The 56340-nt window shown below is 50.8% G+C and carries 59 protein-coding genes and 1 tRNA gene (2 of these 60 running past the window's edge); 25 read left to right on the top strand and 35 right to left on the bottom strand.

What is annotated here, in order from left to right; genetic code table 11:
- The 3 genes from V5T82_RS09805 to gabD all read right to left on the bottom strand — a co-directional run.
- A protein-coding gene (locus V5T82_RS09805) for a class II 3-deoxy-7-phosphoheptulonate synthase (protein ID WP_332895448.1) crosses the window boundary here: on the bottom strand, positions 1-557 show its start. 799 nt of this gene lie to the left of the window's left edge; the window shows 557 of its 1356 coding nt (coding positions 1-557); it begins with the start codon at positions 555-557; its stop codon lies beyond the left edge, outside the window.
- A 144-nt stretch (positions 558-701) separates the two neighbouring features.
- Positions 702-2069 (bottom strand): glutathione-disulfide reductase, encoded by a 1368-nt coding sequence (gene gor / locus V5T82_RS09800; protein ID WP_332895447.1) that lies wholly within the window; start codon positions 2067-2069, stop codon positions 702-704.
- 52 nt (positions 2070-2121) lie between these two features.
- The gene (gabD, locus tag V5T82_RS09795) at positions 2122-3573 is read right to left on the bottom strand and encodes an NADP-dependent succinate-semialdehyde dehydrogenase (RefSeq protein ID WP_332895446.1); all 1452 of its coding nucleotides are present in this window, start codon (positions 3571-3573) and stop codon (positions 2122-2124) included.
- Positions 3574-3730: 157 nt separating this feature from the next.
- Between gabD and V5T82_RS09790 the strand changes: the two genes are divergently transcribed.
- Genes V5T82_RS09790 through V5T82_RS09780 form a run of 3 tightly spaced genes read left to right on the top strand, consistent with a single transcriptional unit; the run spans position 3731 to position 6146 of the window.
- Complete coding sequence (locus V5T82_RS09790; RefSeq protein WP_332895445.1) at positions 3731-5161, top strand: multicopper oxidase domain-containing protein; 1431 nt, start codon at positions 3731-3733, stop codon at positions 5159-5161.
- A 21-nt stretch (positions 5162-5182) separates the two neighbouring features.
- Positions 5183-5731: a hypothetical protein gene (locus V5T82_RS09785; protein ID WP_332895444.1), complete on the top strand. Its 549-nt coding sequence runs from the start codon at positions 5183-5185 to the stop codon at positions 5729-5731.
- Positions 5721-6146 (top strand): c-type cytochrome, encoded by a 426-nt coding sequence (locus tag V5T82_RS09780; RefSeq protein ID WP_332895443.1) that lies wholly within the window; start codon positions 5721-5723, stop codon positions 6144-6146. Before V5T82_RS09785 ends, V5T82_RS09780 begins: the two co-directional genes overlap by 11 nt.
- A 1-nt stretch (position 6147) precedes the next feature.
- Here V5T82_RS09780 and V5T82_RS09775 read toward each other — a convergent pair whose 3' ends face one another.
- Genes V5T82_RS09775 through glmU form a run of 3 tightly spaced genes read right to left on the bottom strand, consistent with a single transcriptional unit; the run spans position 6148 to position 9622 of the window.
- On the bottom strand, positions 6148-6396 hold the full coding sequence (locus V5T82_RS09775) for a GIY-YIG nuclease family protein (RefSeq protein ID WP_332895442.1): 249 nt from the start codon (positions 6394-6396) through the stop codon (positions 6148-6150).
- Between the two features lie 23 nt (positions 6397-6419).
- On the bottom strand, positions 6420-8243 hold the full coding sequence (gene glmS, locus V5T82_RS09770; protein WP_332895441.1) for a glutamine--fructose-6-phosphate transaminase (isomerizing): 1824 nt from the start codon (positions 8241-8243) through the stop codon (positions 6420-6422).
- A gap of 8 nt (positions 8244-8251) precedes the next feature.
- Positions 8252-9622, bottom strand: coding sequence for a bifunctional UDP-N-acetylglucosamine diphosphorylase/glucosamine-1-phosphate N-acetyltransferase GlmU (gene glmU / locus V5T82_RS09765; RefSeq protein WP_332895440.1), 1371 nt, complete (start codon positions 9620-9622; stop codon positions 8252-8254).
- 115 nt (positions 9623-9737) lie between these two features.
- Here glmU and gph point away from each other — a divergent pair, with 115 nt between their 5' ends.
- From gph to V5T82_RS09750, 3 genes are all read left to right on the top strand, one after another.
- On the top strand, positions 9738-10421 hold the full coding sequence (gph, locus tag V5T82_RS09760) for a phosphoglycolate phosphatase (RefSeq protein ID WP_332895439.1): 684 nt from the start codon (positions 9738-9740) through the stop codon (positions 10419-10421).
- 63 nt (positions 10422-10484) lie between these two features.
- A tRNA-Val gene (locus V5T82_RS09755) sits at positions 10485-10559 on the top strand.
- 223 nt (positions 10560-10782) lie between these two features.
- A complete protein-coding gene (locus V5T82_RS09750; RefSeq protein ID WP_332895438.1) occupies positions 10783-11361 on the top strand; it encodes a hypothetical protein in 579 nt (192 codons plus the stop codon).
- 241 nt (positions 11362-11602) lie between these two features.
- Here the strand turns inward: V5T82_RS09750 and V5T82_RS09745 are convergent, their stop codons facing one another.
- The 4 genes from V5T82_RS09745 to V5T82_RS09730 form a co-directional block, all read right to left on the bottom strand.
- Entirely contained in the window at positions 11603-11884 is a 282-nt protein-coding gene (locus tag V5T82_RS09745; RefSeq protein WP_332895437.1) for a hypothetical protein, read from the bottom strand.
- A gap of 84 nt (positions 11885-11968) precedes the next feature.
- Positions 11969-12667, bottom strand: coding sequence for a metallophosphoesterase family protein (locus V5T82_RS09740; protein ID WP_332895436.1), 699 nt, complete (start codon positions 12665-12667; stop codon positions 11969-11971).
- The gene (locus tag V5T82_RS09735) at positions 12664-13047 is read right to left on the bottom strand and encodes a hypothetical protein (protein WP_332895435.1); all 384 of its coding nucleotides are present in this window, start codon (positions 13045-13047) and stop codon (positions 12664-12666) included. Before V5T82_RS09735 ends, V5T82_RS09740 begins: the two co-directional genes overlap by 4 nt.
- Positions 13048-13058: 11 nt before the next feature.
- Complete coding sequence (locus tag V5T82_RS09730) at positions 13059-14804, bottom strand: AAA family ATPase (protein ID WP_332895434.1); 1746 nt, start codon at positions 14802-14804, stop codon at positions 13059-13061.
- Positions 14805-15016: 212 nt separating this feature from the next.
- On the opposite strand from V5T82_RS09730, the gene V5T82_RS09725 reads away from it, so the two are divergent.
- The 5 genes from V5T82_RS09725 to V5T82_RS09705 all read left to right on the top strand — a co-directional run bounded on the left by V5T82_RS09725 (position 15017) and on the right by V5T82_RS09705 (position 22240).
- Positions 15017-15250, top strand: coding sequence for a helix-turn-helix domain-containing protein (locus V5T82_RS09725; protein ID WP_332895433.1), 234 nt, complete (start codon positions 15017-15019; stop codon positions 15248-15250).
- 461 nt (positions 15251-15711) lie between these two features.
- Positions 15712-16968, top strand: a complete 1257-nt coding sequence (locus tag V5T82_RS09720; protein ID WP_332895432.1) for a TolC family protein — start codon at positions 15712-15714, stop codon at positions 16966-16968.
- Entirely contained in the window at positions 16965-18695 is a 1731-nt protein-coding gene (locus V5T82_RS09715) for an efflux RND transporter periplasmic adaptor subunit (protein WP_332895431.1), read from the top strand. The genes V5T82_RS09720 and V5T82_RS09715 overlap by 4 nt, the downstream gene beginning before the upstream one ends.
- A complete protein-coding gene (locus V5T82_RS09710; RefSeq protein WP_332895430.1) occupies positions 18692-21853 on the top strand; it encodes an efflux RND transporter permease subunit in 3162 nt (1053 codons plus the stop codon). Before V5T82_RS09715 ends, V5T82_RS09710 begins: the two co-directional genes overlap by 4 nt.
- Positions 21854-21895: 42 nt before the next feature.
- Positions 21896-22240: a copper-binding protein gene (locus V5T82_RS09705; RefSeq protein ID WP_332895429.1), complete on the top strand. Its 345-nt coding sequence runs from the start codon at positions 21896-21898 to the stop codon at positions 22238-22240.
- 249 nt (positions 22241-22489) lie between these two features.
- On the opposite strand, the gene V5T82_RS09700 is transcribed toward V5T82_RS09705, so the two are convergent.
- The 7 genes from V5T82_RS09700 to V5T82_RS09670 all read right to left on the bottom strand — a co-directional run bounded on the left by V5T82_RS09700 (position 22490) and on the right by V5T82_RS09670 (position 29571).
- Complete coding sequence (locus V5T82_RS09700; protein ID WP_332895428.1) at positions 22490-24784, bottom strand: FAD-dependent oxidoreductase; 2295 nt, start codon at positions 24782-24784, stop codon at positions 22490-22492.
- Between the two features lie 86 nt (positions 24785-24870).
- On the bottom strand, positions 24871-25224 hold the full coding sequence (locus V5T82_RS09695) for a DsrE/DsrF/TusD sulfur relay family protein (protein WP_332895427.1): 354 nt from the start codon (positions 25222-25224) through the stop codon (positions 24871-24873).
- Positions 25225-25262: 38 nt separating this feature from the next.
- Positions 25263-25499, bottom strand: coding sequence for an SHOCT domain-containing protein (locus tag V5T82_RS09690; protein WP_332895426.1), 237 nt, complete (start codon positions 25497-25499; stop codon positions 25263-25265).
- A gap of 82 nt (positions 25500-25581) precedes the next feature.
- Positions 25582-26436, bottom strand: coding sequence for a sulfite exporter TauE/SafE family protein (locus V5T82_RS09685; protein ID WP_332895425.1), 855 nt, complete (start codon positions 26434-26436; stop codon positions 25582-25584).
- Positions 26437-26460: 24 nt separating this feature from the next.
- Positions 26461-27429, bottom strand: coding sequence for a VTT domain-containing protein (locus tag V5T82_RS09680; RefSeq protein ID WP_332895424.1), 969 nt, complete (start codon positions 27427-27429; stop codon positions 26461-26463).
- Between the two features lie 143 nt (positions 27430-27572).
- The gene (locus V5T82_RS09675) at positions 27573-28424 is read right to left on the bottom strand and encodes a sterol desaturase family protein (protein ID WP_332895423.1); all 852 of its coding nucleotides are present in this window, start codon (positions 28422-28424) and stop codon (positions 27573-27575) included.
- 157 nt (positions 28425-28581) lie between these two features.
- Positions 28582-29571, bottom strand: a complete 990-nt coding sequence (locus V5T82_RS09670; protein WP_332895422.1) for an alpha/beta hydrolase — start codon at positions 29569-29571, stop codon at positions 28582-28584.
- Between V5T82_RS09670 and V5T82_RS09665 the strand changes: the two genes are divergently transcribed.
- From V5T82_RS09665 to V5T82_RS09645, 5 genes are all read left to right on the top strand, one after another.
- Entirely contained in the window at positions 29572-30240 is a 669-nt protein-coding gene (locus V5T82_RS09665; RefSeq protein ID WP_332895421.1) for an ArsR/SmtB family transcription factor, read from the top strand.
- A gap of 748 nt (positions 30241-30988) precedes the next feature.
- Positions 30989-31336 carry a hypothetical protein gene (locus V5T82_RS09660; protein WP_332895420.1) on the top strand — a complete coding sequence of 116 codons (348 nt, stop codon included), beginning with the start codon at positions 30989-30991 and terminating at the stop codon, positions 31334-31336.
- 226 nt (positions 31337-31562) lie between these two features.
- Positions 31563-32672, top strand: a complete 1110-nt coding sequence (locus V5T82_RS09655; protein ID WP_332895419.1) for a HupE/UreJ family protein — start codon at positions 31563-31565, stop codon at positions 32670-32672.
- Positions 32673-32718: 46 nt separating this feature from the next.
- The gene (locus V5T82_RS09650; protein ID WP_332895418.1) at positions 32719-33054 is read left to right on the top strand and encodes a DUF6488 family protein; all 336 of its coding nucleotides are present in this window, start codon (positions 32719-32721) and stop codon (positions 33052-33054) included.
- 105 nt (positions 33055-33159) lie between these two features.
- Positions 33160-34200 carry a DMT family transporter gene (locus V5T82_RS09645; RefSeq protein ID WP_332895417.1) on the top strand — a complete coding sequence of 347 codons (1041 nt, stop codon included), beginning with the start codon at positions 33160-33162 and terminating at the stop codon, positions 34198-34200.
- Positions 34201-34238: 38 nt separating this feature from the next.
- Here V5T82_RS09645 and V5T82_RS09640 read toward each other — a convergent pair whose 3' ends face one another.
- Both V5T82_RS09640 and V5T82_RS09635 read right to left on the bottom strand, forming a co-directional pair.
- A complete protein-coding gene (locus tag V5T82_RS09640; protein WP_332895416.1) occupies positions 34239-35138 on the bottom strand; it encodes a c-type cytochrome in 900 nt (299 codons plus the stop codon).
- Between the two features lie 6 nt (positions 35139-35144).
- Positions 35145-35630 (bottom strand): c-type cytochrome, encoded by a 486-nt coding sequence (locus tag V5T82_RS09635; protein ID WP_332895415.1) that lies wholly within the window; start codon positions 35628-35630, stop codon positions 35145-35147.
- A 230-nt stretch (positions 35631-35860) separates the two neighbouring features.
- On the opposite strand from V5T82_RS09635, the gene V5T82_RS09630 reads away from it, so the two are divergent.
- Positions 35861-36298 (top strand): c-type cytochrome, encoded by a 438-nt coding sequence (locus tag V5T82_RS09630; RefSeq protein ID WP_332895414.1) that lies wholly within the window; start codon positions 35861-35863, stop codon positions 36296-36298.
- A gap of 5 nt (positions 36299-36303) precedes the next feature.
- Here the strand turns inward: V5T82_RS09630 and V5T82_RS09625 are convergent, their stop codons facing one another.
- The 5 genes from V5T82_RS09625 to V5T82_RS09605 form a co-directional block, all read right to left on the bottom strand.
- Positions 36304-36990 carry a DsbA family protein gene (locus V5T82_RS09625; RefSeq protein WP_332895413.1) on the bottom strand — a complete coding sequence of 229 codons (687 nt, stop codon included), beginning with the start codon at positions 36988-36990 and terminating at the stop codon, positions 36304-36306.
- A gap of 22 nt (positions 36991-37012) precedes the next feature.
- The gene (locus V5T82_RS09620; RefSeq protein ID WP_332895412.1) at positions 37013-37321 is read right to left on the bottom strand and encodes a hypothetical protein; all 309 of its coding nucleotides are present in this window, start codon (positions 37319-37321) and stop codon (positions 37013-37015) included.
- A 112-nt stretch (positions 37322-37433) separates the two neighbouring features.
- The gene (locus V5T82_RS09615; protein ID WP_332895411.1) at positions 37434-37889 is read right to left on the bottom strand and encodes a multicopper oxidase domain-containing protein; all 456 of its coding nucleotides are present in this window, start codon (positions 37887-37889) and stop codon (positions 37434-37436) included.
- Positions 37871-38869, bottom strand: coding sequence for a multicopper oxidase family protein (locus V5T82_RS09610; protein ID WP_332895410.1), 999 nt, complete (start codon positions 38867-38869; stop codon positions 37871-37873). Before V5T82_RS09610 ends, V5T82_RS09615 begins: the two co-directional genes overlap by 19 nt.
- Before the next feature lie 43 nt (positions 38870-38912).
- Positions 38913-40139: an HD-GYP domain-containing protein gene (locus V5T82_RS09605; RefSeq protein ID WP_332895409.1), complete on the bottom strand. Its 1227-nt coding sequence runs from the start codon at positions 40137-40139 to the stop codon at positions 38913-38915.
- A gap of 325 nt (positions 40140-40464) precedes the next feature.
- Between V5T82_RS09605 and V5T82_RS09600 the strand changes: the two genes are divergently transcribed.
- Complete coding sequence (locus V5T82_RS09600) at positions 40465-40671, top strand: heavy-metal-associated domain-containing protein (RefSeq protein WP_332895408.1); 207 nt, start codon at positions 40465-40467, stop codon at positions 40669-40671.
- A gap of 125 nt (positions 40672-40796) precedes the next feature.
- Here the strand turns inward: V5T82_RS09600 and V5T82_RS09595 are convergent, their stop codons facing one another.
- On the bottom strand, positions 40797-41189 hold the full coding sequence (locus V5T82_RS09595; RefSeq protein ID WP_332895407.1) for a MerR family transcriptional regulator: 393 nt from the start codon (positions 41187-41189) through the stop codon (positions 40797-40799).
- 100 nt (positions 41190-41289) lie between these two features.
- Between V5T82_RS09595 and V5T82_RS09590 the strand changes: the two genes are divergently transcribed.
- The 3 genes from V5T82_RS09590 to V5T82_RS09580 are packed head-to-tail and all read left to right on the top strand — an operon-like array spanning position 41290 to position 42475.
- Complete coding sequence (locus tag V5T82_RS09590) at positions 41290-41715, top strand: mercuric transporter MerT family protein (RefSeq protein ID WP_332895406.1); 426 nt, start codon at positions 41290-41292, stop codon at positions 41713-41715.
- 12 nt (positions 41716-41727) lie between these two features.
- Positions 41728-42012 (top strand): mercury resistance system periplasmic binding protein MerP, encoded by a 285-nt coding sequence (merP, locus tag V5T82_RS09585; RefSeq protein ID WP_332895405.1) that lies wholly within the window; start codon positions 41728-41730, stop codon positions 42010-42012.
- Positions 41981-42475, top strand: a complete 495-nt coding sequence (locus tag V5T82_RS09580) for a putative iron-sulfur cluster-binding metallochaperone (RefSeq protein WP_332895404.1) — start codon at positions 41981-41983, stop codon at positions 42473-42475. Before merP ends, V5T82_RS09580 begins: the two co-directional genes overlap by 32 nt.
- Before the next feature lie 239 nt (positions 42476-42714).
- On the opposite strand, the gene lgt is transcribed toward V5T82_RS09580, so the two are convergent.
- The 7 genes from lgt to V5T82_RS09545 form a co-directional block, all read right to left on the bottom strand.
- Positions 42715-43524 (bottom strand): prolipoprotein diacylglyceryl transferase, encoded by an 810-nt coding sequence (gene lgt / locus V5T82_RS09575; RefSeq protein ID WP_332895403.1) that lies wholly within the window; start codon positions 43522-43524, stop codon positions 42715-42717.
- A 106-nt stretch (positions 43525-43630) separates the two neighbouring features.
- Complete coding sequence (locus V5T82_RS09570) at positions 43631-44110, bottom strand: c-type cytochrome (protein WP_332895402.1); 480 nt, start codon at positions 44108-44110, stop codon at positions 43631-43633.
- Between the two features lie 16 nt (positions 44111-44126).
- Positions 44127-44522, bottom strand: a complete 396-nt coding sequence (locus tag V5T82_RS09565; protein WP_332895401.1) for a DUF302 domain-containing protein — start codon at positions 44520-44522, stop codon at positions 44127-44129.
- A 24-nt stretch (positions 44523-44546) separates the two neighbouring features.
- On the bottom strand, positions 44547-44927 hold the full coding sequence (locus V5T82_RS09560; protein WP_332895400.1) for a cupredoxin domain-containing protein: 381 nt from the start codon (positions 44925-44927) through the stop codon (positions 44547-44549).
- Entirely contained in the window at positions 44924-47239 is a 2316-nt protein-coding gene (locus V5T82_RS09555; protein WP_332895399.1) for a heavy metal translocating P-type ATPase, read from the bottom strand. The genes V5T82_RS09560 and V5T82_RS09555 overlap by 4 nt, the downstream gene beginning before the upstream one ends.
- A 23-nt stretch (positions 47240-47262) precedes the next feature.
- Complete coding sequence (locus tag V5T82_RS09550) at positions 47263-47523, bottom strand: SHOCT domain-containing protein (protein WP_332895398.1); 261 nt, start codon at positions 47521-47523, stop codon at positions 47263-47265.
- Positions 47524-47726: 203 nt separating this feature from the next.
- Positions 47727-48356, bottom strand: coding sequence for a cupredoxin domain-containing protein (locus V5T82_RS09545; protein WP_332895397.1), 630 nt, complete (start codon positions 48354-48356; stop codon positions 47727-47729).
- Positions 48357-48910: 554 nt separating this feature from the next.
- On the opposite strand from V5T82_RS09545, the gene petA reads away from it, so the two are divergent.
- Positions 48911-49441: a ubiquinol-cytochrome c reductase iron-sulfur subunit gene (gene petA / locus V5T82_RS09540; RefSeq protein ID WP_332895396.1), complete on the top strand. Its 531-nt coding sequence runs from the start codon at positions 48911-48913 to the stop codon at positions 49439-49441.
- 211 nt (positions 49442-49652) lie between these two features.
- On the opposite strand, the gene V5T82_RS09535 is transcribed toward petA, so the two are convergent.
- Both V5T82_RS09535 and V5T82_RS09530 read right to left on the bottom strand, forming a co-directional pair.
- Positions 49653-51002, bottom strand: a complete 1350-nt coding sequence (locus V5T82_RS09535; protein WP_332895395.1) for a sensor histidine kinase — start codon at positions 51000-51002, stop codon at positions 49653-49655.
- A 110-nt stretch (positions 51003-51112) separates the two neighbouring features.
- Positions 51113-52162, bottom strand: a complete 1050-nt coding sequence (locus V5T82_RS09530) for a YncE family protein (protein WP_332895394.1) — start codon at positions 52160-52162, stop codon at positions 51113-51115.
- A 212-nt stretch (positions 52163-52374) separates the two neighbouring features.
- Here V5T82_RS09530 and V5T82_RS09525 point away from each other — a divergent pair, with 212 nt between their 5' ends.
- From V5T82_RS09525 to V5T82_RS09515, 3 genes are all read left to right on the top strand, one after another.
- Positions 52375-53082: a response regulator gene (locus V5T82_RS09525; protein ID WP_332895393.1), complete on the top strand. Its 708-nt coding sequence runs from the start codon at positions 52375-52377 to the stop codon at positions 53080-53082.
- Entirely contained in the window at positions 53079-54464 is a 1386-nt protein-coding gene (locus V5T82_RS09520; protein ID WP_332895392.1) for an ATP-binding protein, read from the top strand. Before V5T82_RS09525 ends, V5T82_RS09520 begins: the two co-directional genes overlap by 4 nt.
- Positions 54465-54605: 141 nt before the next feature.
- Entirely contained in the window at positions 54606-55814 is a 1209-nt protein-coding gene (locus tag V5T82_RS09515; RefSeq protein WP_332895391.1) for a site-specific integrase, read from the top strand.
- Here V5T82_RS09515 and V5T82_RS09510 read toward each other — a convergent pair.
- Positions 55741-56340 carry the end of a tyrosine-type recombinase/integrase gene (locus V5T82_RS09510; protein WP_332895390.1) on the bottom strand. Its footprint extends 690 nt past the window's final position, so only the last 600 of its 1290 coding nucleotides appear in the window; the start codon falls outside the window, past its right edge; it ends in the stop codon at positions 55741-55743. The genes V5T82_RS09515 and V5T82_RS09510 overlap by 74 nt on opposite strands.

Genomic DNA, 56340 nt, shown 5'->3' with positions numbered 1-56340 from the left:
TTCCAGCGCTGCACCTTGTGCAAATCGGCATAACCGCCCGAGGCCAAAGCGCGCAGGAAGTTCAGAGTTGAAGCCGACTGGTTGTAAACTTGAACCAGACGTTCCGGATCGGGGATGCGGGATTCGGGGGTGAACTCCATGCCGTTGACCATGTCGCCGCGGTAAGACGGCAATTCGACACCATCGATGGTTTCCGTATCGCTTGAGCGCGGCTTGGCAAACTGACCGGCCATACGACCGAGCTTGACGATGGGCATGCCAGAGCCATAGGTCAGAACGATGGCCATTTGCAGCAACACACGGAAGGTATCGCGGATCACGTCGGGATGAAACTCTGCAAAGCTTTCCGCGCAGTCGCCGCCTTGCAGCAAAAACGCATCGCCATTGGCGACGTCGGCCAGCTTGGCTTTCAGTTTGCGGGCTTCGCCGGCGGAAACCAGCGGCGGGAATGCACTGATGCGATCTTCAACCGCATTTACAGCCGCCGCATCGGGGTACGTCGGCATCTGCAATCCGTTTTTATTTCTCCAATTTGCGGGTGTCCAGGTGTCGGACATGGCGCTGATCCTTACTTCGTTCGTTTGCCTAAAATGGTGCCTTAGGTCAAACCGGGGGAGGTCCTAAAGGCTTGAAGCGAGGTGATACCGTGCTTTGCCCCAATTTTCCAGGGCAAAGGTGGCAAAATTCACGAAAAAGTGGCGTTAAGCGTCTTCGTCATGTTCCGGTAATTTTTCGCGCATCGTCACAAATTCTTCCGCAGCCGTCGGGTGAATGCCGACCGTGGCGTCGAACTGCGCCTTGGTCGCGCCGCATTTGAGCGCCACGGCAAAGCCTTGCACAATTTCCGGCGCGTCGTCGCCAACCATATGACAGCCCACCACACGTTGGCTTTCACGGTCCACGATCAGCTTCATCATAGCGTGGCTGTCGCGGCCAGATAGGGTGTGCTTCATGGGGCGAAAACGCGACATGTAGATGTCCACATCGCCGTTCTGACGGGCCTCTTGCTCCATCAAGCCGACCGTGCCCACCGGGGGCTGGCTGAACACGGCTGCAGGCACGTTGTCGTAATCCATGGGGCGCGGCGTGTTTTTGAATTGGGTGTCCACAAACGCCATGCCTTCGTTAATGGCGACGGGGGTCAGCTGAATGCGATCGATCACGTCGCCCAGTGCAAAGATGGACGGTACAGAAGTTTGGAAATGCTCATCCACCTTCACTCCGCCATGCTCGCTCAAGGCAACCCCGACCTCTTCCAGGCCCAAGCCGTTGGTGTTGGGGCGGCGGCCCGTGGCATAGAACACTTGGTCGCAATCGATGGTTTCGGTGCCGTGCAGGCGGATGGAATAACCGCCGTCTTCTTGTTCGATGGAGCGCACCACGCATTCGCGCAAAATGGAGATCCCGGCCTTTTCCAGTTCCTGGGCCAAGGTGTCGCGAATGTCGTCGTCAAAGCCGCGCAAAATGTTGCCCGCCCGGATAATAATGGTCACGTCCACACCCAGCGCGTTAAACAAACCCGCAAATTCCACCGCGATATAACCACCGCCCACGATCACAAGGCGTTTGGGCAGCTTTTCCAGTTCCAACGCTTCGTTGGAGGTTATGGCGTGCTCTGCCCCCGGCACGTCCGGCAAATGCGGCCAGCCACCCGTGGCGATGAGGATTTTTTCCGCCGTAAATTCTTTCCCGTCCACATCGACACTATTCGGTCCCGTAACCGTGCCGTGACCGTTCAACAAGTCGACACCGTTTTCACGCAAGATGCGGCCATAAATGCCTTCGAGGCGATCCAGCTCGGCATTTTTGGTTTTGATCAGCTGGGGCCAATCAAAGTCCGGACGTGGGACGTCCCAGCCAAAGCCCTTGGAATCTTCAATCGACGTGGCGAACTGGGAGGCATACACCAACAATTTTTTCGGCACACAGCCGCGCATCACACAGGTGCCGCCCGGACGGCTGGCTTCCACCACAGCCACTCGCGCGCCCGTCTGCGCCGCCATGCGCGAAGCCCGAACCCCGCCGGAGCCCGCACCAATGGTGATCAGATCGTAATCGAAGTCAGACATGAACCGTCCTTAACCGCTTGAAGATTAAACATGAGTTGGCGTTAATATAAGCCTAGATCCCGCCCAGGCACAGGTATTTCGTCTCCACAAATTCCTCAATGCCCTGTTTGCCGCCTTCACGGCCCAGGCCGGATTCTTTGACACCGCCAAAGGGGGCGAGTTCAGTGGAGATGATGCCTTCGTTGATGCCGACGATGCCGTATTCCAGCGCTTCGGCGACGCGGTAGACCCGGCCGATGTCGCGGGCGTAGAAGTACGCCGCCAAGCCATAGGGTGTGTCGTTGGCTTTGGCGATGACGTCGGCTTCGTCGGTGAAGCGGTACAGCGGGGCCACGGGGCCGAAAATCTCTTCGCTGGCGCAGGCCATTTCGTTGGTGACGTCGGTCAAGATGGTCGGTGTATAGAACGTGCCGCCCAGTTCGTGGCGCGCCCCACCGACGGCGACCTTAGCCCCCTTATCCACCGCGTCCGCCACCAAGCGTTCAACCTTTTCAATAGCCGCTTGGTTGATCAGCGGGCCTTGGGCGACGCCGTCTTCGAAACCTTCGCCAACTTTCAGTTCACCCACAGCCGCAGCCATTTTTTGTGTGAAAGCATCATAGACAGCGTCTTGCACATAGATGCGGTTGGCACAGACACAGGTTTGTCCGGTGTTGCGATACTTCGACGCCATCACCCCGGCGACGGCGGCGTCCAGGTCGGCGTCGTCGAACACCACGAACGGTGCGTTGCCGCCCAGCTCCAGCGACATCTTTTTCACCGTGTCCGCGCATTGTTTCATCAGCAATTTGCCCACAGCGGTGGAGCCCGTGAACGACACCTTGCGCACCGCTGGATTGGCCGTAATCTCCGCCCCGATGTCCTGGGGCACACCTGTGACGACGTTGAACACACCTGCTGGGATGCCTGCCCGCTCGGCCAATTCGGCCAAGGCCAGCGCAGAAAACGGTGTGTCTTCGGCGGGCTTGGCGATCACGGTGCAGCCCGCCGCCAGTGCAGGGGCACACTTGCGCGTGATCATGGCGTTGGGGAAGTTCCACGGCGTAATCGACGCCACCACACCGATGGGCTGCTTGATCACTTGGATGCGTTTGTCCGGGGCGTGGGTCGGCACCGTTTCACCGTAGAGCCGCTTGCCTTCTTCGGCGAACCATTCGATGAAGGACGCGCCGTAGACAATCTCGCCCATGGCTTCCGCCAGCGGCTTGCCTTGCTCCAAGGTCATCATTTTCGCCAAGTCTTCTTGGGCGTCCATCACCAAGTTAAACCAGTTGCGCAAGATGCCTGCGCGTTCCTTGGCCGTTTTGGCGCGCCACGCCGGTAGAACCGCTTCGGCAGCGGCAATAGCCTTAGCCGTTTCCGTCCGCCCCATTTTAGGGACCACGCCCAAGACATCCCCGCCTGCGGGATTGGTGACGTCAAAGGTCTCACCGTTGTCTGCGTCCACCCAAGCTCCGTCGATATAGGCTTGCTGGCGAAAAAGGCTTGTGTCTTTAAGGTCCATAGGGGGAAGTCTCCGGGCAAAAGAAATGAATTGGAGGGGAGTATATCTCGGCTTATCTAAACTGTTAACCAAACCGCACAGGTTTTGGTCGTGAAATTGCCGTATTTGTCACACAATGTAGCACACATGGTTCTCTGGGAAGGATATGGATTTAAGCATGAAGAACAGGTTTTCAAGTGCGCACCTGTCGCGCCGTGACCTCTTGAAGGGTGGCACCGCTTTGGCGGCTACGTCCCTTTTGCCCGCTTCTGAAGCTTGGGCCGCGACGCCCCACGTCCTCAAGCCTGCACAGCACAGTGTGCAGCTGCTTCCCAGCAAATATTCCCCAACCCCCATCTGGGCTTTTGGACAAAATAACCCATGGCCCGAGCTGCGCGTAAAACAAGGCGAACGCCTGCAGGTCAAACTGGAAAACGGCTTGGATCAGCCCACGACCATCCATTGGCACGGCCTGCGCCTGCCCAACGCCATGGACGGCGTGCCGGGATTGACCCAGGACCCGGTTCAGCCGGGGGAAAGTTTCACCTATGACTTCGTCGTGCCCGACGCGGGAACGTATTGGTATCACCCTCACGTCAACAGCTCTGAACAGATCGGGCGGGGCCTGTATGGCGCGTTGATTGTGGAAGAGCCCAATCCCCCCGAGGTCGATCGCGACATTGTGTGGATTTTGGACGATTGGCGTTTAAACGTAGACGGCACCATCAGTGACGATTTTGTCAACGGCCACGACATCAGCCACGGCGGGCGCACCGGCAATTACATCACGCTCAACGGTCAAAGGGCCAAACCTTTGAGTGTGCGCAAAAACGAACGCATCCGTCTGCGCCTGATCAATGTCGCCAATGCGCGCATTTTTGGCGTGCACTTCGAAAATCACGATGTCAAAGCCATCGCCATTGACGGCCACCCGGTCGAGCCCCACAGCCTGCAATACGACATGGCTCTGCTGGCTTCAGGGCAACGCATGGACATCATTTTGGATTGCACAGGCGACGTGGGTTCGACACACCAAATCTTGGACATTGCCTATCAAAACCAAGAACGCGTGCTCACCGAAATTGTCTATGAAGACGCAAAACCTCTGCGCCCCGCACCCTTGGGCGACGTGCCCAGTCTGTCCCCAAACCCAGTAGCAGAGCCCGACCTAAACAATGCGGCGCGCCACGACATGGTCATCACCGGCGGCGCCATGGGGCGTTTGGACGGCGCGGTGTACAAGGGTGAATATCAGCCCACGTCCGAGCTGGTGAAAGAGATGAAAATTTGGGCCCTCAACGGTGTTGCGGCCCACACCACCGCCATGTTGCCCATGTTCGCATTCAAACAAGGCTCGTCTCACATCATCACGGTCCAAAACAACAGTGTGTTCCCCCATCCCATGCATCTGCATGGCCATGCATTTCGTATTTTGAAGCTGGACGGTAAGCCCGTCCCCCACACACCCTGGGCCGACACGGTTTTGTTGGTCGGACAGGGCACGGCTGAAATTGCTTTGGTCGCGGACAATCCGGGTGATTGGTTATTCCACTGCCACATCCTCGCCCACGTACAAGGCGGTATGTCGTCTGTTATCCGTGTCACCTAAAAGAAGAAGAAAGACCCGAACATGAAACTTCCTCTCATCGCTTTAACGTTTGTGCTGGCAGCCGCAGTCCCCACGCTGGCCAGCAACCAGCCCTATAGCGGTCAACAGCACCGCACCATCAAATCCATGTCGGCGGCTGAGGTGGAAGGCCACCTCAAAGGCTATGGCTTGGGCTATGCCAAAACGGCTGAGCTCAATCACTACCCCGGGCCGGCTCATCTGCGTGAACTCACCAAAGAGCTGGGGTTGAGCAAAGACGTCACGCAACAGATCCTCGCCATCGAAGAACAGATGCTCGCAGACGCCAAAAAACTTGGCCGCCATATCGTCGATTTGGAACGCAAGCTCGATATGATGTTTGTTCACGCCCAGCCATCGCCGGAGCTGGTCTCAAAGCTCACGAAAGAAATCGGCACCTTGCAAGGTGAACTGCGTGCCATACACCTCAATGCCCATCTCGATGTGCGCCCCCTGCTGAGCAAAGACATCGTTGAACGTTACGACGCGCTGCGTGGGTATACATCACAGGACACATCAACACCCGAACAGACACATCACCATGGACATTAAGCCCGCCATATTGTGTGCCGTCATGTTTTTGGCGGCCTGTGACGAGCTGGACCGCATGGACGCCACTAACAACGAAGCCGTCCGTTTGGGCCAAAACATCTATGTCGAAAACTGCGCCATTTGTCATGGCCTGAACTTGGAAGGCCAGCCCAACTGGCGCAGCACCAAAGACGACGGCACCCTGCCCGCCCCGCCCCACGACGACAGCGGCCACACCTGGCATCACGATGACCAATTGTTGTTTAACTACACCAAAGGCGGCGGTGCCGCGATTGCACCTGCGGGTTTTAAAAGCGGCATGCCGGGGTTTGAAGACAGCCTAACGGATGAGCAAATCTGGCAGGTCCTCAGCTACATCAAAAGCCGCTGGAGCCCGCAAAACCAAGCGCGCCAAGAACGGCTCACTCAACGTTGATTTAAAGATTTCCCAAAAGAGCCTTGCGCAATTTCCGATCCCGCTTCAAATGCCATTCCCGGCTCATGGCCTCGCCGCGATTGACGTAGCGTTCGGCATATAGCAAAGCCCATGTCCGCCCACGCGTGGATTTCGCCCCCTTGCCACAATTGTGAGTCTCAAGCCGCGCATCCAAATCAGTGGTCCAGCCCACATAGGTGCGCGGACCGCCTTTGCCTGTACTGCCGAGGATGTAAACGAAGCTGCTCATGGGGGGAGCATAAACGAACAGTCTTATTCAACCGTTACCGACTTCGCCAAATTGCGCGGCTGGTCCACGTCGGTGCCTTTGAGGCATGCGGTGTGGTACGCCAACAGTTGTACGGGGATGGAATACAAGATCGGCGCCACAAACGGATCGACTTCGGGCAGCGCGATGGTTGCGGCGGCGAGCTTGCCGAGTTTTTCGGCACCGGGTTCATCGGATAAGAAAATCACCCGGCCGCCGCGCGCGATGACCTCTTGCATGTTGGAGGCTGTTTTTTCGAACAACTCGTCCGTGGGCGCAATCACGATAACGGGCACGTGTTCGTCGATGAGCGCAATGGGGCCGTGCTTCATTTCGCCCGCCGCATAGCCTTCGGCGTGGATGTAGCTGATCTCTTTCAGCTTCAACGCCCCTTCCATGGCAATGGGGAAGTTGGAGCCGCGTCCTAAGTACAAAACGTCGCGGGCTTCGGCCACTTCGACAGCCAGATCTTTCAGGCGTTCATCGTGATTGAGCACATCGGCGGCGCGGGCGGGCACTTCAATCAAGGCTTCCATCAAACGGCCTTCACAATCGTGTTCGATGGTGCCTTTCGCACGCCCCATGGCAATGGCGAGGCATGCCAGCACAACCAACTGCGTGGTAAACGCCTTGGTCGACGCCACACCCACTTCCGGACCCGCGTAGGTCAGCAGCGTCGCATCGCTTTCGCGTGCAATGGTGCTTTCGGCGACATTGACAATGGACAGGATGTGCTGGCCCTGTTCGCGCGCATGACGCAGGGCGGCCAAGGTGTCCGCCGTTTCGCCCGATTGGGACACAAACAGGGCTGCGCCACCGTCGGGCAGCGGCGCATCGCGATACCGGAATTCCGACGCAACATCGACTTCCACCGGAATGCGGGCGAGCTTTTCAATCCAGTAGCGTGCCGTCTGACAGGCATAAAACGACGTCCCGCACGCCACCATGGTCAGACGCGTCACACCGGCCAAATCAAACGGCAAGTCCGGCAACGTGATGGTGCGGTCTGCCGGATTGATGAACCCTGCCAAGGTGTCCCCGATAACTTGGGGTTGTTCGTAAATTTCTTTGAGCATGAAGTGGCGATAGCCGCCCTTGCCCACCGATGCGTTGGACAGGTCGTTGACTTTGACCGGGCGTCCGACCACTTGATCGTCTTCGTCAAAGACTTCGACGCCTTCGCGGGTCAAAACCACACAGTCGCCGTCTTCCAAATACATCACCCGGTTGGTGAGGTGGCTCAGCGCAATGGCGTCGGAGCCCAAATACATTTCGCCTTCGCCAAGGCCGACCGCCAAGGGACTGCCTTTGCGCGCACCAATCATCAAATCGTGCTCGCCGGCAAAAATGATCGCCAAGGCAAACGCACCGTGCAGACGTTTAAGCGCGGCTTTGGTGGCATCTTGGGGGCTTAGTCCGTCTTCCAGATAAGCCGTGATCAGGTGCACCACAGCTTCGGTGTCCGTATCGGAGGCAAAGCTGTGGCCTTTGCCCGTCAGTTCGTCTTTGAGCTCTTGAAAGTTTTCGATGATGCCATTGTGCACCATGGCGACGCGGTCCGTCATATGCGGGTGCGCGTTGGCTTCGTTGGGCACGCCATGCGTCGCCCAACGGGTGTGTCCGATGCCGATGTCACCGATTAACGGCGTCTCTTCTAGCGAAGCTTCTAAGTTTTTGAGCTTGCCTTGGGCGCGCCGGCGTTCGATGCCACCGTTCAACAGCGTTGCGACGCCCGCCGAATCATACCCCCGGTATTCCAAGCGGCGCAAACCTTCCACCACTTGCGGGGTCGCGTTTTCTTTGCCGATGATGCCAATGATGCCGCACATGTTCCAGGTCAGCCTTTCTTTTTCGCGTCTTTTTCGGCCTGCTTGCGTTCGCGAAAGCGTTCCGCCGCGCCTGTCGCACGCTTGGGATTGGCACGCGTTGTCACGATGTCATTTTCGCCAACGTCGGAAATGACCGTCGAGCCTGCACCCACGATCGCGCCATCGCCAACTTTGACCGGAGCCACCAATGCGGTGTTCGATCCAATAAACGCACCCGCACCGATGTCGGTGTGGAATTTGTTGAAGCCGTCATAGTTACACGTGATGGTGCCCGCACCGATGTTCGCACCCGCACCGACACGCGCGTCGCCGATGTAGGTCAGGTGATTGACCTTGCCACCTTCTTCGACCATGGCATTTTTGATCTCGACAAAATTTCCGACGTGTACGTTTTCCGCCAGCTTCGCCCCTGGGCGCAACCGGGCAAACGGGCCGATAGTCGTGCCCGCACCAATGCTTGCATCTTCAAAATGGCAATGTGCTTTGATATGGACGTTGTTGCCAACAGCTACGCCAGGACCGAAGACAACGTTCGGCTCGATCAGCACGTCTTTGCCGATCTGTGTGTCATAAGAAAAATACGTGGTGCTTGGATCCAACAGGGTCGCACCGTTCTTCATGGCTTTTTCACGCAAATGATCTTGAGCAATCATTTCGGCCTGTGCCAGCTCAATGCGCGAATTTATACCCAACAGCTCTTCTTCATCGCCTTCGACAACAGCGCAGCTAAATCCGTCTTCTCGCGCCAAGGCGACACAGTCGGTGAGATAATATTCACCCTTCGCATTATCGTTGGTCATTCGGCCTAAGAGCTGCGGCATAACCGAGCCATCAAAACACATCACACCGGAATTGCACAGATTGATCATCAGTTGTTCTTGCGAGGCGTCATTGGCCTCGACAATTTCCAACAGCTCGCCATCTTCTTCGTCTAACACCAAGCGGCCATACCGCCCTGGCTCTTGCGGTACAAAGCCCAACACCACAACCGCCGGCGCAAATTCACCTTCGACAGGTTGGCGGGCTTCGAGCATGGCGTTCAGAGTTTGCTCGGTCATCAAGGGCGTGTCGCCGTAGAGCACCAAAACATTGCCGTTGAAGTTCCCCAAAGCGTCCATGGCGGACTGAACCGCATGACCGGTGCCCAGCCGTTCGTACTGTACAGCCGTTGTGTGGGGGGCGACAGCGGCTTCCAGATCTTCCATATCCGGCCCGACCACAACCACGACCTTATCCAGCTTCAGCTTCGCACAGGTCGCCAAAAGGTGTTGGACCATGGGACGGCCCGCAACCGGATGCATGACCTTGGGCTTTTCCGACTTCATCCGGGTCCCAAGACCCGCGGCCAGAATAATTGCGGCAGTTTTTGACTTTGACATTATTGAGGTTAGACCTACATATGAGAAGAATCGAATATTCTGAATAGCGTGTAGCGCAAAGTGCCACAAGCCGGGCCTCCCCGCCAAGTCAAAGATTACTACGGATTATTACAAAATGACCGAACAAACTTTGGGCGCGATCCGCGCCTTGATCTTCGATCTGGACGGAACGTTGATTGACAGCGCCCCGGACCTGCAAGCCGCCGCCAACCGTATGCTTAAACCCTTGGGCAGAAGGGAAGTTTCCGTGCCTGAGGTGCAGCTCATGATCGGCGACGGTGTGCCGAAACTGGTGGAACGCTGTTTTGAAGCCACCGGCGACATACCGCCCGAAGACGAGTTCCAAAAACACGTTGCGGCCTTCATCAAAGACTATGAGCCCCGCTCCGCCGAGCTCACGTGCGCGTTCGAAGGTGCCATGGATGCCCTTAAAGGTCTGAAAGACAAGGGCATTAAGCTGTCCATCTGCACCAATAAGCCTTACGGCGCGACCATGGAAATCCTTGGAAAACTGGGCTTGGATCAGTATTTCGACATCGTCATCGGTGGCGACACCCTGCCCGGCATTAAAAAACCCGATCCCCGTCATCTTGAGGCGGCGCTGGAGAAAATGGGCGCAGATCCCAAAGAATCCGCCATGGTCGGCGACAACGGCAATGACGTGCAAGCGTCCCACGCCGCAGGTCTTCCGGTGGTCCTGCTCAGCCACGGCTACACCAAAATTCCGGTGGGTGAGTTGGGCGGTGAAGCGGTGATTGACCATTTTTGTGACTTGGAAGGCGCTCTCGCGAACCTTTAAGATCATAAAGTCGTCTTGACAGGCTAAGCACCGCGTCTTATACCCGCCCGCACCGATACAATCGGGCGCGTAGCTCAGCGGGAGAGCACTCGCTTCACACGCGAGGGGTCACTGGTTCAATCCCAGTCGTGCCCACCATGAAAACCCCTAGGGAAACCTAGGGGTTTTCTTTTTGTCCGATTGGCTGGGTCGCTATTGGGTAGCAAAATAATTGTGAAAAAGTGGTCCGAATGCATGTTTCGCTAAAAACATGGCACAGGACTGAGAGACCTACTCGCGGGCGTGACTAACGATTTGTCTTGCCAGTATGCAGGGCTTTCCGCTTTCTTTATCGGCAAAGAATGCTACGCAGAGGTCTTAAATGGAAAACCCGTATTGGCACCCTGAAGAGAAAAGCCACATTGTAAATACTGACGATGTGCGACTGCTTGCATTCGACATGTTTAATATCGTCCGTACCAGCATGGGCATGGTGGGGGGCGACCTAGAAGCTGAAGATAAGGAGGGAGATGTCACAACGCAAAGTGAGGACCTCCATTACCACTATGCTGAAGCACAGCTTTCAAAAAATCTCCTGCAGTTTTCCATACTCATGCGCACTCTAGATGACTATTGGTCGGATTACGGCCATGAGGACTACATCGACAAAATCGGGAAACTAAACGCAGACTATGACTTTGGTATGCTCAATTCCGATACCAAGTCCGACGTTCTTTCGTTTCGAGAAGCCTTTAACAAAATCATTCACGCACGAGATATTAGACCGGTTTATTCATCTGAGCACGACCGAAACGATCCGGAAGCACGATGGGGTATGGATGGTCAAATTGAGCTCCAAGGTGAATATCATGGTAAGAATTGGGACGTTCTCATTCATATCTTCGATTTGCTCGATGGAACTCTAGAACTCATCGATTTTGTGGATGAATTGAACTCATAGGCTTTGCACTAGTAACAAAGCTCTGTAGTCCTACCACCCGCACACGAAAGCCCCCAACCAGTTGGTGGGGGCTTTAACGTATTGAGGTGCTAGTCCAGAGTGATTTTGTTGTCGCTAGGCAAGTCATTTTGCCACCAAATGACTAAACCAATGGTAACTGTGTACGACAACCACGGCGGGACCAGCAAGATAGTAGGCTGCTTCGAGAATGTTAAAGAAGGTGATGTTCATGGTACGTCTCCTAGTCTGTACCGTCACCACTCCTTACCTTTTGAAGGGCTTCCCGGATGAGACGGTTTTTAAATCCAAGTTTGCTCAAGTGTTGAGCGGTTTGTTTTTCAAGCTGCTCCAAAAGAGCGGTGTCTTTTATGTCTGGCATTATCTCGATCAGGGTTCGTCCAAAAGCGAAGACGACTTGATCGCGCGATGGAATGCCCATCTCTTTGGCTTTGGCCCGTTGTCGGCGTTTACGTTCTGCTGCCGTCATGGGCTTTGTGCCTATCGATTTTCTTCCGGCGGTCATCTTGTCCTCTCCTGAGTTGATAAAAATACTATACGTGACAATGTCACGATATGCAAGAAAAAAGTGACTTGGTCACGAAATAAGTTACGACAAGCCGTGATTGGATTTAAATTGATCTGCGTTCAGGCGATAGAGGCCGCGCAGCCCAACGCCACGCACTTGGATGCCGCCGGACAGAATGGCGTCGTAATCGAAGTGATGGTGACCGTGAATGATATGCTTGGCGTACAGACATCCTGCCAATGTTCCGATCGCTCGTGACCCGTGTTTATGTGTATCAGGCGCTTCGTGCGTGACGAGAATATCGGCCTGTTGTCCAAGAAGGTTCGCATAGTCTGACGGAAAAATGCTTGAGCGATGACGTAACGGCAATCCACCACGCCACAGGTGATGTTTGGGGAGTGTCGAGACCATCTCATCACCTGAATAACACCAAACACCTTGTTTGGGATTGTCTGGGTCCCACACCTTGCCCCGAAAGACCCCGCCTAGCCCTGCGATCTTAATGCCACAGATTTCCAACACACGGCCATGGGCGTTTATGTCTGCCAATCCGGAATGAAACAGGTTGTCATGTGCAACCGGTTGATCCGTGTCATGGTTACCGGGAATCCAATGCACCGGAATGCCGCGATCCAAAATGGGTGCGAGCTCTTCGTCCAAAGGTTTGTGTGCTTCCATATCCCCCAACAGGACAACTGCTCCCGGCGGCTTTCGGGCGACCGTATCGATCAGCGGTTGGAATTCAGAATGGGGATCACCGTAAAATAGGATGTCTGTCATGGTTCCGTCCCCCGGTTTGTATTGTTATCGTTTAGGCGTCGGGCAATCGTCTTGAGAACGGACTTGATTTCCACAAGCCGATGAAAACCCGGTGCAGGATTTTTGGAAAATGCCAATTCCTGTGCAGTGGCAAACCACCAGTCCAAATTATCGTCTGTGAGCCAATGAGAGAGGCTAGCCTTTGCTTGCTGTAGGAAACCCGGTACATGCGCCGTAAAGAGTTCAGCGCCGTTGTGAGGACCGACCTGACCGGGGTTGCCTTCACCTAAATGTGGCGGGGACATTACGCCAGCCCAAGCAGCATCCAAAGCATGATCTACGTCAGTCTTCATCTCGGGCTTTGTGCCTTGCGTATAATTTTTAAGTGCGCCCTGTGTCATCTCACACCTCCTTAATTGGGCTGCGCGCGCTGTAATCGTTCGCGGCGTTCCAGAAGCTTTTGCGACATGCGGATCACGGCCCTCACGTTTTGGTGCTTTGCGAAGACGTCTTCCAAAAACATGATTTCCGCCTCATCCATCTCAGGTACAAATCGAACGTCCACCCCAACCTCTTCGGCGAAGTCCGCTCTTACGCCATTGATGATGGAGCGGACATGATCCGGTTCCGGGCTCGGCGTTTCGATGACGCGGAAACGTGACAACAAAGGCATCGGAAGGTTTTTAATTTGATTTGCCGTTGCAAAGAAATTCGCGTGTCTCATGTCAACGGTTGTTTGAAGACAGTCGTCGAAAAAACCACGAGCGTTTTCCCGTTCTGTCCACATCAGGATTGTTTGAAGTGGATCGCCGTTCTGGCCACTTGCGGCCGTCTTGTCGATTTCGTCAAAGATCATCACGGTGTTCGGACACGCAGTCTCGGACATTTTGACAACGGGATATGCAGGTGTGGCCGAAGAATAACCGGCACCAGTACCACGTAGCGACCGGTCGTCAGCCGCACCTGCTAGAGAAACCATATCTGATGGCAAACCGATCAGTTTAGCCATCCGCTGGAGAAAACGCGTTTTCCCCGTACCCGGGCGTCCCCAAATAAGCAAAGGCGGTAACGAAAATTCTTTTTGCCCGTATGCTTCACGTAAAGACATATCGCGACAGATCAAATCAATCGGCAAAGCCATCCATGGGAACTCGTTTGTCAGCAATTGACGTAGTTGTTCCGGTGAAACCTTGGACGGCCTTAGCTCTATTGGCTGGCCAAGGTTTGTATAATTTTTGATGGCATGCCGTCGGCTTGTTGCCGCCAATCCAAAATTCGGGGCTAAGATGACGTGCCCCTCTGGGACAGCCACGGACGAGGCCACGTCTGCGGCCTGTGCGGCCTCAGGATTGTCTGGGATCACTTCATGCAAGTATGCGTCAATGGTAGACGTGTCGATACGGGCATCACCAATCGCTTTGGCCCAGATCACACGCAAGATCACCCACGCGGCGGGCAAGTCGTGATCAACGAAAACCTGACTCGCGACGCGGGCCAGCATTTCGGTTCCCCAGTTGCGTACAACCATATCCGCGAGTTCGCAAAATTGGGCCAAGTCGCCATTGAGAGCTTCCTCTAGCCCCACCGGATCAACGCCGGGCCAGCCATGATCACTCTCAGCATCCGTGTCACACTTTTCGCGGATCACCGCGTAGGTTTCCTCATTCAGGCCTTCGATCATCAGATCCAAAAAATGTGGTCCGGAACTTTCAGGTAAGCTGATTGCACTGAACGTCGATTGCAGTGAATGTAGACTGCGGCTGTCGGTCGTCCCAAAAACAATCCCCACGATCTCATCATATGAAGCTGAAATATATTCACTCTCGACCCTTGGGAGATCATTACCGTAATGCCGCGCATAGTTCATAAGGTGCAGAGCAAATGTTAGCATGCCGTCTTCAATGGCTCGGGAAATCCAATAGAACCATCGGACAATTTCTGGGTTATCCATATCGATCTTTTTGTAGTCATCACGGACCTTGGAAGCTTTTCCCAGCTCTGTCCGCAAGGCTCGCGTTGGCGTCACGAAAGACCTTCCGGCTGCGTGTGATTGGGCTAGAATTCGGATAACATCCGAAGCTTCGCTGTTTGGCATGGATACCAAACACGAAGAAAAATGCTCGCCAATTTCTTTAGGGGTTAACAGGACCTCTTGCATCGTTCCACTCCTACCTATGCTCAGACAAACGCGATGACCCGCTCAAGGCGGGTATCGGTGTCATATGCAAAAGGTGTTGGGAGCGATCATGAAATCAGGCTTCCTGTTCGTTATTCAAACTCTGTGTCAAAAATTATAAAGGAACAATTTATTTCTTTCAAGGAATTAATTAGTCCATTATAGTTGGCGCTCATTATGATTGGAGAAAATGCATGCTGACCCCACGTCAAATTCGGGCCGCCCGCGCGCTTCTGGACTGGACCCAGCAAGAGCTTGCTGAGTGTTCTTCTGTTTCGATATCTGTTGTTAAAAGAATGGAAACCGAAGGGCATGATCCGCGGATCAGCACTGTGCGTGCGATTCAGTCTGCGCTTGAAAAACAAGGGATAGTCTTTATTTCTTCAGATGAGATCGCTGAAGAAGGTGTGAGGATGAAAAAGTCGTAGAGCACGGCTTTTTTAAGCGAAACCTTGGTGAAGGCCTTCTCGAGAGCCCTTCACCAGCGTGATGCCTGCTCTTGTAAGTGAAGTAGTCATTTTGGCGCAACGCTAAAAACTACCGCCAATAGCCAAAAACAGAAAAATTCAGATCCACTTGAAGCATGTGTGGCTGAACCAAATCATTTTTGTACATTTTGCTAAGACGGCACGTTATGTGAAGGTCGTTATTCTTCTTCAAATTTATGAATAGAACTACTTTAAAGTAAATTCTAACCTTTTAGTTTGTCAAAATTATCTGCTTTGACACACTTTGTTACATTTTGACACAACTTGGCTCATTTGTGAAAAAACTCCGCCACATTCTTAAAGCACATTCCCCATCGTAGTTTTTGCGCTGCAAAAGGCTTTTGGTGAAAGAAAGGAAGAAGAATGTTGAATACGGACGTTTCTCAATGGGGTGTAGGTCAATGAATAAAATTTGGGCCTTAGCCGGTAGCGCCCTTGCATTAATCCTTATGTCCTCCGGTGCTTTCGCGCAGGAGTTGACACTATCAGAAGCTGAGAAACTGACCTTGGAAACCGATCCTCTTTCTCGAAAATTCCAAAGCAGTGCATTGGCACAAGAAGATATTGCTGTTTCAGCAGGACAATTACCTGACCCTAAAATCAGTTTAGGGGCACTGAACTTACCGACAGATACATTCGATACTGATCAAGAAGCAATGACCCAGTTCCAGGTCGGTATCACCCAACAAATCCCGAATTTCGATGTTTTGGATGCAAAGACCGAAATTGCAACAGCACTTTCACGTGTTGACAGAGCAAATGAAGAAGCCCGTAAGCTTCTATCATTGAAAGCTGTGCGTTTGTCGTGGCTGGATGCGGTTTATTGGAAAAAATTTCTGCTCATTTTAGAGGATTACAAAGACCTCGTAGAAGACGATATCCGTTCAGTTCAGGCTATTTACAGTTCGGGCCGTATAAGTGCACAACGTGTAATCGCTGCAGAGCTTACATCCAGTTTGTTAGATGATCGTTCTCTTGACGCAATCAAAAATTTGGATATTGCAAAAGCAAACCTGAGCAAATGGACGGGGAGAAATAGTGCTGCGCGAACACTTCCTGTGAATATCCCAGTTTTCGCAAAACCTTTTAAAGAAGCTGATTTTCTACAAGCTGTAAAACGTCACCCAACTTTAAAGGTGTTTAATGAGAAAGAGGCTGTATCGGAGCGGAAAGTAAAACTGGCTGAGGCTGATTATGGGCCAAAGTTTGGTGTTGGTGCGTCTTATGGTTATAGACAGGATACGCCTTTGGGTGAAGCGCGATCCGATTTAGTCAGTCTAAAATTTTCTATGAGTTTGCCATTTTTTACCGGACCTCGTCAGGATCGCAAACTGAGTGCGCGTAAACATCAGACTGCTGCCGCTCGCCTTCGTGCAGAAGAGCAACTACGTGAATTAACTCGTGAATACCATGCTGAAACAGCCGCATATGAACGCACACAGCAACGTTTAATAAATTTTGATGAGCAAGTTTTAAAACGTGCCAAAGATAACGTTTCAGCGGCAATCACAGCGTATCAATATGAAGCTTCAGATTTTGACGCACTAGTGCGTGCACGTGTTTCTGAACTGGAAGCCCAATTGAAACGGCTTCGCCTCGAAATCGATAGTTCAAAATCCCTCGTCCGCCTTCAATATCTTCAAGGAGAAACACTGTGAATTCTAAAACAGTGATTATCGCCCTATCCGCTGGATTATTGGGCGCAATCGGCATGTATGGTGTCCAGCAATCAGGAATGCTCGGTGGTTCAGACGGCTCCACGTCATCAAGCGAAAGTGCAGAGAAGAAGGTTCTTTATTGGGTGGCTCCTATGGATCCGAATTTCCGTAGCGACAATCCGGGCAAGTCCCCAATGGGGATGGATTTGATCCCTGTTTATGAAGGTCAGGAAAACAATAATGATGATTCCGGTGCCATTAAAATCAAAGCGTCTGTTGTAAATAACATCGGTGTGCGTACAGCACCTGTTGAACGGTTGGATTTATCACGTAACATCGAAACGGTTGGCTATCTTGATTACGATGAAAGTAAAATTCAACAGGTCCATGTTCGCTCAGATGGTTGGATCGAAAAACTGGCAGTAAAATCAGTTGGTGAACGTGTCAAACAGGGACAGTTACTTTTTGAATATTACTCACCTGATTTGGCCAATGCCCAAGCAGAATACCTTCAAGCCTTACAAACGGGGCGTAAAGGACTCATTGCGGCTTCAGCGGAAAGGTTAAGGGCCTTAGATTTTGGTCGTGCTGAGATTAATGCGCTTCGCAAAGATCGTAAAATTCAGCGTCTGATTAAAGTTCGCGCTCCACAGGGTGGCGTGGTGTCTTCCATGAATGTCCGTGATGGCATGTACATTACCCAAAAGAAAAGTACCTTTACATTAGCTGATCTTTCATCGGTATGGTTGCTTGCAGATGTTTTTGAAGATCAAGCCCAAGCTGTAGAAGTCGGCCAAGATGCAATAATGAACTTGTCTTATGCACCAGGCAAGCATTGGGAAGGTAAAGTCGAGTACATCTATCCAACACTTGATGCCAAGGCGCGTACGCTCAAAGTGCGTTTGAAGTTTGACAATCCAAATGAAGAGCTCAAACCGAATATGTATGCGAAAGTCAGCATTTATGGCGTTGGCAAAGATGATGTTCTCACCGTACCGCGTGAAGCTGTTATTCGGTCCGGGAAAACGGACCGCCTGATCCTATCTCTGGGGGGAGGCCGCTTTAAATCTGTTGAAGTCATCAGTGGTATTGAAGCCAACCAACGAGTTGAAATTAAGAAGGGTATTTCTGAAAACGACACTGTAGTGACATCGGGTCAGTTCCTGATTGATTCAGAAGCAAGCTTGTCTGCCAGTATTCAACGCCTTTCAGATACGGAAGAAGCTTCTGAAGGCGATGAAATAGCTGCACCATCGGCTATGGCCAAAGTCAATACACTTATGACTGATCATGGCATGGTTAACCTGACCCATGAGCCAATTCCGTCAATCGGTTGGCCGTCCATGACAATGGATTTCAAACTCCTGCAAGATGCCTCCCTAGAGGGCCTTAAAGAAAATGACTCTGTTCATATCACACTTGCTCAAGATGAAGAGGGCATGTGGGGGATTTCCAAAATCATGGCGATGTCAGGCCCTAAAATTGAAGCTTATGGTGAAGGTGTCATCAATTCCGTTTCCGTTGAAAATGGCATCATCAATATGAAACATGCCCCTATCCCGGAAATCGGTTGGCCTGAAATGGAAATGGATTTCATCAAACTCGGTGACTTTGATATTGCCCCCTTAAAAGCCGGTGACAAAATTCGTTTTGGTCTGAGTAAAGATGCAGAAGGTATGTTCGGCCTTGGCAGTGTTGAAGTGATGGAAAAGGGTAGCGCCCAATGATTTCCAACATCATTCAATGGTCAGTAAATAACCGATTGATTGTTATTTTGCTGACAGTCCTATTCGTCGGATGGGGATCCTATTCGGTGATGAAAACACCGCTTGATGCAATTCCCGACCTATCAGATGTTCAGGTTATTATTAAAACAAGCTACCCCGGCCAAGCCCCGCAAGTCGTAGAGGATCAAGTTACCTATCCACTAACCACAGCGATGCTGTCCGTACCCGGTGCAACAAATGTGCGTGGTTATTCCTTCTTTGGTGATTCATATGTGTATGTCATTTTCGAAGATGGTACGGATCTCTATTGGGCGCGTTCACGTGTACTTGAATATCTCAGTCAAGTAGCCCCCAATCTGCCACCTGAAGCACGTTCTGCACTGGGACCGGATGCAACAGGAGTCGGTTGGGTCTATCAATATGCATTGGTAGACAAATCAGGTAAGCATGACCTCTCTCAGCTTCGCTCTATTCAGGACTGGTTCTTAAAGTTTGAACTTCAAACAGTTCCAGGCGTATCCGAAGTTGCCACAATTGGCGGGATGGTGAAGCAATATCAAGTGATCGTGGACCCCGATAAGCTTCGTGCCTTTAGTATTCCTTTAGCCAAAGTTCGTATGGCTATTAAGAATGGTAACAAGGAAGTTGGCGGCTCTGTTATTGAAATGGCAGAAGCCGAGTATATGGTGCGTGCGACCGGCTATATTCAATCCGAGGAAGACCTGCGTGCAATTCCACTTGGGGCAACCTCAACGGGGACACCTATCACAATGGGCGATGTCGCCGATATTCGCGTCGGCCCACAGTTACGCCGTGGTATTGGTGAACTGAACGGTGAAGGTGAAGCGGTTGGCGGTGTCATTATTATGCGTTGGGGGGAAAATGCCCTAACAACAATTGATGCCGCTAAAGCAAAAATTGAAGAATTAAAGAAAGGCCTGCCTGAAGGGGTCGAGATCGTAGAAACTTATGACCGTTCAGGCTTGATTGAACGCGCCGTAGAAACATTACAAGAAAAGTTACTTGAAGAATTTCTTGTTGTTGCCCTTGTTTGTGCGGTCTTCCTTTTCCATGTTCGATCTGCCCTCGTCATTGTGGCCAGTCTACCTGTGGGGATCATTGCCGCCTTTATTATCATGGGACAGCAAGGGATTAATGCCAACATCATGTCCCTTGGCGGGATTGCTATTGCCATTGGTGCCATGGTTGATGCGGCCATTGTGATGATTGAGAATGTCCATAAACATATGGAGAAAACCGAACTGACGGATAAAAACCGTTGGCGGGTTATTTCACAGGCCGCAGGTGAAGTTGGTGCGCCGCTCTTCTTCTCTCTTCTGATTATTACATTAAGTTTTGTGCCGGTATTTACACTAGAAGCACAAGAAGGCCGTCTCTTCTCGCCTTTGGCATTTACGAAAACATATGCAATGGGTGCTGCGGCTATTCTTTCAATCACTTTGGTACCGGTTCTTATGGGGTACTTCATTCGTGGGCATGTTGTCCCTGAACATAAAAACCCGGTTAACCGTGCTTTGATTGCAATGTATCGCCCGTTTATCAACACAGCATTACGTTTCCCAAAATCACTTATCATTGTTTGTCTTGCGCTTGCGATGACAGCGGCCTGGCCACTGAAAAATCTTGGTAGCGAGTTTATGCCAGAATTGGATGAGGGCGATCTTCTCTATATGCCAAGTGCATTTCCAGCCATTTCGGTTGGTAAGGTGAGTGAGGTTGTCCAGCAAACCAATAAATTGATCAAAACAATCCCGGAAGTGGAAACCGTTTACGGTAAAGCGGGACGTGCAGAAAGTGCAACAGATCCGGCACCACTGACCATGATTGAGTCAACGATTAAGTTGAAGCCCAAAGATCAATGGCGCGAAGGCTTGAGCATGGATGATTTGAAAAAAGAATTGAACCAAATTGTCAATGTACCAAGCCTGACCAATACTTGGATCATGCCAATTAAAAACCGGATTGATATGTTGGCAACGGGAATTAAAACACCTGTCGGCATCAAAGTCGCGGGGCCTGATCTTGACGTTATTGCCAAAGTTGGTGAAGAAATTGAAAAGGTTGTTAAGAACGTAGAGGGTACAGCATCTGTTTATGCGGAACGTGTAACTGGTGGTCGATATGTCACTATTGATATTGACCGTGCTGCAGCCTCACGTTACGGACTAAATATTCAAGATGTCCAAGATGTTGTCAAAACCGCTATTGGTGGGATGACAGTGACACGTACTGTTGAAGGTCGTGAACGTTACCCCGTCAACTTGCGTTACCCACGTGATGTGCGTGATTCTGTCGATCAGGTCAAAACATTACCCATCGTCACGCAAAGCGGTGCTCAAATTCCATTGGCAGAAGTGGCTGATGTGAAGGTTGTGGGTGGACCTGGCATGATCCGTTCTGAAAACGCACGCCTTAATGGTTGGATCTATGTGGACATTGCTGATCGTGACCTTGGTTCCTATGTGGTTGATGCGAAGAAAGCTGTTGCTGATCAAATCAAGTTGCCTGCGGGTTATTCAATTGCATGGTCTGGTCAATATGAGTTTATGGAACGTGCAAAACAAAAACTGTCTGTGGTTGTGCCTGTCACAATTGCCATCATTGTTGTTCTGCTCTTCCTCAACTTTAAAAACCTAATTGAAGTTGGCATCATCATGGGAACGTTACCTTTTGCCCTCGTTGGCGGAGTATGGCTTCTCTATCTACTGGGATATAACTTCTCAGTTGCTGTTGGGGTCGGCTTTATCGCGCTTGCGGGTGTTGCCGTAGAAATTGGCGTCTTGATGCTGGTCTATCTCAACCAGGCTCTTGATAAAAAAATGGACGCTATACCTGATCGTAAAATCTCCTATGAAGATTTAGACCAATCGGTAATTGAAGGCGCTCTGTTACGTGTGCGCCCGATTATGATGACTTTTTCCGTTGTCATTGCGGGCTTGCTCCCGATCATGTTCGGTTCAGGCACTGGCTCTGAAGTCATGCGCCGAATTGCTGCGCCAATGGTTGGCGGCATGATTAGTGCCACCGCACTGGCTCTTCTCATCATCCCTGCTGTGTTTGTGTTGTGGAAACGCGGACAAATGAAGCGGGCTGAGAAAAAACTCAAAAAACTGGAACCTCAAGAAGCAGTTTCCTAATCCTAATCTCTTATCTACAACTCCACTAAAGGAAAGACTTAAATGAAAAAGACACTCTCAATTGCTATGGCTACCCTTACAATTGGTTTTATGAGCACAGCGGCACTTGCTGGTTCTGGTCACGGTGATACGAAAAACATGAAAGGTCATGAAATGGGCATGGCCGGCATCAATGCGACTGGTAAGGTAAATACGGTTCAAGACGGGAAGGTCAATATTTCTCACGGAAAAATCAAAGAACTTGGCTGGCCTCCAATGAAAATGGACTTTGCTATTGCTGAAGGCGTTGATGTCAGCAAAGTTAAACCTGGACAAGAGGTTGAATTTGTCTTGGGAAATGGTAAAGGCGGCATGTACGAAATCATGGACATCAAGATGGCCCACTAATCTATCGTTTCGATAAGATGTAAATTCTTAGGCTGTTGGGAATAATATTTACCTGACAGCCTTTTTTTTATTCCATTGAAAAGGTTGTTCTGCTTTGGGGCAAAATCGGCCTAATTGCGACGTGATCTATTTGGACAGCTTCTGAGGTGTAAGCAGACTTATCCCCAAAACCTGTGGAAAAGAAGACATTCGACTTCCGCTCAGCCCCTGAAAGTCGCCATTTCCACAAGGGTGATTAAACGGTAGGCATTAGCCATGAGCAGCAGTCAGTGAGTCCTTAATACCTTGACTCGACCGCCGCCCTGCCGCGACGGCAGTGACAACAAAATTGGGACCGTGACTGTTGTCTCCACCGACGAAGACTTTGGGATGGCTTGTCTGTCCACTTTCATCCACGGAAATGAAACCGCGCTCGTCGGTGGCGATCCCCAGTTGCGTGAGCCAGTCATTGTCTTCTGCTTCCTGGCCGAACGCGGTGATGGCGATGTCACAGAGGAATTCTACTTCTCTTTTTCCATTTTGCTCATTGAAGTAAACGCCCTGAAGAATGCCCGTTCCAATGAAGGCCTTGGGGACACGGTGATACAAGAACTCGACACCTTCTTCCCGGGCGGCGTGGATTTCCTTCGGTGAAGCCCGCATCTGCTCCGGCCCACGCCGGTAGGCAACGGTGACGGAGGCTGCTCCCTGGCGAACGGCAGAGCGTGCGCAGTCCATCGCTGTGTCACCGCCACCGAGAACCAATACCCGCTTATTCGCAAAGTTGGAAGGCGCTGATTCGGAATTGAGGTGGCTGCTGTTTACGACATCAAGATAGGTCAAACCGTCAACTACGCCATCGAGGTCCTGACCCGGTATGTTGATCCTGCGCGGCTGTTGAGCCCCTGTGCCAAGAAAAAGGGCGTCATTGGTATCGATCAGATCGCGTAGCATATTCGCATCAACACCCACCCCAAGCTCGAAATGCACACCCGCGTTTTCCAACAGGGTGTGGCGGTGATGGACCATAGCCTTGTCCAGCTTGAACGATGGAACTCCATAGGTCAGGAGACCACCGATTTCTTCCCGTTTGTCATACACGGTCACCTCAAAGCCAACCTTGTTGAGTTCGTCGGCACAGGCAAGTCCTGCTGGACCAGCACCAATGACGGCAACGCGCTTGCCATTCTTAGGAATGTCTGGGGGCGCTGGGGTCCACCCCCGGCGGAAAGCCGTTTCATTTACGAAGCGTTCCAGTGCACCAATGATCACCGGACCATCCTTGGCATTCAACGTACAGCCGCCTTCACACAGCCGATGGGTCGGACAGATGTTGCCGCAGATTTCCGGCAGATTGCTGGTGGTGTGACAAATCGCGGCTGCGCCCTCGACGTCACCTTGGCCCAAAGCCTCCAGCCATTCGGGAATACGGTTGTGCAGCGGGCAGGCGCTCCGGCAGCCGGGCTCGCCGCAATCCAGGCAGCGCCGGGCTTGCTCCATGGCGGTTTCAAGGCTGAGCGTCCCACGGTCTTCGTGCCAGTCTGCGCACCGCTCCAAGGCGGGCCGTTTCGGCGGCTCGATGCGCGGCGCGATATCCGGTGGGCCAGCGCGCTTGAGCAGGTACGAGCCATCCATTCTGAGCTTGGGCAGGAATTCGTTGCGCACATCACGAAACTCCAAGGCGTCAGTGGGGCACGATACCACGCAGCGCCCGCACCCCATGCAGTCCTCCAACCCGGTCACGCGGCCGTGTTCCCGACCCTGGCGTGCGACGGGAATGCCCATGTCGCAGACTTGCTCGCAACGGCGGCAATTGACGCAGGCGTCCTTGTCCATGCGGATACCGTAATAGCCGATATGGTTGAGCAAACCGAAGGTCGAACCGTATGGGCATAAGTAGCGGCAATAGAAGCGATTTCCGGTCAGCGGCGCGATAAAAAACGAGCCGAAATACGTAATTCCCACCAGTGCCAAAAAGCCACTGTAGAACGGTGACACGTAGGCCGTGCCCGAAAACATAATCAGCACGAACGACACCATGTAAAGCGCGAAGAAGAACCACTTGGTATAGCGCCAATGCCAGGCCCGGTCGCTACGCAGGGTTTTTTCGCGAAATGCGAAGCCAACCGTTTCGCGGATGCCGACGCAGGGGCAATTCCAGCCGCATACCACCCGCCGCCCGAACAGCAACACCAGTAGCAAGACGGCGAAGAAGGTCAGTGTGCCCGGCGCATGGATCTGGGGGAAGATCGGTTGGCCGGGCAGTGCGCCGACGTAGGGTTCGGACAGACGCAAGTAATCGGGGAGGATCCACCAGAACACAGCAACCGCGCCAGTCAGGAAGGCCAGGCGTTTGCGGGTGTAGGGGTTGCGCTCGGCCCAGGTGCGCCAGATGCCAAAGGCGAGAATGACGGCATACTCGGTCCAGTGACTCATCCACAGCGGCGCGGTGCCGTCGGAGTTCATGAACCAATGCAGGAAACGCTCATTGACGAAGGCGAAGGCGACATATGAGAAGGCCAGCATCGACAACACCCGTGCGCCCAGCGGATAGTGGCTGGGCATGGTGTCTTGGTGGGACGCCCCGAAGTTTCGGGGTGTTCGAGAAATTGCGTTCTGAGCTGTTATCATTTTAGCTCTCCCAGATGTTGCTAATAGACGAAAACCTTGTCGACTTCCCTGGTCATCCTGGCTGCGTCATCAAACGTTCCTAACCACACTCCCATCAGCAATTCGTCGCCGGAAAAGCCTCGGGCATCCATGCAAGTCGCGCACGCCAGAACGCGCCCGCGGTTGTCGAGGATGTCATTGAGGAGGCGTCCAGGGGCTTGGCTGCCCCCGTCTGGAGATTGCCAATTCTTGGCGCAAATCACGGAATCCCCCATCAGGAAAACCGTAACTTCAATTTCACCGTCGTCGAGACACAAGGCGCGTGCTAGGTGCAATGCGTTCCGGTTGCGCTCACTTCCATATGGCGTGTCGTTCAAAATGAAGAGGAATTTCATTTTCACCTCCTCCAACTGATAGCTGATGACGGGACATTTCAGTCCTCCAGATCATGCTTACATTGCTCATATTCCCCGCGGTCGATCTCGCCGCGGGCGTAGCGTTCGTCGAGAATGTCCCGTGCACGCCTTTCCGGCGGCGTATTTCGCGACGACGACATCAACCAGCGCACCAGGGCGACAATCCCCGCAATGATCAATCCCAACCACAGGATCATGAAAATGCCGCCAAAACCTGGGCCGAGCCAGCCTATGCCACTATATTCTCCCATCATGGCAAATCTCCTTTGTCCTCATGATCTTCGTGTTTGCAGCACCTAGACGCCAAGCTTGGCGTGATATCTTCTGCCAGTGGTGTCATGCAGCGACATACCTAAGTCCAATGGCAAAAATGATGAACGCCAAGGCCATTTGCAGCCTGCTGTTTTTCATCCATCGATTAATGAAAGGACCAATGATCGCACCCAGGATCGCTCCGACAAGCATGGGAACAAGTGAGTCGGTCTCCAACTGCGAGCCAAGTGCGAGATAATTCCCGATGGATGCGAGAAGGCTAATGATGATGGCGATCCCTGACGTTGCCGGGATGATGTGCATTGGCATGCGAAGCAACGAAGACATGTAGGGTACGAGAAGGAATCCCCCGCCGACACCGAAAATGGCGGCTATTGTGGCGATCAAAAAACCTGCGAGGAAAGGGGACCATAAGGCTACACGGTAGTCCTTACCGCCGTAGGAGAAGGAGAGTGCCATGCGTGAAATGGATAAATCATGAACGCCCTTGTTGTCCGCCCTTTCTTCCGAAGATAATCCGGCATTCGTCTTGTCCTGCGATCTGTACAGCTTCCAGGCGATTTGGGCGCCGATCACAAGAGTGAGGACGCCGAAAAGAGGCCGAAAGGTCTTCATGTCGGATAGGTATGCACTTGACAGGCTGCTTCCAAACCAGGCGCCAATCAGGCCACCACCAGCAAGCAAAAGTCCAAGCGGCCAGACCAGAGATGAACGTCGAAAGTATCCAGGAACGAAGACCAGGGCCGTGGCGAGCACAATGATTTGGGTCATTGGCTTTACACTGTTCGGGTCGGCAACTCCAATAATGCTAATGAGGCCAAAGGAGGCAATGATGCCGCCTGCGGCACCGATGGAAGAAAACACAACGCCGGAGAAAGCCCCCCAAAGGACGATCAGGACCAAGAATGAAATATCCATGTTTGCCTCCATGTTCCCTAGGGATCACTCCGTAGAGAAACCGTTGTCTGACCATCCAACCATGCCGTCGTCCACCAGCAGGACGTTGGTAAAGCCTTGTGCGCGCAATTGCTCGGCAGCCTTGCCAGACTTTTTATTGGTACGGCATACCACCGCCATGGGATGGTCCCGCCAGGCTTCCAGTTCTTCAAGACGTAGATTGAGCTCCTCCACCGGCAGGTTACGTGAACCGGGAATGTGTCCACCATCGCCGATGAAATCGGCGGCAGTGCGCACGTCAAGTACCAGAATGTCATCGCCGCCATTGAGGCGCGCCTTGAGGTCTTGGGTGGTGATGAGGAACTTCGCGCCACGAATCTTTTTGATCAGGCGCGGCAGGAACATCACCACGGCCAAAAGCGCCAGTGCGATGAGCCCGTTGCGGATGGCAGTTTCGCTACCCGCCGCCGCCTCGCGCCCGGCGTATCCCAGGTAGGTGTACGCAAGTGCCCCGGGCACCATGCACACGGCAGTGGCGACCGTATAGTACAGCAGCGGGATGCGCGTCAGGCCCAATGCATAGTTGAGCAGGTTGAATGGGAACAGCGGCACCAGACGGGTGAAGGCGACGAAACGCCAGCCTTCGTCCTCGACGCCGCGGATGATGCGGTCCAGCTTTGGTCCAGTTTTTTCCCGCACCCAACCAGATGCCACATAGCGAGCCGCCAAGAACGCCAGTACAGCACCGATGGTCGCGCCGCTCAGATTGTAGAGCGTGCCCAACACAGGACCGAACATCGCCCCACCCGCCAGAGCAAACACCATACCAGGGAGGAACCCGACAGTTGCTATGGCGAACAGGGCAATGAACCCGACCGGAGCCCACACGCCGAGACCGTCCAGTTTTGCGGACAGTGTTTCGACATCCAGGGCCTCTCGATATTGGGCGACAATGGCGATGAACCCGATGAGGACTGCCAGCATGAGAAGGCGGATGATTATGGAGCGGTTCATTTCCGTGTGTCCTTTAACGGTGGATGCAGAGGCTCGCACCGGGTAGTGGGGCGTCATAGGTTTCGTCTACATTGAGGCAGGCCCCGGCAGCGATCCAGGTAATCGCCGCTATCAAGCCAAGCAATAGTGATGTCCTAAGTCCTTCAGTCGCCATGGCTGCCGTCTCCTGACCGATTGATCGTGTAGTCACCGGTATTGCCCAGGAACGGCTGGACCAACATCTGGTCGAGGCGCAGGTCACTCGCCTCGCGGAACTGTTCGATGCCGATGGTCATGTCTTCGTGCCCGCCTTGGGGCTGGGCGGTATAGGTGCCGAACAGGCGGTCCCACCACGGCAAGCTAAAACCGAAGTTGGAATTGGTTTCCTCAGGGATCACGGAGTGATGCACCCGGTGCATGTCCGGGGTTACAACGATCAATCGCAACACACGATCTAAGCCTTTGGGAATGCGCACGTTGCCATGATTGAACATAGCAGTGGCGTTGAGTATGACCTCGAAGATGAGCACCGCTAGTGCAGGTGCACCCAGGGCACTCACGACCATCAGCTTGAGCCCCATGGAAATCACGATCTCAATGGGATGGAACCGGGCACCGGTGGTAACGTCGTAATCCAGATCGGCATGATGCATTCGGTGTAGGCGCCATAGAGCAGGAACGGCGTGCACCAGGACGTGTTGCAGGTAAATGGCGAAGTCCATGATCACCACTGCCAGCACGACAGCCACCATTTCAGGCACTGCAAAGGTGTTGAACAGCCCCCAGCCATTCGCTTCGGCGGCCAGCGCCATGCCGACTGCGGCTGTGGGGAACAGTATGCGTAGGACAATGGTGTTGAAGATGACGATACCGATGTTGTTCGGCCAACGCCTCAGACGCGAGAACGCACGCTTACGGCGTGGCGCAATGACCTCCCAAAGGGCCATAATCGCGAAAATGCCCAAAAAGGCACTCAATCGAATAACTGGTTCGTTGGCTTGTACACTCTCCCACATAACGTTCCCCTTTTCATATATTCAAACGATTATTTGATTATTAAAGTTTTGACACCATCTGTCAACTCAAGCCAACTGAACGCAGACAAAAAAAGAGCCGCAGATCTCGCGGCTCTCAGATTTTTGGCCCTATAGAAGGGGATGTGATTTGTGGTTGTTATTCTGTAGACAGGAATTCATCCACGGCGTCTGCGACATCCTCGGCATAAAAGTCGAGAAAAGAGTGACTGGCACCATCGATGACAACCAATTGCGCCTCCTCGGAACTGACCAACGGCCCCATTGCCTCGGGCAGACCTTTTACAACTTGGTCTTCCGTGGCAGCGATGACTAGTACAGGCACCTTAATTTTGGATATCAGATTAGGCGTGTGCATGCGCTGGTCCGGGGTGTAGTAGGATACAAAGCTTGCAGCCTGAGCACTGCTATCAGGGCAATAGATAAAGCCGATCTTCTCCATCATTTCCTGCCCTTTTCCTACATCAACCAAACCTTGCGCTGTTGCGAGAACTTGAGCCAGCGGCACGCCATACCGTTTCTCATATCCGTTTGTTTCTAAGGTTTCATCCCAGGTTTGCGGTGCCAACAGGACGACCTTGGCGATTTGATCACTTAGGCGTTCAGCAGCAAACCAGGCGGTTTGGTTCCCGCCACGCGAGTGCCCCATAAGCGTCACCTTGGAAGCACCCTGAGTTTTTAGCCAGTCTAGCCATGCGCCGATTTCATCAAGAGCATCAAGGTGCTTGTGCGTATGAGGTGTCTTACAGTCATACGGGCCTGTGCGGTTATCAAGGCCCAAGTTTAACGTGAGAGCCAGAGAGTTATATCCTCTGTCTGCAAGTGTCGCTTGAGCTCCTTTGATGACTTCCATGCCGTTATGTCCAAGGGTGCCGTGGGTAATCAGGATGGCATTATCAGACAGACTGCTGTCTTCGGCGGTGACGAGATGAGCATTAACTGTCAAACCATCGTGCTTGATCGAAACGTTTCGCTCCTCAGCCGATGCATCGTGATTTATAGTGGTGAACAAACCAAAAATGGCTAGTGACCAAATGAGGCTTTGTGCCTTGCGAAACATGACCATACCGACTAACCTTTCTAAAATAATCAAAAGAAGATTAGAATTTGATATAGGCGTATCTTCCAAATGTCAACAAAATCACCCAAACAAGCGATTTTTGAGCATATCTCTGAAGTGGCAAAGGCCTTGGGGCACCCTATTCGTCTCGAACTTCTTGAATATCTCGGTCAACGCGAACAAAGCGTAGATACTTTGGCAACGCTCTGTGGCCAAAGTATCGCGAACGTATCTCACCATCTTCAGTTATTGCGCCGTGCCGGTCTTGTCGAAACACGCAAAGAAGGTGTCCATGTCCACTATCGGCTTTCAGGAGATGATGTGACCGATCTCTTGGGCGCACTGGGCGAAACGTCAGAACGGCACAAGGCAGAGGTCAGGGATGTCCTGAACGGGTATTTTCGTGAGCGTGATGACATGGAACCGATATCTCACAAGGAACTGTTACGCCGTGCAAAGGACGGACTGGTATCCGTGCTTGATGTTCGTCCTGCCGATGAGTTTGAAGCGGGGCATCTGCCGGGTGCCATCAACATTCAGGTATCTGATCTTGACAAACATCTTAAGGACCTCCCTAAAGACCAAGAAATCATCGCCTATTGCCGTGGCGCCTACTGTGTTCTGTCGTTTGAAGCGGTCGCTGATCTCCGAAAGAAGGGGTACAAGGCGCGTCGGCTGGAAGATGGATACCCCGAATGGAAGGCAGCGGGTCTTCCAACGGAGAGCGTCAACGCATGACATCCAGGGTGGAGATTTCTCTATCCGCTTACGACCATTGGCGATACTCGCCATTGGGAGCGCTTACCGAACACCTGGAACAAGCCCCCCTCATCTCTTTGTCTGCCCTTCACAAGGGTATGAGGCTTTCCTGCATTTGCCTTGAATTCTGCACGACACACATTGTCACAACCTTGTCCAGATTTGACAAAATTTGCCGACATTTTTGCACTAATATCCCGGCGATATGGGATGATATCTGTTGGGCGTGGATAAGGATTTTACATTGCCAAGCTCAGAGCAAATTATGACGCGCAAACTTTCGTTTCAGAACACCACAGGGGATCACTCTGTCTTGTTGATAAAGGAAAAGTTACGCGAAGCTGGGGTGCACCGCGTTCATGTAAGGCAAGACCAATCCTCGGTAACAGTTACATATGACGTGATGGTTCATCATTTAAATGCGATTGAAGGACTGTTGAAGGATGTTGGACATCCGTTATCCAACAGCAAATGGTTCAAATTCAAATTGGGAATTTGGAAACATCTGGATGAAAACACTCGTGGGCGCATCAAGTCAGTTCACCAATGCTGTAATAAACCACCTATATAGTATAGGACGTTAAAATCCAGGAGGGTACTTGACGCCTGCATAACGAGATGACATCAATGTGCTATTGGTGAAGCCAATGAACCTGATTCGTTAATTAACTGGTGACAAATACCCCAAAGATTCACATCACTTAATTCGGCCAGATTGCTGGTCTTGATGTTGATTATCTCACTGCCATTCACGCAAGTGTTTCAGGCCCATTTGCACGTTTACGACCATCAGCACGGATTTGATGGTTATGAGGCTCATCAAGTCATCTCCCATTCCGACCTGGAACAGGCCACACCACCGCATCATCAAGAGACACCGACGATTGAAAATGCACAGAAATTTTTTGCAAAACTTCTGAAGTTTCAGCCGCTCATCCTTGCTGTCCTTTTTGTGGGCCTGCTGTTCCTTCTGATCCTTCCTTCTAAGACGAGACCAATCCGTCCCGGATCAGACCTGATCTGGTCTCGGCAATTTGTCCTGCCGCCCCCGGCCCGCGCTCCCCCCCTTAGCTGACAAAATTCTCATAAGAACCGCGGCGAAACCATATCGCTGTGTATCTGGTGATTTGACTTCCGTGCGGGATCATCCCGTCCGGGGCAGTCACTAATATCGTATCGCTCTTTCATCGGGCATCAGGGCTTTTCATTTCCGATTACACGGCATGAAAACTTGGCCTTTGCTTGGTGCCCGACTGAACAGGCGATGCACTTAAATTTTGTTACGCAAAGGATATCGTGCAATGAAATCGCACTACTTTCGTTTGAATGCCCTGACATGGGGCTTTCTGTTGGCCGTTACCTTGATTGCCGTGGGCGATCAGGCATTGGCCCATGGCATGTCGGATGCCGAAAAACAATCCATTCTGGATGGAGGCAACTGGAGCTTCTTGTGGCTGGGCGCAACTCATATGCTCAGTGGCTACGACCATTTGGCTTTCGTCTTTGGCATCATTTTCTTCCTGACTAAGTTCAGAGATATCGTGAAGTACGTCACGGCCTTCACCCTTGGCCACAGCGTGACGTTGATCTTCGCAACCTTCAACGCCATCCAAATCAACTACTATCTCATTGATGCCGTGATCGCCCTGAGCGTTTGCTACATCGCGTTTGCCAACTTGGATGGATTTCGCAAAGTCCTCAAGATCAATCCGCCAAACATGATGGCGATGATTGCTGGATTGGGCCTGATCCACGGCTTTGGCCTCTCCACACGTCTCCAACAGCTTCCGCTCGACCCCGAAAATCTCTTGATGAATATCATCTCGTTCAACGTCGGGGTTGAATTCGGGCAGGTTACGGCCCTGGCGGCAATGCTGGCGGTCATCTCTCTGTGGCGCAACCGCGACAGCTTTCTCCCCTTCTCGCTCGCGACTAACTATAGCTTGATCGCACTGGGTGGCTTCCTGTTTTTGATGCAGATGCACGACTACTACCAGCCCCCTCAGGGTGAGGAATTGGCATCGGTATCGGGTGACAATCCCACGATCATTCGCGAGGCCCAGGCTGTCACAGTGCCACTTCAATCATCAGCGGATTGGCGTGAGACCTATCAGATCACATTACCCGGTGGCGGCGAGAAAGAGTTCAAGCTGCAAGTGGAACAAGGCAAAAGTCTGGAATACGCCTGGAGCACCGATGGCGGCGACTTGTTCTTTGACATGCATGGTGAACCCGCAGGGGATACCACAGGTGCTTTTGAAAGTTACCAAGTTAATGTCGCACCCAAAGCTGATGGAACACTTGAAGCGCCCTTTACCGGCACACATGGATGGTATTGGAAAAACGAAACCGGGGCACCGGTCACCATCACGTTGAATGTGCGTGGTGACTATCAACCCATGACGAAATAGGTCTCGTCGAGTGACGGCGATCCTCAATGAAATTTGGAGAAAAAATATGAAATGGATTCAAAGTGTAATTATGGCCTTGTTTTTGGCCTTTGGTGCCCAAAGCGCTATGGCTGGCGCAGGGCATTACCATGGCCCGATGAGTGAGGCGCAAGCCGGACAGCTCGCAGAAAGGGTTGTCAGCAACATGGCGCAACGGGGGAACCTGTCGACCAGTTGGGGCGGCACGTCGCTGGACAGTCTTGGCAAAACCACTCTGGACGGAAATATGGTCTGGCGGGCCGTGTTTTCAAATGCCGAAGAAGCTGCCCCAGAGAAGCGTAAACTCAACGTTTATCTGACGTTGACTGGCGGCTTCATCAAAGCGGATTACGCACCCCAGTGAGCTCAGCGGCCCTCCTAAAACCGTTCGGGAGGGCCGCACCACCTCAACAACTTTGTTTTTCTCAGTTGGCAACAATTGACCGTTCTGGGTAAGGGGGAATGAGGGTTGGTTAAAGGCTATTTCATAACAGGCGTTTTCGCAGCACTGCTTTCCGCGAGCTTGTTCGGAGTCAGTACACCGTTCGCAAAACTTCTGTTGGCCGATATAGGCCCATGGCTGATGGCCGGACTGTTGTATCTCGGTGCCGGAATTGGATTGGGGTGTATAGGTGTCATACAGAAAGGCGAACGCGCCAAACTCCGCGCCGATGAATGGCCGTGGTTTTTGGGTGCCATCGCATCGGGCGGCATTATCGGTCCTGTCTTGCTCATGCTGGGGTTAACAGGAACCTCCGGATCGTCCGCATCCCTGCTGCTCAACGCTGAAGGGGTGTTCACAGCCCTGTTGGCCTGGTTTGTCTTTAAAGAAAATTTTGACCGACGCATTGCGCTGGGCATGGTTGCTATTGTCGCGGGTGCCGCCGTTCTGTCATGGAGCGGCTCATTTAATCTTGATGACTTATGGCCACCCCTGGCGGTACTCGGCGCCTGCTTTTTCTGGGGGCTCGACAACAATCTGACGCGAAAAGTGTCTCTATCTGATGCCCGTCAAATCACCACGATCAAAGGACTGGTAGCCGGAACAACAAACACCGCCATCGCATTTGCCTTAGGTGCCGAATTACCTGAAGTGGCCTTCATTATATCGGCGGGTTTGGTTGGGTTCCTCGGATACGGGGTCAGCCTTGTGCTGTTTGTGATTGCTCTGCGCGATCTTGGCACGGCCCGCACTGGGGCGTATTTTTCAACCGCCCCATTTGTCGGTGCGCTTGTCGCCATCCCACTTTTGGGTGAGGACGTTACGGTCCAACTCCTTATTGCAGGGGCATTAATGGCGTTTGGGGTGTGGCTTCACCTGACCGAAGTGCACGAACATGAGCATCATCATGAGGCTCTGGAACACACCCACGCCCATGTTCATGACGTACACCACGACCATCAGCACGAAGACATTCCAGAAGGACCACACGTTCATTGGCATCGCCATGAGCCCATGCGGCACAAGCATCCACATTATCCGGATGCCCATCACCGTCATGATCATTAAGCATTCAAGGTCATAGTTTTAGGAAAAGATCATTTTTTCTATTGGTTCATCAGGTATTCCGTAACTGCTAAGATATCTTCCTGCGTATAGTAGGCTGTGCCGTCGCGGACCACTTCGCCCATGGAGCCTCCTACGGAATCCCCTTTCGGGGTTAGCCCCATTTGGAGCAAGAACGCCACGTCCATTTCGCCCCACTTGCCGATTCCCAGAGACGGGTGATTGGTGATATTTGGCACCTTCTCGCCTTCGGGGCTATCCTTGGTTCCATTGAACATTTCCGCTTTATCAAGCCCACCTAAAAATGTGCGTGGAGTGTGGCATTCGGCACAATGTCCAGGACCATTTACCAAGTATGCCCCTCTATTCCAGGACTGTGACTTATTGGGATTGGGTTCAAATTTCTTATCGTTAAAGTACATGGATTTCCAAACACCAAGACCTTCACGCATGCTGAACGGAAATGATAACTCGTGATCTGGAACGACATTGTTCACCGGCTTTACAGTGTCCAAATAGGCTTTGAGGTCACTCACATCTTGATCACTCATTTTAGCGTATGAGGTATAGGGAAATGCCGGGTAATAGTGCGAGCCATCCGGGCTCAGCCCCTTGGTGACAGCATCGGAGAAGGTTTCCAGAGACCAACCACCAATACCCGTTTCCTGATCAGGCGTAATATTAGGGGAGCGGAAGACACCAAACGGTGTTTCAAACGCACGTCCTCCGGCCAACTCCGCCCCGCCGTTTTTACTGTCCGTATGGCACGCAATGCACCCCGCAAGTCGAATGACGTAGGCCCCGCGTTCCGCACTGCCTTCCAGGCTCGTATTGCGTGTTTCCGTGGAAGACCAAACACCTGGAATTGGTGCAAAGCCACTTACAATTCCAACTGTACCCAGTGCCATGAGCGCCAGGACTATATTGCGCTTACTCAACATAGATACTTACTCTTTCTTTTTTCGAAACTCGGTATGGCAATCGTTACAAGTCTTAGCAAGTCCCATGAAACTCATCATAGCGTTGGGCATCATCTGTGGTGCACCACCTTCCAAAAGTTGGGCTTGTTCGGTCAATTGTCCAGCCAAGCTCTCAAACCGGTCCCAGCGTTCCCAAATAGCAGGTAACGCCTCCGTCGGCTTGTCGAGACTGTGCTCAGGGAACAGTTTGGTGAGGTTCTCTCCCCCTTTACCAGCGATCAATGCTGAAAGGCGTGCAATCTCGTCGGCATTGTAAGGCTGTTGTCGTTTGAACATGGCCGTAATCTTTTTCATGGCCTCGCCCGTTTTGTCCATCAGGTCCATGCGCTCCTTAACCACACCGGTTGCACCGCCATGTGCTGATGCAATGAAGGGAGCTGCGAGAGCAGAGATGGAAAGCGTAGCCGCCAGAGCAAAAATAGAAAGGTTACGTTTCGGATTAAGTTTCATCATCAGTCCTTACACTATCCCATAGAGAATATCTTGTTTTCGTCGGTGATAACTTTATGGCGGGTAGGTGTGCCTCAACTTTGTCAGGGGCACCTGAAAAATGTGACAAAGTTTGTCAAACTTCACCGCTGTCGCATTTTGTCACTAGAATTAGGGGGAAACGGCATACTTCAGACATATCCACATTGGATAAAAGGCTGAAATGTATTCATGTATTGTAGGAGAAGCCCTCAATGGCCAAATGGACCGATCATTTACCCAAACTTGCAGTAGCCGTCATCGTTCTTGGTGGCGCAGCAGTCCTTGTGTCAAAAGTCACTGGTGGCAATACCGCTATTGAAACCGTTAACGTCAACGTCCCAACAAAACTATCCGTAAAAGCTGAGCGTGGTGCTAAGGTGTTTGCTGACAATTGTGCAGCGTGCCATGGAGACAGTGCATCCGGGTCGGACAAAGGCCCTCCTTTGATTCACAACATTTACAACCCAGGCCATCACGGTGATGAATCCTTCTTCCTTGCTATGCAACAAGGTGTGCGACAGCATCACTGGCCTTACGGCAATATGCCGCCACAAAAGCAAGTCAATGCGACGATGGCCGGAAATATCATTACTTACATTCGTGAGCTCCAGGCTGCAAATGGCATCGTTTATCAACAGCATCGAATGTGATTGGATCACTGCGAAGCAGGTGTGTTTTTTGAACGCACCTGCGCCACAAGAGCGTCCAAAACGTTTCGGTTAATCGCGCCTGGAATGAGATTGTCACCAATGATAAAGGTTGGCGTGCCTTGGAGCCTCATGTCTTGACCTAAGTCCAGCACCTCTTGGATCGTATCATTGATTTCAGTTTCGTTTGCATCAATGTCATCTAACAGCTTTAGTGGGTCCAACCCAACATCAAGGGCGATTTTGAAAATCAGATTGTCGTCAAGGTTACGCGCCGACATCAATGCGTTGCTATATTCAGCGTATTTTCCGTATTTCTGTGAAGCCAGAGCTGCTTGCGATGCCAATACGGAAACAGGACCAAGGATTGGATATTCCTTCGCGATATAACGGATGTTCCCATCATCCTCTAACAACTGCATCACGACAGGGTGAACTTTTTTACAGAAAGGGCATCGATAATCGTAAAATTCGATTATCGTCACATCACCATCAGGATTTCCAAGAATCGGATCTCTCGGGTTGTTGTACAAAGCCTCATGATAAGTCTTGAGAATGTTCTCGGTGCTTTGTTGTGAGTCTTGAACGGGTTGAGCCACAGCGCGTTGTTCGAAATAAAGCCATCCGGATACGCCCGTAACACCAAACAAGGCCATCGCAGCAATCAAGGTCACGCGTTCAATTATGAGCTTCATGATCTACAGGTCCATGAGGTTTTTAGTTTGGCGCGGGGATGCGAGGCGGTGAGATCTGTTTTTTCCGCTTATGTACTTGTGTTCTTTTGTGCACGGAAGGTTCTTGTGCATGAGACTTGTGTTGTCCATCATGCCCCATGAAACGGTGCATAAGAAAATGTGCGCCAACGCATAACAACAACGGTGCCAGAGTTGCGAGGCTCAACCCGGACTCCAGATCGGCGCCAGAAAAAAATAAGAAGGCACCGCCCATGAGCACGACACACATAATCATCATGACCGTATGTGAATGACCGTGTGCGTGTGTATCTTTGTTGTCAGGGTTGGGCATCGAAGGGCTCCTAAACGATGAGTAATCTGCTTACTACTCATTACAGCGCAGAAGCTTTACTCAAGTTTGTCAGGAGCCCAAAAAGTTGTGACAAAGTATGTTGTTCGATGCCTTATGATACTCTGATCAAAGATGTCATGCCGCCTTGAACATGAGATAGAACATGACAATGGAATAGCCAATCTCCTGGATTCTCGGCAACCAATGCAATCCGGGCGGTTTCCCTGCCTGTGAGAAGCACGGTATCCATCCAAGGGGTGTTCGGCACGGCTTTCCCATTCATAGACAACAGTCGGAAAGCATGGCCATGGAGATGCATGGGGTGAGGAAACATACTCTCATTCTTAACATCGATCACATAGGTCTTGCCCAGATCGAAGTTGAAAATTGGTGGCATGTCTGTTGTGTGGGCGGTAACACCATTGAGGGCCCAGACTTTCATCTCACCCATCAATTCGCGCATAGATCGTTTCTTGCCTTTGTAAATAGCCCCTTGCATGCCACTCATCGCACCGCCACTGATGACCATCTCATGGTGCACCGCCTGTGTCAGGTTGGGTTCTTGCAAGGGGTTGGCGGGAGTACCTTAATAGGCCCCAGTGGTTTCTTGCGCAAAGGCGGAGTGTCGAGATATTCAATATCTTGAAGCTCGTTGGTCGATTGTTGATAGGCGATGTCCATAATGCGGTGTTTCGATCCTGGTTTTCCAAGACAATCGATGATCACATCTGCACGTTGTCCAGGGCCAAGCAACACCATATCATTCAATGGTGCATGAGGGGTGACGGGGTGACCATCAATGGCGATCACTTTTACGTCATGGTTTTCGAAGCTGAGTCCAAATATGCGGGCATTTGCAACGTTAGCTAGACGTAACCGAATGCGTTCGTTTGCCGTAACTTTCAAAGGCTCTGGAGGGCTGCCATTGATTGTGATGTAGTTGCCCATCCTCCCGCCATGGCTGATATCCATCCCATTCTCAAAATCATTGCGAATGGTTCCATCTTTGCTCACCCGCCAATCGTCCAGAACCCAAACCTCATCACGATCGACTTCTGGCGGATCGGTTTCTTCGACGATGATGGTGCCGTAAAGACCCCGGCCGAGTTGTTCGGAGCTGTTGACGTGCGGATGATACCAATAGGTGCCAGCATCCTCTAGTTTGAAATCATAATGATAGTTTTGACCGGGTTCGATGGGTGCCTGAGTAACGTGGGGAACTCCATCCATGGCATTGGGCACGCGCAAGCCATGCCAGTGCACCGTTGTCGCTTCATCAAGATTGTTTTCCACCAAAATACGAACACGCTCACCTTGTTTCGCACGGATCACGGGGCCTGGGCATTTTCCTGAATAGGTCCACAAAGGTGTCTGTGACCAGTTACTGGGCAAAATCTGTGTCGTCGAGGCTTCCGCTTTTAAAAGAAAGTCATGTTGTGGTTTTTGGGCGGCTAGAGACAGGCTTGGCATGGTCCCGGCGAAAGCCAGCGCAGAACCACCCGCTAAAATTTGGCGGCGGCTATAAAGGTTTGATTTGTTTGATTTCACGTTACTCTCCAGGAAACAGGCAAACTATATATTCTCAAAGGAATCACACAACACTGTCCATATAATGGCAAGTGCACGACATAAGCGTTTTTTTCAATGCTGCATCATCTTGTGCCGTAATTTTGGCGAACCATTCGTCGCAGCGTTCAAGAAAAATGCTCAATAATTCTGGGTCAAAATGTTGACCTCTTCCTTCTTCAAGGATATTCGTGGCTTTCTCGATGGAAAACGGTTCTTTATAAGGTCGACGGGATGTGAGTGCGTCAAAGACGTCGGCGATTGCGAAAATTCGTGCTGAAAGCGGGATGTCATCTCCCGCCAGTCCGGCTGGATAGCCGTTGCCGTTCCATTTTTCATGGTGCCCTCCGATCACTTCGGCGGCATCGTTGAACCACTTTACATCCTTGACGATGTCCAGACCATGCTGGACGTGGGTCTGCATTTCAACGAATTCTTCATCCGTTAGTTTTCCGGGTTTAAGAAGGATGGCATCCGGAACACCAATTTTTCCGATATCATGCAGGAAGGCACCTTTCATCAGCCCGACGATCTCTTTGCGTGACAACCCGAAGGCTTCGCCTAGCTTGATGGAATAATAAGCAACCCGATAGTTATGGGCGCCGGTGTCACTGTCGCGTTTGGCGATGGCAGAACCGAGGGCTTCCAACATGCTGGAGTTAGCTTCGAGAAGCTGGCGCGTGCGTTTTCGTAAATTGCGATCCAGGTACAGAACCAAGGGGTACAGAAATAAAGCCGTTAGAAAAACGATCAGCACAGTGATGCCAACCGTTTTGGCTATTTCTTGCTTCATAGATGAAACAACTTCGGGATCAACCAGAAACAGTCCGCTGAACACCGCGGGCTGTTCTTCACCCTGCAAGGCCAATGGCACGATGACGCGCACATAGACTTTATCATCCCAAAATACGTCGTGCTCCGGCGCGCTGCGCATAGACATACCCAAGCTATGGCGCTGCATGGCGACGTGTGTTGTATCACTGCCATCATTGGCATCAGCTAAGACCGCAACGGAAGATGATAGTATTTTAACTGCAACTAAGTGACCGTTTGGGGCTCGGCTTCGTGCTCCAATAAAAATTTCAAGATCTTCTTGTATCGTTTCGTGCGTCAGACTGCCGGAATGAATCTCAGCAAATTCATTAGCTTCTTGGGTCGCGAAGGAAGTAGCCTGTTCTTCCATGATCAAAACTTCACGGTAAAGCTCGGTACCACCAAATACGATGGAAAGAACCAAGCCAGCTAAGGCCAATGGAATGGCGAGTCTTTTATGAATATCTTGCTGAATAACCCAAATCCTTTATCACGCAAACAAATTCCCTTCAGGCAATAGCCCTGACAGAACTTTGAAATGGGAGGGGGGGGGCTGTCAGGGCTATGCCTTTAGGAGGGCAAGGTTGTCCGTCGTCCTTGCAAGAGTATTTAGACAGAGAAATGTCACCAAATTTTGTCGAAATTGGAAAATGTTGTGACAGATTGTTTCTGTTATTTGGACTGTCAAACTTTGTCACACATGCACGATTGTAGTCTGGGCAGACTGTGTGACAATAAGTGAGCTTCTCATGGAGGATGGAATAATGGTTAAGGCCACCATATCTGTTGACGGCATGCTTAATCGGAAAATTGCTGAATGCTTGAAAGGAAGAATTCAGGCAATTTCAGGTGTCACGTTTGTCGAAACGTCGCATGAGAAGAAATCTGCAACGGTTCAATTTGATCAGTACACGACTGACCTTGATGATATTTTCTTGGTTATTGAAGAGGCTGGATTAGATACCAAATAATTTCAGTATCAGCCTCTACGGTGCCTAGGCCATGGACTCATAAATGATGATGGCTGTTAAGACTTCCGCTTGTTGGCGCAAACCGGTCATTTTCCGCGCATACGATTAAGGTCCGAAAATGACCCTTAGCCGTCCTTAACCAACGCATCTATAACGGCACACCGTGGGGTGTTTCCGCCTTCACAGTTCGCCACCGTATCGGAAAGCGTTTGTTCCAGTCTTTGGAGGTCTGCGATACGTTTACGAACAGAAGTGAGATGTTGGAGTGTCTTGTCGCGGATTTCACTGCACGTATAGGTCCCACCATCCACGAGGCTCAATAATCCCCGAACCTCTTCAACGCTAAAGCCTAATTCCCGGGACCGCATAATGAAGCGTAAGGTTTGCTCGTGGGTATCGCTGTAAACCCTATAACCTTTGTCTGTGCGTGGAGGGTCAGGCAGGAGACCAGCCTTCTCGTAATACCGGACAGTTTCGATATTGCATCCCGTGCGCTTTGCTAACTCGCCACGTTTCATTGTCATCTGCCTTATCAGCCTCTGAAATAACCCTTGAGCCTGTACTTGCTACAGACCTTATACATGGATAGGTAAGGTTGGCAGTACAAGGATGAACAATATGGAACAATCCAGCACCCAAGCACAAATTGCGGGTGGGTCTAGTGACAACAACACATCAATACCCCCTGAGGTAAACACCCGCCAACATAGCCTTCTGGCCACGGGCAGTGTCGTCGGGGCGGTACTGGCGTCGTCATGCTGCATTGTTCCGTTGGTGTTGTTTTTATTGGGCATCAGCGGGGCATGGATCAGCAATTTAACGGCCTTAACGCCTTACAAGCCTTACTTTGTCACCTTGACAGTCATCTTTCTTGCCGGGGGCTTTTACACGGTCTATCTCAAGCCCAAGAAGGCATGTGTGCCGGGGTCATATTGTGAGACCCCTAAGTCGACTGTCGTAGTCAAGTCATCCTTATGGAGTGCGACGTTACTGGTGACAGCCGCGCTTCTCTATCCATATGCCGCCCCTTACCTGTTGAACTGAGTGAGACAGTCTATGAAACGCATTACCCCAACAATCCTGTTTGCCGTAGCCATGATGTTATCCACTGCCAGCTTGGCGGCAGAAAAGACGGTGACCTTAACTGTCGAAAACATGAACTGCGCATCGTGTCCATTTATCGTCAAACAAAGCTTGAGTGGCGTAAGTGGTGTCGCCGAAGTTGTGGTCTCGTATGATGATAAAACTGCTAAGGTGACCTTTGAGGACACCAAGGCCAATGTTGAGACCTTGACGGATGCCACGTTGAATGCAGGTTATCCATCCAGACTCAGAAATTGATCTGGGCTTAGATGTAAACGTTTATTGGAAGCACATGCTTATGTCTAACTGCTGCGGCTCAGCACAACCGAAAGCAACACACCCTAAGAAACAGTCATGCCCCCAACATGGTCAGGATTGTGGAGAGGTCTCTCAAAAAACAGTCGTCCAACACATCAAGCATCCCTGGAAACTGGATGACCAAGAGCGTCGTTTCTTTTTCTGTGATGACCCTGATTGTGCTGTTGTGTATTTCACTGATGATGGGCTGACATTTGACCAACATGATGTACGAACGCGAGTTGGTGCGAAGGACAAAACAGATCAGGCGACCTTGTGCTACTGCTTTGGTGTCACTAAGGATGATGTTAAGAACGAGCCCAGTATCAAGGATTTCGTAACAAGCCAAACGAAACAGCACTTATGTGCTTGTGAAACCCGCAACCCATCCGGTTTATGCTGTCTCAAAAACTTCCCGAAATAATTGGCTCTAAGACAGTATAACTGACAGGAAACCTGTCATGTCCGAGTTTGGCTAATCCCGGAGCTGCGCCCATCAGTGATTATATGTCCGAAAACGTATTGAGAGCGGACATCAGGGGCATTGTCCTGTGGTTTCTTGGACGCGAGCCAAACCCGAATTGCTGCCAGCTTGACTATCGCAAGATAATTTTGGCGAGCTTTCCAAATCTGGTTGCAAGCCAGAGAAAATGTTAAATCCTGTTAAAAAAGCGTTCGACCCTGTTGCGTTCTTGTTTCCCTTAATGCCAACGATATCAATATGATCCCGACAAGGATGAGTGGCATGGAAAGCCACTGTCCCAGTGTCGTTCCTCCAATCAAAAAACCGATATGTTCATCGGGCTGGCGGAACAGCTCAACGATTGAGCGCGCAAGTCCGTATCCGATCAGGAAAACACCCGCCAAAATTCCCTTGCGCCGTCTGATCTCAGGAAAGCGGAGCATGACGTTTAAAATCAGGAATAATACAATCCCTTCTAATGCCGCCTCATATAGTTGGCTGGGGTGGCGTGGCAAAGGGCCGCCGTGTGGAAAAACAACACCCCATGAAACATCCGTGGTGCGACCGTAGAGCTCACCATTTATAAAGTTTGCCAAACGGCCAAAAAAGAGGCCGATGGGTGCTGCCACTGCAACCAGGTCAGAAATCAGCAATATGGGCAATCCATGTCTTTTGGCAAAAACTACGGTTGCGATCGCAACGCCCAGCAGACCACCGTGGAATGACATCCCCCCTTTCCAGGTTTGGACGATGGCAATGGGGTTATCTAAATAAAAATCCAGTTGGTAGAAAATCACATATCCCAAGCGTCCGCCAAGTATCACACCAACAATAGCCCATATGAGGAAATCATCGATTTTCTCAACCGATATGGAAAAATCAAATTTCCGCATGAGTTGCTTGAGATACATCAAGCCAATAAGCAACCCGGCAATGTAAGCCATGGAATACCAACGAATAGCTATCGGGCCAATTTGGAAGATAATCGGATCAATATCAGGAAATGGCATGCTTATGCTCTCATATGGTTCTGAGGTTCACGATCACTGGGGCGCTCTCACCCACAGAGCTGATCATCAAGGATTAGCTCCCAGCCCAAAGCGGAAGTTCGGGGGGCTACTTTCCGTTGGATCCCAAAACTTGCTGTGTGGCCAAAGCCTGACGGGCACGATGTTTCTCGGGCCATGTACTTTTGATGAATGCAAGTGCAGACCAAATTTCATCATCGCTTAGTGTGTCTCGGAAAGGCGGCATTCCGCTCACAAACCCATCAATACCTAAAGAAGCCCCGCCGTCTTTCGTATAGTTGAACAGCAACCCATCATCGTGATGCCAAGTATGCCCATCCTTGTCGTGGGGAGGCGCAGGTAAGGTACCGTCATCATTTTTGACCTGCCAGTTCGGCTGCCCTTCTAAATTTTTGCCATGACAACTGGCACAATTTGCCTCGTACAAAAGTGACCCTTTCATAATAATTTTGGGATCAGATTGATCGACGGTTGCCAAAGCAGGATTTGTTTCACCTGCCATATAGATACCGACCACTGCAAAGGCCGCGATAGTCAGTCCCCCGACGATTGCTAACTTTTTTGACATAACCAATCCCTTTCTTTCAACTTGCGCCCAGAGATGAAATAACACAGCCCAGCCGCTCACGAACCTCCTCGGCAATACTGTCCAATTTGGAATTTGAGATGGCCTGCATAGAGGCTTTTGGATCGACCGCCGAGACCTCCACCATACCGTTCTCGCGTTCCTGAACGATCACGTTACACGGCAGCATGGTTCCGATCATGTCTTCAGACTGCAGGGCTTCGTATGCAAAGTGTGGGTTACAGGCCCCCAAAATGCGATATTCGCGAAAATCAACCTCGATTTTGTTTTTCAATGTTGCTTTGACATCGATCTGGGTTAGAACGCCAAAACCATAATTCTTCAGAGCAGCAGTGACCTTTTCTACCGCCCCGTCCATGCTGTCTTCCACAGTTTTGCTGATATGATAGGTCATTGTGCTCCTCGTTTGATTTGGGGGTTATGCTTCTTCGATAATCAAGCGGCCACGTAACATGCCCATTTGGCATGTGAATTCGAATTCGCCAGATTTATCGGGTATGAATTCAACGGCAATGGTTTCGCCTTGGGGTAACTGGGCACTTTTTCCAAACTCGGGAATGATGACCGTGTCAGAACACGTTGCAGATTCCTGACGTAAAAAGTTCAGACGCACAGGGCGGTTTTTTTGCACGATAATGGTATCCGGTGTGTAACCACCCTTGACCGTAATTTGGACTTCCTGGTGTGATCCCGTTGATTGTGCGTGGGTTCCTGCATCACGCTTGATCCAGAAAAACCAAACAATCAGGGGAATAAGGCCTAAGCCGAATGCCGTGACCAACCATTGATCCCAGGTCATGACATTTCTCCCTTCGGCTTGAAGAAACGCAGACGGTTGGCATTACTGACCACGGTGACAGAGCTAAAGGCCATGGCGGCGCCGGCAATGATCGGTGACATAAGGATGCCAAAAAATGGATACAACAAGCCCATCGCCACAGGGATACCCAAAGCGTTATAGCCAAAAGCACCGACTAGGTTTTGACGCACGTTGCGCATGGTGGCACGGCTGATTTCTATCGCTGTAACGACACCATGTAAGCTACCTTTGATTAAGGTCACATCGGCCGCTTCGATTGCAACGTCAGTGCCACTACCGATGGCAATGCCAACATCAGATGCTGCCAGTGCTGGGGCATCATTGATTCCATCCCCAACCATAGCCACCACATAGCCTCGCGCTTGAAGCTCCTGCACCTTATGGGCCTTGTGCTCTGGCCGGACCTGCGCAAACACGCTGTCGATGCCTACTTCCTGAGCAATAACTTCAGCCGTCTTTTGTTGATCTCCGGTCAACATCATCACCTTCAAGCCCATATTATGGAGCCGTGCGATTGCGTCTTTCGAATCATCCTTCACAGCGTCTGCTACCGCAATTACGCCTGCGGGTTTGTCATCAATCGAAATCAAAAGTGGTGTTTTTCCTTGCGGGGAATAGATTGATGCAATGTCTTCAAGCCCACGAGTATCAACAAACCATTGTGAGAGGTGCTGCGCCGTGCCGATGAGCACGGTTTTGCTCTCAACGATCCCGACGATCCCATGCCCTGCTTTGGTTTGAACGTCACGAGCATCTTGTACAGATAACCCACGTTCTGTTGCAGCTTTCACAATAGCACTGCCGAGGGGATGCTCCGAAAACTGTTCCAAGGAAGCTGCGAGGGACAGGACCTCATCATCATCGAAGTTAGGCATGACCGTGATGTCCGTAACGGACGGCTCGCCTTTGGTCACGGTTCCGGTTTTGTCCAAAACCACCACATCAATGCTTTCAGCGGTTTGAAGAGCATCGCCGGAGCGGATCAAAACACCGTTTTCAGCGCCTTTTCCAATGCCGACCGTCAATGATGTAGGTGTCGCTAGTCCTAATGCACATGGGCATGCAATCACCAGGGTCGTGACCAAAACGATAGTTGCGTAGATCAGCCGGGGCTCTGGTCCAAAGTCGTACCAGGCAACAAATGCCAAGATGGCGAGAATCATCACAGTTGGCACAAAGTAACCAGACACTTGGTCGACAATGCGCTGTATTGGTGCTTTCGAACCTTGAGCCTCTTGAACCATGTTGATGATGTTGGCAAGCGCGGTATCCTTGCCCACTTTTGTGGCTTTGAAGCGGAAGCTGCCAGACTTGTTCATCGTGGCGCCGATGACTTCATCGCCAGAGACTTTCTCGACCGGCAAGGATTCGCCCGTAATCATAGATTCATCTACAGCACTGGCGCCATCTTCGACAATGCCGTCTACGGGGATTTTGTCACCAGGACGAACCATGACGGTATCTCCGACGACAACGTCTTCAACTGGGATCTCTTGGATTTTTCCGTCTCGCACAACATATGCGACTTTGGCCTGTATCCCGATCAATTTGCGGATGGCCTCTGATGTTTTACCTCGGGCCTTGCTTTCCAAAGCCAATCCCAGAACAACCAAGGCTATGACGACAGTGGTGACATCCCAGAACGGCTCCGTTGATGCCCCTTCGGGGAACAGGCCAGGAACCAGGACCGCAACGGTTGAGTAGCCGAAAGCGGCAGATACACCTAATGAAATCAGGGTGTGCATATTGGCGGAACGATGTTTCAACGCCGCCCACATGCCAACAAAGAATTGTGAACCGGACCATATGAGGACCGGTAAAGTCAGCAACCCCATAATGCCCCAAACCAAACGCTCCACTTCGCTACCAGGTGGAATCAGTGTCGTTAGGCCTGGAACAAGCTTTGGATACATCAATAGAACGTTGGGTACGGAGATCAGGGCAGCGAGGCGAAATTTATTCATCAGCATGCGGTATTCAGCAGCACGCTCCGCCTCATCCTTATTTACCGCGTCATCAGTTGCTTGAGAAACTTCTTTAGCCTGATATCCCACATCACGCACAGCTTCGAAAATGTCATCAGGCGTCACTTGATCCTGATTGTAGGAGACATCGGCTGTGTTGTTGGCGAAATTGACGTTTGCGCTTTCCACACCAGGAACAGAACTAAGACTGTTCTCAATGGTGGCGACACACGACGCACACCCCATTCCCTTAATGTTGAAACGCAAACGGGTTTCATCAGGGGAGTGGGGAGGCTCTGGGGGAACACTATGCGTCTGTGCAGTCATGGTATACCTCTTAAAAATGGGTGTTAGTCTTCGATATCCTTTTTCTTTTGCAGATACTCCTCGCGGTTCAGTTCACCGGCGGCGTAGCGTGACCCAAGTGCATCAAGTGCCGGGTTTGTGGTGTGGCCATTGGTGAAACTGCGCACAGCAAGTACGATGCCATAGATCAGCAGTCCGATGATCAGCAGAGAAAAGAGGCCATGGAATCCCATGGGCAACCACCAGCTACCATCGCCAAATCCAAAACCACCCATCATGTGCGGGTAAGAGCCTTCGTTCCACATGACATCCTCCTTTGTTGAAGTTCAGGGAACTCTTATTGAGCTACTTACTATTAAACAATGTTGAGGTGTCTGGAGTTTGTCGGGATCGGGTGAAATGGTAACAATTTCTGCCACTTCACCGAATTGACACACTTTGTCACATTTGTGTTTGCGCAAACAAAAAGCGGAGGACGTTATTGCCCTCCGCTTATGCTCAGTATCATTTAGTTTTGGAACATGAACGGTCCACGCATGCCGTCTTCAGAGTGACCAGGCATGTTGCAGGCAAACTCAATGTCATCCATCTTGTCGAAGTGCCAGATCATTTCCGCCGTCTTGCCAGGTTCGACCAAAACGCTATTAGGGCGATTGGGCATCATCATGCCGTTCTGGCCCATCATCTCGTTCTGGCCCATCATCCCGTTCTGACCCATCATCCTGTTTTGGCCCATCATCCTGTTTTGGCCCATCATCCTGTTTTGGCCCATCATCCCGTTCTGGCCCATCATGTCAGGATTAAACCCTTCCATGTTCATCATGCCTGTGTTCATCATCTCCATCATTTCGGTTTGACGGTCCTTGTGCATGGCGGGCATAGCGATGCCGAATTCGTGCATGACGTTATCTTTGTTGTGAATATTGAAGCGGATGGTTTCGCCTGGTTTGATATCCATGGCACCATGATTGAAGCTTTTGTCCATCATTTCGACATCGATGGTCCGAGTGACATCAGAAGCGTTGCCTGGGCCGCCAAAACCATATTTCGGGCCGTGTTGTGGGTCGGCAAAAGCGTTGCCAGAAAGCAGGATGCCAATTGCGAGTGTCATTGCGGTTAGTTTTTGCTTGGGAAGCATGATCATTACTCCTTGTTATGTCTGTTCACTCAACCTCATATTTTGAGGCTGTGGTCTGAGTTGGGAAAACGAATAGCTACTGGTATTGACTACCAATTACGCGCCTTGGATCAGCGTCTCTCTGGGTGCGGTCCATGGACAGTTGCAAATAGATTTTTTGATATTTCGAATTTCATCGAATTACCCCCTGAGATGCATCATCTCAAAATGAGCCCAGTCATTTACGGGGTGTATTTAGACAGAGAATTGTAGCCGGGGTATGTCCGAATCAACGAAAGATGAAACAGTTGTTGTCAAAGGTAGAGTTTGTATAAAAATGTTACATATAATCGCCAATACCCAGCCTCTCATGGAAGCCATAATGGTGTACTGGTTTCTCGAAAAACATTTGACTGTCCGGAAATGTGACAGAGTGTGCCCATCCTCTAGGGTGCCAAACTTTGTCACGACTCTGCCCTAAGCCGACAAACTTCCGTGACGTATTGGTGATCTAATAATCCCTGGTTCTGGACCAAGGGCCCGTATTGCTCCGATAAAGGCACGGGAGGTTTACCATGAACGACAATACGACAACTGAAGGACGGCGCGACTTCCTTCTGTTGGCAACAGGAACAACTGCCGTTGTCGGAACCGCGCTGGCCTTGTGGCCATTCATCGACAACATGAATCCAGCCAAGGACACCCAGGCGCTTTCAACCACCGAAGTGGACCTTTCGCCAATCAAACTTGGTCAGCGGATCACGGTGGTCTGGCGGGGCAAACCGGTGTTCATCGACCATCGCACACCCGCTCAGATCGAACGCGCCGTCGCCGACGATGACGTGGATATGGTTGATATGCAGAAAGACTCGGAGAGGGTCCAGAAGGCGGAATGGCTGATCGTTGTTGGTATCTGCACTCATCTCGGATGCATCCCCCGGGGTCAGAAGCAGAGCGACCCCGTGGGCGAGTTTGGCGGCTGGTTCTGCCCCTGCCATGGGTCCCACTACGACACCTCGGGCCGCATCCGCAAGGGACCGGCACCACGGAACCTAGACATCCCACTATACACGTTCCTGGATGATGAAAGGGTCCGTGTTGGCTGAAGTCCCCATCGTTAGAGCTTCGATGATTTCTAACAAACTTTTTCAGCCCCCGGCCTGACAGGCTACACCTCGTAATTTTGAAAACAAACACACCCGACCGGTTTCTGAGCGGGTGTGTTTGTTGCTTCCAACTAAGGGAAGCTTTTTGTGGATGCACAAGATGAAATCAACTGTCTGCGTTGAACTGATCAAAATTCGGCTGATGTAAGACCTATCGTTCAATTCTCTTTTCAGGAAATGTGACGGTAACCGTTGTTCCTACATTCTTCTGGCTAGCGAATATAAAATCTCCATCATGCATTTCCACAAAATGTTTTGATAATGGGAGGCCTAGGCCTGTGCCTTCATGCTGTCGAGTGCGGGGATCATCCACTTGGCCAAATGGTTCTAAAACTTTTGGGATGTCGTCAGTGGAAACACCTACTCCATTGTCAGTTACTGTGAACACGATACCTGTTCCGTGTTCGTTAGCGACACTTAGCACCACTCGTCCGTCTGATTGGGTGAATTTAATCGCATTGGTGCAAAGGTTCAGCAGAATTTGAAGTACCTTTTGTTCATCCGCGACCAGGAACGGTATTGGGGTTTGGACTTGTGCAGAAAACTTAACATCTGCCTTCATAGCTCTTTCAACAATGAGCCTCTCAACGCGTAAAACCACATCCTGAACATCAACCAATCCTTCATGCAAATCCACATGGCCACCTTCGGCTTTAGACAGGTCGAGGATGTCATTGGTCAGGGACAGCAGAAGTTCACCGCTATCCTGGATATCTTTAGCATATTCTCGATACTTAGGCTTACCCAGGGGGCCATACATTTCGCTCGCCATAACTTCAGAAAATCCAATAATGGCATTCAAAGGAGAGCGGAGCTCGTGGCTAACATTGGCGATAAAATCGCTCTTTGATCTATTGGCCTCTTCGGCTTTTTCTTTTGCAACAATTAGCTCCTTAGCTTGTTGTCGACGAAATTGTGAGTTGCGAACAACTAGCGTTCCTCCAAGCAAACCAATAAAGCCGAGCACACCTAGCATGCTTACAAAAGCAAGATTGCCGATTGTGTTCATATGATTGGATACTGTTGTTAAATCTATAAGAAAATATGCATCACCAATTTTTGTGTTTTTGGTGAACAAGGGCAAATCTGCAGGCACAATCGTTTTCTGCACTGATAAATTATGCAGCGGGCTTAAATGTCCCCAAAACGAATGTAAGTGGGTGTTGTTTAGGGTGTTATATACATGCTTAGAATTACTCCATTGGAAGAAAGCATTTCCATTAGAGCCTGCTATATCCAATTTAACAACACCAGATGTAACAAGTGCCGTTTCCATTTCAGACATGTGTAATTGTATTTGATCTATGATCTCATTGTCCTGAACATGTTGGTCACTGTCCATGTTCATAATTATTTTGTCCCAACGGGTAACAATGTCGTCGGCATGGCTTCTAAGAACTAAATGTTCTGCAGTTCTTATACCGATATATGTCAGAGCTACTGCGGCAAGTAACACAACTCCAAGAAGTGCAACTAATTTCGAATCATTGTCGTGTTTCATTTCCCCCCTCCCTAAGTGAGTTCTGTGTATTCAATATTCTCCATTTTCCGGCCCACCTGATTTTGAGGTGGGCCGGGATTAAGCTGTCTGAGTAAAATGTCGGCGTGGTTTTATTGCACGACCACCATTTGGTGGGCGCGGTCGGACACTGGAATCTCGTTGATTGTCTGTAGGCTCTCTTGATCGATCACCCAAATTTTGTCGTCTTCGGCACTTGAGATGTACAGCTTCTCTGTTCCATCAATCGCAGACAAATGATAGGGGGATGGTGACAAGGATTTGCTTGTGATCTGGCCATGGAGGACATCAATAGCGACAACTTTATCTTCTTCACGACCAGCGATAAAAAGGGTGTTCCCATCGTCGGATAGATCAATGCCATGAATATCTCCGCCAACCTTGAATGTTTGTGTAACAGTTCCCTTGGGCAGAGAAATCATTGATACGGTGCCATCACCGGTGTTGTTAACAAAGAGGAACTTCCCGTCATCGGAAATGACCATGTGCTCTGGTCCATCACCGACTTCAATATTCCATCGCAATATCCAACGCTTTGTATCCAGCATGCTAACTGTGTTGTTGCCTGCGTTACTGACATAAATGGCGCGACCATCGGGGGCGGTAACTGCGTAATTGGGGATAGGACCAGTTTTGACACTTTTAACTTCGTAAGAATTCAGATCGACAATACTAATGCCCTCTTCGCCGGGGTGTGTGGCAATTGCAAATTTGTCATCAGGCGTGATTAACGTGTGATGAACTGAGCCAGGAACACTCACACGACGTTCAACGATGCTGTCTTCTGTTCGAATGATACTGAGAAAACTTACAGCACCATTGCCATTCATCGCCGTTGGGCTATCTGATGCGTGGTGTGCATCATGATCATCTTGTGAAACGGCAGTGGGTTTGGGAGGTGTTTGAGAGTCAGGATCAAATTCATCCAAGCTGCCAGCAATCAAGAACTTACCGTCAGAACTTCCGGCTAATCCGTGAGACTCAGTCACTGCTTTGATCGAACCAACGATTTTGTCTTGGTCGGTATCAATTACAATGACTTCATCGGCAGAGCCCATTGGCACATAGACTTTGGATCCGGCAAAAGCGGGAAATCCTACTGAGAGGCTTACAGTGAAAAGAAGAGCTGTGGCGACTTTCATCGGGTCTATCTCCTAAATTGATTTACGGACATAGGCTTACGAGCATTTCGTAATATCGCCTGTCCAACTGAGATCAATACTAGGAGTGATGTGTGAGCGGAGTTTGTCCGTAAAAGAGATTTTGGTAACACTTTTTGACGAAAGTGATAGAAGGCACACTTTGTCACAAAATTTTAGTTCAAACATGAAATATCGCACTTATACTAGGGCTTATGAAAAATGAACCCCACATTCTAATCGTCGATGACAACCGTGAAATTCGGGACCTTTTGTCACGTTTTTTGATCAAAGAAGACTACCGCACGTCCGTTGCCCAAGATGGACGCGAGATGCGCAAAATCCTAAAAGACGGCAGCATTGATTTAATTATTTTGGATCTCATGTTGCCGGGAGAGGATGGGTTGTCACTCTGCAGAGAATTGCGTGTTGAATCGAATATCCCGGTTATCATGTTGACGGCTAAAGGCGAAGAAATAGACCGGATTGTCGGCTTGGAAATGGGGGCGGATGACTACATTGCCAAACCGTTTAACACACGCGAATTGTTGGCTCGTATGAAGGCTGTTTTGCGCCGAACTCAGTCGATAAGTAAGTCAGAAGAACTTGCAGATACTTATCACTTTGTCGGTTGGACCTTTAATACAACCAAACGTGAATTGACCTCAGCAGATAATGTCGTGGTGCCGCTCAGTACCGGTGAATACAATTTGTTGTCCGTATTCGTTGAACGGCCAAAGCATGTCTTGAACCGTGAACAACTCATGGACCTTACCCGTGGACGCAGTTATGACGCTTTTGATCGTAGTATCGACACGCAGGTCAGTCGGTTGCGTCGGAAAATCGAAGTAGATGCCAAAAACCCTGAATTGGTTAAAACCGTATGGGGTGGCGGCTATGTCTTTACGCCAGACGTAACGTGATTGTGAAAAGGCTTTTTCCGAAAACTCTAACAGGTCAAACAGTTTTGGTGCTGTTGATTGGCCTGACCTTATCGCATGTCATCAGCATGGCGATTTATTCATCTGATCGGGCCGAGGTCTTAACGCATATCGGCGGCCGGGACACGGCCCAGCACCTATCCCACATAGCCCAGATGATTGACAGTAGCCCACCCGCACAACGCAACGCACTTGTGACGGCCGTGAATCATGAAGGTTTTAACGTTTGGCTCACGGATGAAAGTCCAGTTACCCACGACCTCATGCCTAAACCCGACATTAAATTCTTGCGCAATTATTTACATGAGCAAATGAATGCGACAAAAAAACCACTGATCCATATCCGTGTTCGCGATGCCCACACGGAATCTGCAGACCAATGGCATTGGCTTGATCATTGGCTGCAAGGTGAGGCTGGCCACCGTGAGCTCCATGTCTCTATTCGGTTGGGTGAGAAAAATACTCAGGAGCAATGGCTTAACTTTACCATCGATATCCCTCAATCCAATCCGCTGTGGTCTGTGACATCTATTATGTCGATGTTGGCTATGATTCTTGCAGTGGCGGCGTTTTCATTCTGGGTGGTTCGTTATCTGACGGTTCCACTACGCGGTTTTGCTCGAGCAGCAACGCGGCTGGGCAAAGATGTCGATGCCCCCCCTTTGGAGGAGAACGGACCACAGGAAATTCGTGAGGCCGCCGCAGCGTTTAACGAAATGCAAGCTCGCCTGAAACGTCTGATCCAGAATCGCACTCAGATGCTGGCAGCCATTTCCCATGACCTGCGGACTCCAATCACCCTTCTGCGTTTGCGTTGTGAACTCGTGGACGATAGCGAAGAGCGCACCAAAATGCAGGTGACGCTTGATGATATGGAAAAGATGATTTCATCCACCATGGAATTTGCCAGCCAAGATGCCAGTGAAGAAGAACGGCGTAAACTCGATTTGACTGCAATGGTGGCTTCTATTTGCGACGATATGTCCGACGCAGGCTATGACGTCTCGTTTGATGAGCCAGAAAAGTGCCATTACGAATGTCGGCCCTTGTCTTTGCAACGTGCCTTGGTCAATCTCGTGGACAATGCACTGAAATATGGAAGCAAAGCCAATGTCACGATGCATTGCGATCACATACATATCTACGTCACTATCGAAGACGATGGTCCAGGAATCCCCGGTGATAAACTGGACGATGTGTTTCAGCCATTCTTCCGCTGTGATGAGTCTCGCAACCCAGAAACCGGCGGATCCGGCTTGGGATTAAGCGTCGTGAAAAGTGTTGCGCATGCTCACGGGGGTGAAGTACGCCTTTCCAATCGTGAAGAAGGTGGTCTTCGGGCAGAGCTGCGGTTGCCGTTATGATATCTGGTTAGCGGGAACAGCCGCTTTTATACGTTTCTGCCATGGCAAGCCCCTAAAATTATTTTTTAAGAAATTATTTTTTGTCACTTGCAAACATCTAGGACACAATATTCTCACCTTAAATTGTAAAGAAGAGTTTATATGTCTGTGAAAATACAACCTGCGGGGCAAAAAACACCGGCGACAACCGGTGAATATTTTTTTAGCTTTGAATGTCCCGATAATGTAGCCTCTGAGGTCAAATTTGACCCCAACAGGGTTCCATTTCGTGCACTCTTGTCAAGGTGGGATGGCCGTTTTCCACATTGGGTTGTTGATGAACATATTGATCTCATTGAAGATATCGAGAGGCATTTAAACAGTTTCGTTGCCTCATCTCGCTCATCAAAGACACTGCTCCAGTATCAGCGTCAGTACAAAAAAATGAGATTTCTTGGGCAGCGTCCTGAAGACATCCATAGCACTATAAAAAGCTATTACACTAAACGTGCTGCATATATTTGGGGGCAATCACACGAGGCATCTTACATCCTTGAGGTATTAGCCAATGCTTTAACAGAGGATGATGAAGATTTGTGGACTGAAGGCATTAAAGCCCTCAGGTGTTCTCTGTCAGAGTTTGAGCGATATCCTTATTATGCTGAAGGGCATGACACCTTCTCCGGCGTATGTCATTTCTATTTGCATAATGGTCAAAAGAAGCATCACGAAAGCAAGCGTAAGAATTCTAAAAATCTGCCATTAAGCTGGAGAAGTGATGTTTGGGACGCCCTTTCAGACCGAACCAAAAATAAGGCCGCCGTTGCCTTGCTCATGACTGTCGCCCCACGACCGGCTGAGCTTGAAGCTGGGGTGACGGTTATTGCTGATGACAGAGCTATCTTAGTTGGGATTGAGGGGGCGAAGTTCGTAGAGGGTAAGCGTGGGCAAAAAATGAGGGGGATTCGGGTTGATGCGCTATCGCCAGAAGCCCAATACCTTTTGAATCTAGCCAAACGGAAAGATGGGCAGATTGAGGTGAAAGCCACAAGTGTTTCAGGCTTAAACAAATTGCTTGTTCGCACTGGGAGACATGTATTGGGCAAAAAGGTGACGCTTTCCGCCTACGACTACCGTCATGCCTTGGCGTCTGATCTGAAAGCCGAAGGGCGGTCTCAGGAAGAGATCGCAATAGTATTGGGTCACCAGTCATCAAGAACACAAACAGGATATGGCCAATCACAGCAGTCTCGTGGCTCTCGCAACCCTATCGTGGCCGTCAAAGGCTCAGAATCAGTTAGGGTTTATCGACGATCATTTGATTTTGCATCCGTGCCGCAATCTGATCCGACGACTTTTTCAAATTGTTGATGTCGTGATGCACATATCTGAGCGTTGTCGTTGGGTTGGAGTGGCCCAGCATTTTTCCGATATCTGCCAGTGGTGTCCCCATTGCTAGCCCCATCGATGCAAACGTGTGTCTCAAGTCGTGAAAGCGCAATTGTCCCTGAGGGAAACCCTTCTTTTTCCGCGCACGTGCACGGACCTTTCCCCAGACCTTTGACGTTTGCGTGTCTGACACGGGCTCGTTTAGATTTTTCCCATGGAAAACGTAGTCGCGGTCATCGTCCGCAGCACAATGCGGTCGGATCAGTTCAATGGCGGCAGCGGGGAGTATCACGACCTTAATACCCGTTCCCTCTTTGATCACCTTGCCTGTTTTGTGTTCGTGCCGCTGAAAAATTAGAACGCCTCGGTCAAGGTCAACTTGATGGTGTTTCAGTTTGCGGAGTTCCCCCTTGCGTGCGCCCGTCAGCAACGCCAGCCGGATCACATCAAAGGCATACCCCGTCACGACGCCGTTTGAGACTTCCGCTTCTTCCTCGATAGCTTCCCA

Origin of the sequence: Magnetovibrio sp. PR-2 (assembly GCF_036689815.1) — a bacterium.
In the GTDB taxonomy this organism is placed as follows: Bacteria; Pseudomonadota; Alphaproteobacteria; order Rhodospirillales; family Magnetovibrionaceae; genus Magnetovibrio.
Note: the sequence above shows the minus strand (reverse complement) of the source record. Positions and strands in the feature narration are given on the sequence as shown.

Bases quoted from the DNA above. Each gene is read 5' to 3' on its own strand.
- V5T82_RS09555 (WP_332895399.1), bottom strand. From the start codon at position 47,239: ATGACTGCACAGACGCATAGTGTTCCCCCAGAGCCTCCCCACTCCCCT.
- merP (WP_332895405.1), top strand. From the start codon at position 41,728: ATGAAACGCATTACCCCAACAATCCTGTTTGCCGTAGCCATGATGTTA.
- V5T82_RS09620 (WP_332895412.1), bottom strand. From the start codon at position 37,321: ATGCCCAACCCTGACAACAAAGATACACACGCACACGGTCATTCACAT.
- glmU (WP_332895440.1), bottom strand. From the start codon at position 9,622: ATGTCAAAGTCAAAAACTGCCGCAATTATTCTGGCCGCGGGTCTTGGG.
- V5T82_RS09685 (WP_332895425.1), bottom strand. From the start codon at position 26,436: ATGGATATTTCATTCTTGGTCCTGATCGTCCTTTGGGGGGCTTTCTCC.
- V5T82_RS09580 (WP_332895404.1), top strand. From the start codon at position 41,981: ATGCAGGTTATCCATCCAGACTCAGAAATTGATCTGGGCTTAGATGTA.
- V5T82_RS09530 (WP_332895394.1), bottom strand. From the start codon at position 52,162: ATGAAAGTCGCCACAGCTCTTCTTTTCACTGTAAGCCTCTCAGTAGGA.
- V5T82_RS09635 (WP_332895415.1), bottom strand. From the start codon at position 35,630: ATGATGAAACTTAATCCGAAACGTAACCTTTCTATTTTTGCTCTGGCG.
- V5T82_RS09660 (WP_332895420.1), top strand. From the start codon at position 30,989: ATGTTGATTATCTCACTGCCATTCACGCAAGTGTTTCAGGCCCATTTG.
- V5T82_RS09565 (WP_332895401.1), bottom strand. From the start codon at position 44,522: ATGACCTATCATATCAGCAAAACTGTGGAAGACAGCATGGACGGGGCG.
- V5T82_RS09710 (WP_332895430.1), top strand. From the start codon at position 18,692: ATGATTTCCAACATCATTCAATGGTCAGTAAATAACCGATTGATTGTT.
- gabD (WP_332895446.1), bottom strand. From the start codon at position 3,573: ATGGACCTTAAAGACACAAGCCTTTTTCGCCAGCAAGCCTATATCGAC.
- V5T82_RS09525 (WP_332895393.1), top strand. From the start codon at position 52,375: ATGAAAAATGAACCCCACATTCTAATCGTCGATGACAACCGTGAAATT.
- V5T82_RS09725 (WP_332895433.1), top strand. From the start codon at position 15,017: ATGCTGACCCCACGTCAAATTCGGGCCGCCCGCGCGCTTCTGGACTGG.
- V5T82_RS09680 (WP_332895424.1), bottom strand. From the start codon at position 27,429: ATGAACCGCTCCATAATCATCCGCCTTCTCATGCTGGCAGTCCTCATC.
- V5T82_RS09745 (WP_332895437.1), bottom strand. From the start codon at position 11,884: ATGACCGCCGGAAGAAAATCGATAGGCACAAAGCCCATGACGGCAGCA.
- V5T82_RS09600 (WP_332895408.1), top strand. From the start codon at position 40,465: ATGGTTAAGGCCACCATATCTGTTGACGGCATGCTTAATCGGAAAATT.
- V5T82_RS09655 (WP_332895419.1), top strand. From the start codon at position 31,563: ATGAAATCGCACTACTTTCGTTTGAATGCCCTGACATGGGGCTTTCTG.
- V5T82_RS09780 (WP_332895443.1), top strand. From the start codon at position 5,721: ATGGACATTAAGCCCGCCATATTGTGTGCCGTCATGTTTTTGGCGGCC.
- V5T82_RS09595 (WP_332895407.1), bottom strand. From the start codon at position 41,189: ATGAAACGTGGCGAGTTAGCAAAGCGCACGGGATGCAATATCGAAACT.
- V5T82_RS09590 (WP_332895406.1), top strand. From the start codon at position 41,290: ATGGAACAATCCAGCACCCAAGCACAAATTGCGGGTGGGTCTAGTGAC.
- gor (WP_332895447.1), bottom strand. From the start codon at position 2,069: ATGTCTGACTTCGATTACGATCTGATCACCATTGGTGCGGGCTCCGGC.
- V5T82_RS09625 (WP_332895413.1), bottom strand. From the start codon at position 36,990: ATGAAGCTCATAATTGAACGCGTGACCTTGATTGCTGCGATGGCCTTG.
- V5T82_RS09630 (WP_332895414.1), top strand. From the start codon at position 35,861: ATGGCCAAATGGACCGATCATTTACCCAAACTTGCAGTAGCCGTCATC.
- V5T82_RS09675 (WP_332895423.1), bottom strand. From the start codon at position 28,424: ATGTGGGAGAGTGTACAAGCCAACGAACCAGTTATTCGATTGAGTGCC.
- lgt (WP_332895403.1), bottom strand. From the start codon at position 43,524: ATGCCATTTCCTGATATTGATCCGATTATCTTCCAAATTGGCCCGATA.
- V5T82_RS09515 (WP_332895391.1), top strand. From the start codon at position 54,606: ATGTCTGTGAAAATACAACCTGCGGGGCAAAAAACACCGGCGACAACC.
- V5T82_RS09650 (WP_332895418.1), top strand. From the start codon at position 32,719: ATGAAATGGATTCAAAGTGTAATTATGGCCTTGTTTTTGGCCTTTGGT.
- V5T82_RS09775 (WP_332895442.1), bottom strand. From the start codon at position 6,396: ATGAGCAGCTTCGTTTACATCCTCGGCAGTACAGGCAAAGGCGGTCCG.
- V5T82_RS09750 (WP_332895438.1), top strand. From the start codon at position 10,783: ATGGAAAACCCGTATTGGCACCCTGAAGAGAAAAGCCACATTGTAAAT.
- V5T82_RS09740 (WP_332895436.1), bottom strand. From the start codon at position 12,667: ATGACAGACATCCTATTTTACGGTGATCCCCATTCTGAATTCCAACCG.
- V5T82_RS09570 (WP_332895402.1), bottom strand. From the start codon at position 44,110: ATGTCAAAAAAGTTAGCAATCGTCGGGGGACTGACTATCGCGGCCTTT.
- V5T82_RS09550 (WP_332895398.1), bottom strand. From the start codon at position 47,523: ATGTGGAACGAAGGCTCTTACCCGCACATGATGGGTGGTTTTGGATTT.
- V5T82_RS09790 (WP_332895445.1), top strand. From the start codon at position 3,731: ATGAAGAACAGGTTTTCAAGTGCGCACCTGTCGCGCCGTGACCTCTTG.
- glmS (WP_332895441.1), bottom strand. From the start codon at position 8,243: ATGTGCGGCATCATTGGCATCATCGGCAAAGAAAACGCGACCCCGCAA.
- V5T82_RS09690 (WP_332895426.1), bottom strand. From the start codon at position 25,499: ATGATGGGAGAATATAGTGGCATAGGCTGGCTCGGCCCAGGTTTTGGC.
- V5T82_RS09640 (WP_332895416.1), bottom strand. From the start codon at position 35,138: ATGTTGAGTAAGCGCAATATAGTCCTGGCGCTCATGGCACTGGGTACA.
- V5T82_RS09665 (WP_332895421.1), top strand. From the start codon at position 29,572: ATGTCAACAAAATCACCCAAACAAGCGATTTTTGAGCATATCTCTGAA.
- V5T82_RS09695 (WP_332895427.1), bottom strand. From the start codon at position 25,224: ATGAAATTCCTCTTCATTTTGAACGACACGCCATATGGAAGTGAGCGC.
- V5T82_RS09735 (WP_332895435.1), bottom strand. From the start codon at position 13,047: ATGACACAGGGCGCACTTAAAAATTATACGCAAGGCACAAAGCCCGAG.
- V5T82_RS09705 (WP_332895429.1), top strand. From the start codon at position 21,896: ATGAAAAAGACACTCTCAATTGCTATGGCTACCCTTACAATTGGTTTT.
- petA (WP_332895396.1), top strand. From the start codon at position 48,911: ATGAACGACAATACGACAACTGAAGGACGGCGCGACTTCCTTCTGTTG.
- V5T82_RS09545 (WP_332895397.1), bottom strand. From the start codon at position 48,356: ATGCTTCCCAAGCAAAAACTAACCGCAATGACACTCGCAATTGGCATC.
- V5T82_RS09730 (WP_332895434.1), bottom strand. From the start codon at position 14,804: ATGCAAGAGGTCCTGTTAACCCCTAAAGAAATTGGCGAGCATTTTTCT.
- V5T82_RS09700 (WP_332895428.1), bottom strand. From the start codon at position 24,784: ATGCCCAGCCACTATCCGCTGGGCGCACGGGTGTTGTCGATGCTGGCC.
- gph (WP_332895439.1), top strand. From the start codon at position 9,738: ATGACCGAACAAACTTTGGGCGCGATCCGCGCCTTGATCTTCGATCTG.
- V5T82_RS09785 (WP_332895444.1), top strand. From the start codon at position 5,183: ATGAAACTTCCTCTCATCGCTTTAACGTTTGTGCTGGCAGCCGCAGTC.
- V5T82_RS09535 (WP_332895395.1), bottom strand. From the start codon at position 51,002: ATGAAACACGACAATGATTCGAAATTAGTTGCACTTCTTGGAGTTGTG.
- V5T82_RS09720 (WP_332895432.1), top strand. From the start codon at position 15,712: ATGAATAAAATTTGGGCCTTAGCCGGTAGCGCCCTTGCATTAATCCTT.
- V5T82_RS09560 (WP_332895400.1), bottom strand. From the start codon at position 44,927: ATGACCTGGGATCAATGGTTGGTCACGGCATTCGGCTTAGGCCTTATT.